Origin of the sequence: Marinomonas spartinae, assembly GCF_016461715.1 — a bacterium.
Taxonomy (GTDB): Bacteria; Pseudomonadota; Gammaproteobacteria; order Pseudomonadales; family Marinomonadaceae; genus Marinomonas; species Marinomonas spartinae_A.
The window spans coordinates 1-57,671 of sequence record NZ_JAEMUI010000006.1; the positions used below are offsets into that span (position 1 = coordinate 1).

Genomic DNA, 57,671 nt, shown 5'->3' on the forward strand with positions numbered 1-57,671 from the left:
TGTTTTTGTTAAACAATTTTTTTATTCGTCATCGCTTACCTTGGCGGTTTTTTGCTAATTTGCCTCCAGTATGGTTTCACTGTCTTAAATCAATAAGGCTATCCTTTTCAAATAGTTGACACATTTTAGGAAAATAGTGATAAATCAGTACTTAATTATTTAAAGAAAGAAGCATCTTTAAGTAAAAATAATAATATAGTTCACTTTTCCAACCTTTTGCTTTCGTAGGGGAACAGCTATGTCTGATGGTAAGCTTAAGAAAAAATTAGGATTGTTAGATTTAACGCTACTCGGGATCGGTTCTATGATCGGTTCCGGTTGGCTTTATGCCGCACTAAGAAGCTCCGGTTTTGCTGGAGCGTGGTCTGGCTACGCCTGGGCGTTAGGTGCCATTATGGTACTGTTTATTGGTTTGGTGTTTGCCGAATTAGGGGCAAGTGTGCCACGTGCTGGTGGATTTGTTCGTTATCCAAATTTCACGCATGGTAATCTTGTTGGTTTTGTTATTGGTATCAGTGCGTTATTGGCTTATACCAGTACAGCTGGTGTTGAAGTGGAGGCGGTTCGTCAATATGCCATGTATTGGTGGCCTGCGTTAGGTCAGTCTGACGGCAGTCCGACGGATCTTGGCTTCATTATGCAAATCCTCTTATTGGTATTTTTCTTCGCATTAAACTATTGGAGTGTGAATGTTTTCGGGCGTATCAATACGATTGTTACGGCGATTAAATTCATTGTTCCTGTGGTGGCTATCGTCACCTTTTTTGGTTACTTCAAAAGTGCGAACTTGCAGGTTCCTGCAACCCACCCAGGTGGAATTCACGGTGTGTTTGCGTCGTTAACAGGGGCTGGGATTGTTTTCGCCTACCTTGGTTTTCGCCAAGCAGTGGACTTTGCTGGTGAGGCGAAGAACCCACAGCGAAATATTCCGATTGCCATTATGTTGGCGTTAGGAGCCAGTTTTGTTATCTATATTCTGTTGCAATTCTCTTTTATGGGAGCCGTGCCATCAGATTTATTGAAAGCACATGGTTGGCATGGTCTTGCTAATGTCTTCAATTCGCCTTACGCGGATTTGGCTCGCTCACTAGGACTTGCTTGGTTGATTAACTTAATTCTTGTGGATGCGGTTATTTCACCTGCGGGCACTGGGAATATTTATTTGGCGGGCGCAAGTCGTATCTTGTTTGCTTGGGCAAAAAATGGTCGTCTGTTTAAGTCACTGGGTAAGGTGGATAAGAAGTCTGGTGTGCCTCGTGGCGCATTATGGTTGTCTTTGATTCTAGCCATTGCTTGGACGCTACCTTCTGAATTCCAAGTCTGGGGCGGTCTGATTGCAGCGGTTACATCGGCTAACGTATTAACTTATATGCCTGGTCCTGTCAGTGCGGCGGTTTTCCGTAAGCGTCTTCCTAATTTGAAGCGTCCGTTTGTGTTACCTGCCTTCGCAATTATCAGTCCGCTGGCCTTCATCGCAAGTACTTTGTTGATTTACTGGAGTAGCTGGGGAGTCAATGAATTGCTATTGCCTGTGTTGATGATAGCGTGGGTGGGGTATGCTTTATTTGCCAAGAACGATCAAGGTCAAGGTGATGTTAAGCGTGCCGTTTGGTTGCTTGCTTATTATGTTGCTCTTTTCATCTTATCCTATGTCGGTAGTTTCGGTGGTAAAGACTATATTAGTTCGCCCGTGGATATCATCATTCTCGTGATAATTTCTCTGGTCACCTATTTCTGGGGTATCGCCTCTAGTTATGAAACCCCCGTTATTCCTGATGAAGATGATGAGCATCAGGTTGAGTACCATGAAGAGGCCGAAGCAAAAACGGCTTAACATGATAGTGTAAGTATTCGCTATTATTAGCGTTCAAGCGCCTCTCTGACACAGATACTGTGTTAGAGAGGCGTTTTTATGAATCCCATAAAAAAGCCAAGGCCCTGACTCATAAGAGGAATTAGCCTTGGCTTGATGAATATTGCTTTACTCTGCTTTAACGATAAAAAGCTTAACCGAGCTGATTTAGTTGTTCATAAGTATTACGCAACCAGACTTTCATGCGCTGGCGTTCGGCAATATTCATGATGCTACGGTCATTGGCGACAGCCCAGAAACTGCTGTTATTAAAGTCGATCTTCTGTGTTAATTTAGTTTGTAGCTTGGGGAGCTCAATGATCAAGGCATCGCGTTCTACCGCCTTTTTATAGGTGTCAGACTTTTGGAAACGAGAGAAGTCATTACCTCGACCATAGTTTTGGACGATGACAAAGTCTACCGATTCTTGTGGGTAGCGCTCTAGGAGCTGATCAAGTAAGGTAATGGTATCGACGCCATCGTCCATGACATGCCAAAGACAGACTTGGTAGCCCATTTCATCAAGTAGACCAAAAACATCGGTTTCTTCTATCCACTTTCCTAGCGGCTCGGCTGTTTGGGCCGCCAAGTCGACAATTAAATCACGCTCCGGGTATTCTTCGATAGAGGCGAGCATACCATCTAGGCTGTCCTCTTCACCCACAATAATGGGAGAAGCGAAATCACTGTAAAAACGGGAAAAAGTAGCATGAGAGGCATCACAGTCAAAACCTAGAAAAGGTTTCTCATTATCAATATAAAATTGTGCTAATACTCGAGCCGTCATGGATTTACCCACACCGCCTTTTTCACCACCAACAAAATGTACTTTAGCCATTGATATCTCCCTATGACTGGAGGTTTAAGTGTTTTGAGTGATTGTGTCTTTTTCTTTTGTGCCAGTGCAGAGACAAAAGAAAAAAGGATGATCTAGAGCCTCTACTGTAGCAATAAAACATGACAAATAATTATTTTTATCTGAAAAGACAAGCCAATTATTAAAACGATTGGCTTGTCTTTCCATCAAGTTATTTGGCAGATGGTTTAAAAATAAATAAAACTTATAATAAACCTAGTGATTCCATGGCTTGGCGGATCGCCGATTTACTACTGTCTTGTAATGCGGTAATCGGCAGACGGCACTCTTCGGTACATAACCCAAGCAATGACATAGCGTACTTAGCGCCTGCGGGATTGGGTTCCAGAAATAATGCACTGTGAAGGGCAAACAGCTTGTCTTGTAGATGCATAGCATCGGTGAATTTACCTTCCGCGCAGAGCTGCTGCAGCTCGACAATTTGTTTTGGCGCAACGTTGGACGAAACCGAAATACAGCCATTTCCTCCGCCAACGTTGTAGGCGACGCTGTTAACATCATCGCCACTTAAGAAGCAAAAAGGTTTATGGATGAGCGCGCGTTCACGAATAGGACGCGTGAGGTCGCCAGTGGAGTCTTTGACACCAATAATGCGAGGCAATTCGGCTAACTGGGCGAGCGTATTAACCTCTACGCCGACAATACTTCTCGGTGGAATGTTATAGATGATGATCGGGAGTTGGCTGTTGTCATGGACATGTTTGTAATGTTGATACAAGCCCGCTTGATTTGGACGATTGTAGTAACCTGCAACATGTAACGTGGCATCGGCGCCTGCTCGGTAGGCATAGTCTGAATAGATAACCGCTTCCACCGGATTATTAGAGCCTGCTCCCGCGAGGATGGGCACCGCTTTATTGGTTTCTTCGGCTGTGATCTCTATGACACGTTTATGTTCTGCTTCGCTTAGGGTGGGAGATTCTCCTGTGGTACCGACAGGAACTAATCCATTGATACCTTGGTCTATTTGCCAGCGGACAATATTTCGCAATGCGACTTCATCAAGTTGTCCGTCACGAAAAGGGGTGATTAATGCGGTGATGGCACCGTGAAACATACTATTACCTCAATGATTGTTACTTGTATTTTGACTAAAGTAACCGGAGGCTTGTCGCTGAGGAGTGCATAGGCCCGTCAGCGATGAAGCTGCCGGGGAAAAGTTTTCTTAAATCCGCACGCCAGCGACACAAGATGGTTTCACCTTACGTTTATCGCCGTTGCGTTTTTTTGCTGGAGTTAAGAACAAAAATATCATGTTATGAATCTATCTCTATTAATGCCGTTCTATGCTGACTGTTTTATTTATAAAGGTCAATAGTCAAAAAGCGCTTAAACTTGTTAGTAATTCCATTGGCAATCGGTTAATATTCGTCCAAGCTATTAAATAGTATGGCCTTGTTACTATTATTCCCAAATAAAAAACCTTCCGACTTCCATGGAGCCAAATACTCAAAAAGTGTGTCTGGTCGGTGGGTAATTGTGTGAGAAAACTATGCTGGATATGCTTCAAACACTGATGGAACGACATTTGAAAGGGCGCGAATTAGATTCTGATACAGCTTCTTTCATTGAAGAAATTTCTCAATCAATGCAGCAGCAACAACAGCATATACAGTTATTAGAACGTTCTTTAGAGCTTGCTTCCAACGAGTTGTATCAAGGTCGCGATTACCTTCATATGAGTCAAGAACTGTTTGATGCAACCTTTCACGCCGCAAAAGACGCCATGCTTATTATTGTGCAGAACGATGAAAATTGTATTCGCTATAATCAATTATTTGCCAGCATGTGGCGTTTGCCAGCTTCTTACGGTTATGAAATTACACCATCCAGCTTGCAACAATTCATGCGGCCAGCGTTTGATGATCTTGATACTTTCCAACACATCTTTAATGCCATAATTCATCATGACCAAGACACGGTTGGTGAAATCCAACTAAAAGATGGCCGTTATATAGAATATGAATGTCGTATCAGCGAGCAGCTTGGTAATCATATTGGCCGTTTATGGACGATGACGGATATTACCGAGCGTAAGCTTGATAAAAAAGCGCTAGAAGCTTCTGCTCACGATTTGAGATTAGCCCATCGGTTAGCGAAAATGGGCGCGTGGACATACGATATCGATCGTCAAGAGTTTCGATTGTCTGCAGAATTATTGACCTTGCTTGACATATCATGTGATAAGACGCGAATCTCTGCTAATACGTTTTTCAGCTTAGTACCTCCTCAAGATAAAGTTAAGATCATGCAGCTTTTTAGTGATGCTGCATCCAATAAGCAGTCTTTTAAAATCGAGACAACCTTTTATTTAACGGATGAAGAAGAACGCCATGTTGTGATTCGTGGGGGGTTTAAGCAGAGTGACTCTTGCACTTGTTTATTGGGAGTGTTGCAGGATGTCTCCGATAGTTACCATACTTCTGAACGGATAAAATTGTCGTCACGCTTCTTTCAGTCATCTTTGCAGGGTAATATTCTGTTGGATCGTCAGCGTAATATCGTTGATTTTAATGATGTTGCCTGTGAGATTTTCCACTTAGAACGTAGTGAGTTTGCTTCAGGCATTATGTCGCGCTTAAGCTGTGCTTGGACGGCCAGTATGTCTATTTCAGGCATGTGGAGTTATGTTATAGAGCACGGTAGTTGGTCAGGAGAGGTGTATTTTTCAAGCTCAGACCTATCAGACAAAATATTATGGTTGTCGCTTGAAGCGTACAAAAACAGCCATGGCAAAATTGTTAACTTTATCGCGATTGTTAACGACATTACAGAATCAAAAAAGACGCAAGAAAAACTTCATCAGATTGCGTATTTTGATTCCCAAACTAGGCTACCTAACCGACTACAGTTTGAGCGTTTTTTAAGCCAAAAATTGCGTTCAATGGCTTTTACGAAAGAACCCTTAGTTCTTATTTATCTGGACCTAGATCGTTTTAAATATGTGAATGATTCGTTAGGTCATCATGCTGGTGATGCTTTATTAACCTTGGTTGGTGAGCGGCTTCGTGAAAGCATTCCTGATGCGTTGATGATTGCTCGTCAAGGGGGGGATGAGTTCGTATTAATCCTGTCAGGGCATTTGAATTATGATGGAATTGCCCAACGTTGCGAGAAAATTGTCATTGCCCTGTCTAGTGTTTTTATGATCGACAATAACCCAGTCTATGTCGGTGCCAGTTTGGGAGTTGTCGAGTTGCCCAAGCATACTTCTGATATGGTGACTGCCATGCGTTATGCTGATATCTCTTTGTATAAGGCGAAAAGTGCCGGTAAAGGGTGCTACCGTTTCTGGCAAAGTGAGTATCTGACGGACGTGACACCGGAAAGAATGCGTTTGGAGTCTGAGCTTCGCAAGGGAATTGAAAATGGAGAGTTAGAGCTCCATTATCAGCCGAAAGTAGAGGCGGAGACAGGACAGCACTGTGGACTAGAGGCCCTAGTACGATGGCAGCATCCGAGATTGGGGCTGCTTTATCCTAATCAATTCATTTCCATTGCCGAAGAAACCAATTTGATTATCGAGTTGGATCGATGGGTAATTCGTGCAGTCGCGCATCAACAGGCCGAATGGCGAGCAGCAGGTTTTGAATTGTTACCTGTTTCGATTAATGTCTCTGCCACTCATGCGAGCCGTCATGAATTGGTTACGCTGTTTGCTGACATATTAGCAAAGTATCCATACCTTGCGAATTATATTGAAATTGAACTGACCGAAACCGCCATTATGGCGAACCCAGATCAAGCAACGTTGTCTTTAAACAGTTTATTGGAAATGGGGGTAAAATCCTCGGTAGATGACTTTGGCTCTGGCTACACATCGCTTGGCTATTTAAAGAAATTGAATGCTAATACCTTAAAAATAGACCGCAGCTTTATCAATGGCATTACCACGGATTTCTATGATCGCGATGTGGCCAAAGCCATCATCGCTTTGGCTAATAGCATGTCAATGGAAGTGGTGGCGGAAGGCATTGAAACCAAGGCACAATGGGATTTATTGCGTGAATTTGGTTGTCAGTATTTACAAGGGTTTTATTTTTCCAGGCCACTGACGGTCGCTTGCATGACGCATATTTTGAAACATCGATTGCAAGAATCTCACGTTCTATCATAGGGTTGACCCCTTTCTCCTTCATATGCTGTGTTATCTGATAAAGGATAAATAATAACAATATGGATACTGCTACTTTTTTTTCCCTTGCGGCAATTTGTGTAATGGGAGCGATTTCTCCTGGCCCAAGTCTGGCGGTTATTCTTAGAGTGACACTTTCCCAATCCTCCTATCATGGTGCGGTTGCCGCACTTGCCCATGGTTTTGGTATAGGTTTATGGGCGTTATTCACCATGCAAGGTTTGGCCATTTTAATGATTCATTACCCCTCTGCTTTTCATGTGATGGCGATGTTGGGTGGTTTATATCTTGCTTGGCTAGGGATTAAGGCTTTGCGCTTTGCCGGCCAAGGCAGTCAAGAGCAGCATGATGTATCAAGTGTATCCTACTGGCAATCGGCGCGTGATGGATTGGCCATTGCTTTGATGAATCCAAAAGCCGCGTTATTTTTTCTCGCTTTGTTCAGCCAATATATTAATAGCAATATGGGGGCGGCGTTAAAAATGCAGCTTTGGGGGATGGTGTTCGCCATTGATACGGTTTGGTATTTATTAGTCGCCTTGTTGTTGGCAGGAGGCCCTCTATTGCGTTGGCTAAAACGCAATAGAGTTTGGGTAGACCGTATGATGGGGTGTTTATTAATTGGCTTGGGGTTAAGCGTCTTTTTACGCTAGCCCCTTAGCATGCTTTTGGGCGAGTAAGAGGCTAAGCATTTTAGAAAGAGCCCTTATGATAAGGAGTTATTCACCTCTTTCCTTAACCATCTTGATTAATGGATTCAATCAATTCGCCCAGTACTCGTTCTGCTTGATCATTTGTTACCTGACAAGTACCAGCGTTTAAGTGACCGCCACCACCATAGCGTAAACATAATTCGCCAATATTTGTTTGCGAAGATCGATCGAGAATCGATTTACCGACCGCAAAGACCGTATTTTGCTTTTTAAGTCCCCACATTTTATGGATTGAAATATTGCATTCAGGGAATAGGGCATAGATAACAAAGCGATTAGTGGCGTATATTAAATCTTCATTTATCAGATCCAACACTACAAGGTTCTCGTAGACAGTTGAACACCGCTGAATTTGTTTTTTAGCCAGTTCGTTATGTTCGTGGTAAATCGTGACTCTTTCTTGGACATCTTCTAAGGCAAGAATCTCATCGATCGAGTGGTTACGACAATAGTCGATCAATTTCATCATCAGTTGATAGTTTGAAATGCGAAAGTTCCGAAAACGTCCTAAGCCTGTTCGGGCATCCATAATGAAGTTTAACAAAACCCAACGTTTAGGATCGAGGATGTCTTCCTTGGAAAACTGAGCTGAGTCACTTTTATCGACAGCTTCCATCATTTCATTGGAGATATTGAGAAATTTACGGCTTCCACCGTAGTAATCATAGACAACACGGGCAGCAGAAGGTGCCTCAGGGTCGATAATATGGCTTTTGATGTTGCCCTTATTGCGAACGGTTTCGCTCAAATGATGGTCGAAGGCGATGTGACAGCCTGGGACATATGGGAGGTTGGTTGTGATGTCTTTGGGGCCGATATCAATTTTGCCATCTTGCATATCTTTGGGATGCACAAACAAAATATCATCGATGATATCAAGATATTTCAGTAAAACAGCACAGACCAATCCATCGAAGTCACTTCTTGTTACTAGGCGAAATTTATTATCAGTCATGTTTCATTACATCCATTCAAAATACAATACATACGACGAGTCACAGAGTGTGAAATGTCTACCAATGTGCCACCCAATAATGATAGAGAGATGACAATGCATTCTGCCTCTATCATTGTTGGTATCCGAATGCCATTAAGGAAAGATAAACTCTTCTAGCTCTAATAAGCTTTTTAACCAAATAGCATAGCCTTTTTTGTTTAAGTGCAGTTTGTCTCCTTCAAACAGGTTGTCCTTAATGGCGCCATTTTTATCTATTAGACCGGAAAATAAATCGATATATTGTGTATTGGGTCGGGTTTGGGCTAAACGTTCAATTTGAAGATTAGCTGCTTCGATGGTTTTTCGCATGCTTGATCGTGCTGGACTGCATTTTATGCTGATTAAGGTCACAGGAATACCGGGTAGGTGCTGATCAATTTTCTGCAAAAGATCGATGTAGAGTTCAATGACTTTATTGCTGTCCTTATGATTGCCAATGTCGTTGTCACCAGCATAAACGACTAAAGAACGTGGATTATAGGGTAGTACAATGCGCTCAAAGTAATACACACAAGCTTCGAGGGTGGCGCCACCAAAACCAAGATTGATTGCATCTTTATGGGCTAACTTGTCATCAATGTCTTCCCATAAACGCATAGTGGAAGAGCCATAAAAGGCAACTGGACGTTCTTTGCTGTGGCGGCTGGCGAGACGGAATTCTAGTTCACGGACATCGGATTCAAACTCTACGTCCAGCTGATTTAAACTCATGACATTTGAGCGGTAGCCATTTCGGCCACTTAATATAGGGTACTGTCGAATCTCACGAGCCAGCTCAACCGCTTCGGCCACATAGCCACGATACTCTTCCTGATAGTCGACTAAGAAAGTCTGCAAGGCGCTAGGGTCGTCTGAATCCACTCGATCAGACAGTTTAAAGGCCGGTTTGATGATAACGGTATAGAGATTATGATCCGCCCTTTGGTCGAAGTTGACCGCGACAATGGGAACGATCCAGGGTTCATCTTGTTCCATCGAGCGGGCCAGTTCGAATGCATAAGGCAGGAATTTACCTGGTGAGTCTTGTGTCGAGTAACTCATACCTTCTGGCGAGATCATCAGTGGAAAATTTTGACGCAGGGTCTCTTGAGACTCTTTGATAAAAGCATCGTGTTCTGCCGGGTTCTTACCTAAGTTTTCCCAACTACTCACAAAAATATTACCAAAGCGTTCGTAGTAGTCATCACGCCAATATTCACTTTCAGCGCTGCGGCGAACAACTCGTTGCCCGGAAATGCCATACTCTTTATCGATGATCATGGCGCTGATGAATTGCGCATCGACTGAGAAACGAAAGCCATTAGGCAGACGATTGGTTTGCGAGCCTAAAAGGTGATTGTAGATAAAAAGGCTACCTGCTTTTTTGGGTAAGTTCTCCAGTCCTTTAATGACGTAGGGAACTTGTTTAAAAGCCTGCTTAAATTGCTCAGTACCGAATCGTCTCGCATCAAGTGCGGGTGTTTCTTTAGGGAGGCTATTAATGGTGTCGTAGGTTGTTTGCAAATGACGATAAAAGGCATTTTCCCGTTGTAAGTCTTTTAGTATGTCTAAACACATGCCTGAAATAGTGCGTTCTAGGGGCGCGCCAAAGTGAAGACATTTATACAGCACACCAAACGCTTCGTCTGTGGTGATCACGCTTTTCAGTAATTCGGCCACTTTGTAAAGAGGTGAACTGACGGGAAGAATGGCCGTATTTTGCTCTATGACATTATTAACCGCTAACGCTTCATCATTCGATATTTGTGATAAATAGCGCATACGGGCAGAGAGCAAATGCGTACCAACCAACCAAATTAGCCGATATCGATATTTGATGGCAAATTTTGGTGATTCCTCAAACAAGGTTGCTAATGCCTCTTTTGGAATGTACAAAATGCTGCTATCCCGTGATGAGATAATAGAGGCTCGATTACGTAATCGGCTATTTGGTGTGCACCAAGATAAGACAGTACCCGCGCGAGAAAGAGAGCGTGTAGTAATGAGTTCACCACTGTCAGTCTGGTAGCTCATAATTGCTTTGCCTTTCACCAGAAAATATAGCCCATCGGGGGCTTGATCCTGTTGGCTGATAATATCACCTTGATGGGCAAGAATGATGGAGGCGTGTTTTGCTAAGGCATGTATTTCCGCTTGGGTGAAGGTTTGACAGAACTGAGCATAATTGAGTAATTCGATGGAATCTTTTAATGACTGTACTTGGGTATCTGGGTTCAACAGTGGCCGAGTGGTTTCAAATGCCAGAGACTCGTTGGAAAAGAAGGGGCGAGTCTGGTTTTGAATGGTCGTTAGAACAGGTAATGACTCTTCATAAACAAACTGCAAAAAATGATTAGCAAAGTCTGTATTCGCGTCTAGGTATTTTTGCAACTCAACAATTGGCCAAGCAAGCAAGCTCGTTGACTTGGTCGCAGTAAAGGTTGTGGCATAACGAGAAGGCTGACGAAATGCTGACCAACCAATAGGGGCAAATAAACTATTAATTAGCCCCACATTATAGGCTTTTCCTTGTTCCCGTAGGGGAATAGAGATGGCGATTTCACCGTCCAGTAAAAAGTATAGATATTGACCAATTTCAAACTGTTTCGCGAGTATTTCACCTGCATCGAGTGTTCTGACGCTGACTAATTCTACTAATGACTGACGCAATTCGTCGTCCACGTCTTCCATAAATGGAAGGGTATTTACGTGTTTTATCACATCCATTTTATTACCTCGATTCTGTATGCCCTTAATTGGGGCGTTTGATCGTCAGTGTTTTTCCAAGAACGGCATAATCACTTCCACCCAGTCGGCTAATTGGGTTGAGTTGTGCGTTATTAATAATGTTTCGGTCCCCTTCTTGCTTGATGATGTCATCATCTACGTGCAACTTGAGTATCTCTAGGTAGCACGCACTAAAGGGAGAGTCTCCAACGTTATGCAACTCGAATAAACGACAATACATGGCTACTTTGGCTTCTTTTAAACGTGGTAACGATGGTGCGAAAGACGTTAGGCTCAACGCTGCATTCTCCAGTTCAGATACACCGTATTCCAAAGTGGCAGCGCTATCATTGACCGCATGAATCTGTTCCAAGCTTGGAATATGCAAGACACATTCCTGTTCGCGGATGAGATTGCGCTTGGTGTCTTTCTGTACACTATCGGATTTGTTGCCGATGGACACAACCAGTAAAGCAGGATCAGGAGAAATAACGGAGAAAAAAGAAAAGGGGGCCAAGTTATAAGTTGTGTTGTCATTCTTGGTCAGAATCCACGCAATGGGTCTGGGAGTGACGGTCTGTGTCATGAGATGGTAACGGTCTAATGGATTCGTTTGCTGAAAATCAAAAATCATATGATTACCTGTTGATGACGTTGAAAAGGCTTAAGAAAGAGTGGAAGACGTTTTCCACGCCTCGTAGTCTGCATGGGCTCATAGAACTAGAACAATGCAGGCGCTATTGTCGAGACAAGTAAGCTGTCTGTGTCTTTCTTCGATAATGTACTTAAGTTATGTACCTTGTTAGTAATTTACCACCTAAATTACTACATATATCAATAGATTGTGAATGCCTTATGAAGATCTTGTGGTAATTATTGGTAACTCAAGGCAAGGGAGACCAGTCTTTATTTTTCTTCTTAAAGAATAATATATCTATAAAGAGTGAGTGTTTTTTGAACAGAAAAAGAGTATTTTTGTATCTAAATGTGAATTTTTCTTGTTTATAAGGAGGGTGGATACACTCCTTAAAGCGCTTACTTTTCAGTCACTTATTCTTCTAATTTGTTGTTTTGTTGAGCATATTGCATATGCTCTAAGCTTTTTAATTTTACGTTGATAGGCTTGAGTACCAGCCAGACTATGCTAAATATAAAGAGTGAACCTGATAAATTTTTCTGGTGATTTTGCTAAAAAATTTGAGGGTCATTTTGCTACAAGCCTAGCCACACTGATTTTGAGAGGATGCTGTAATGAGTATTTTTGATCATGTCCAATCTCGCTATGACGCTCAAAAAGACGAAGAAATGTCTCTCGATGAGTATCTAACTTTATGTAAACAAGATAAGTCTGCTTATGCGTCCCCAGCAGAGCGCTTACTTATGGCCATTGGTGATCCAGAGGTTATAGATACTTCTAAAGACACACGGATGAGTCGTATTTTTTCGAATAAATTAATCAAACGTTATCCATCGTTTGAGCACTTTTATGGCATGGAAGAGGCGATTGAAAGAATTGTAGCTTTTTTGACCCATGCCTCCCAAGGTTTGGAGGAGTCGAAACAAGTTCTGTATCTCCTAGGTCCTGTTGGTGGGGGAAAATCGTCCTTGGCGGAAAAACTCAAAGAGCTGATGCAATCCGTACCTTTTTATGCGATTAAAGGCTCTCCTGTATTTGAGTCCCCTTTATCCTTGTTTGATATTGCCGAAGATGGCGACATCTTAGAAGAAGAATATGGCATTCCAAAACGTTATTTAAAAACGTCTATGTCTCCTTGGGCCACCAAACGTCTGAAGGAATTCAACGGGAATATTGAAGAATTCCGTGTGGTGAAAGTTTATCCGTCAGCCCTCAATCAAGTGGCGATTTCGAAAACAGAGCCAGGCGATGAAAATAACCAGGATATTTCAGCCCTAGTTGGTAAGGTGGATATTCGTAAGCTTGAATTCTTTGAACAGAATGATGCCGATGCCTACAGTTATTCTGGCGGTTTGTGTCGGGGTAACCGAGGCATCATGGAATTTGTGGAAATGTTCAAAGCCCCAATCAAAGTATTACATCCGTTGTTAACCGCAACTCAGGAAGGTAACTACAATGGAACAGAGGGGCTTGGTGGCATTCCATTTGATGGGCTGATTCTTGCTCACTCAAACGAATCCGAGTGGCAAACGTTCAAAAACAATAAAACTAATGAAGCTTTTATCGACCGTGTGTACACCGTTAAAGTGCCATATTGTACTCGTGTGACAGAAGAAATTTCTATTTATCAGAAGCTTTTAGAGAACAGTTCATTGAATCACGCGCCTTGTGCGCCAGATACACTAAAAATGCTCGCCCAGTTTTCCGTCTTATCTCGCTTGAAAGAACCAGAAAACTCCAGTTTGTTCTCAAAAATGCGTATTTATGATGGGGAATCGCTAAAAGATGTAGATCCAAAAGCGAAGTCACTTCAAGAGTATAAAGATGCCGCAGGCGTGAATGAGGGCATGGACGGTTTATCAACGCGTTTTGCCTTTAAGATCTTATCGCGCGTGTTTAACTTTGATCCAACAGAAGTCGCAGCTAACCCAGTGCATCTTATGTATGTACTTGAACAACAAATTGAACAGGAACAGTTTGATCAGGATCGTCACGATCGATACCTACGAATTTTAAAAGAGTATTTAGCACCTCGTTACGTGGAATTTATCGGAAAAGAAATTCAGACAGCATATTTAGAGTCGTACTCTGAATATGGACAGAATATCTTTGATCGTTATGTAACCTATGCGGATTTTTGGATTCAAGATCAGGAATATCGTGACCCTGAAACCGGTGATATTTTGGATCGCTCTTCTATCAATGATGAGTTAGAAAAAATCGAAAAACCAGCTGGGATCAGTAACCCTAAAGATTTCCGTAATGAGGTGGTGAATTTCGTTTTGCGTGCGAAAGCCAATAATAATGGTAAAAATCCTAGTTGGTTAAGCTATGAAAAACTTCGAGTAGTGATTGAGCGAAAAATGTTCTCTAACACGGAAGACCTGCTTCCTGTTATCTCTTTCAGTGCGAAATCGTCCAGTGAAGATAAGAAGAAGCATAATGAATTTGTAAAACGCATGGTGGAGCGTGGCTATACCGAAAAACAAGTTCGCTTGCTGTCTGAATGGTATTTACGAGTACGTAAGTCCCAGTAGCGTATGGAGTAAGCGTCTATGAGTAAGACTAGGTTGTTTTGTCTGATCAGTAAAAGGAGGTGGGTATGTCATACATAATTGACCGCCGCCTAAACGGTAAACATAAGAGCAGCGTGAATCGCCAGCGATTTTTACGTCGTTATCGTGAACATATTCGAAAAGCCGTTGAAGAAGCGGTCAATGAAAGGAGCATCAAAGACTTAGATCGTGGTGAACGAATTACCATTCCTCAAAAAGATATCCATGAGCCCAGTTTCGGCCATGGACAGGGTGGAACAGGTTCCATTGTCCACCCTGGTAATAAGGAGTTTATAACCGGCGATCGCATACCTAAACCAAAAGGTGGTTCGGGTGGTGGTTCTGGCAATGGGGATGCGAGTGACTCAGGAGAAGGGGAAGACGATTTTGTGTTTCAAATTTCTCAAGAAGAGTTTCTCGATTATGTTTTTGAAGATCTTGCGTTACCTAATTTACTCAAAAAAGAGCTGAAAGAAATTAAGGAGTTTAGCTTACGTCATGCTGGTGTGGTAAGCGATGGTACGCCCTCTAAATTAAATATTGTGCGTTCTATGCGTAATGCCTATGCGCGCCGCATGGTGATGAGCGGTGGGCCGCGACGTCAGCTTAAGGAGGTTGAAGCGGAAATCGCGCGTTTATTAGCTCAAGATTCGGTGCTTAGGGATGATCATCGTCTTGCTGAATTGGAGGAACAGAAGGCGTTATTAGAGCAAAAGATTAGCAGTACACCCTTTTTGGATACATACGATCTACGTTATAACCACCATGTGAAAGAGCCCAAACCCAGTTCTCAGGCGGTTATGTTTTGCGTGATGGATGTATCGGGTTCTATGACACAGGAGACTAAAAATATCGCGAAGCGGTTTTTTATTTTGCTGTATTTATTTTTGCGTCGTAATTATGAAAAGATCGACGTCATTTTTATTCGTCACCATACCAGTGCTAAAGAAGTGTCAGAGGAAGAGTTCTTTTATTCGCGTGAGACAGGAGGAACCATTGTTTCCAGCGCCTTGAAATTGATGGATAAAATTATTGAAGAGCGTTATCCGTCTGATTCTTGGAATATATACGCAGCACAAGCTTCGGATGGCGATAACTGGGATGATGACTCAATGATCTGCCGGAAGATTCTTGAGGAAGACATTGTCGATAAGGTTCAATACTTTACCTATATTGAGATCACTCCTCGCGATCACCAAAGTTTGTGGTATTCCTACGAGCAGGTTCAAGCAGCCCATCCACGGTATTTTTCGATGCGGCATATCACTGATGTTGGCGATATTTATCCTGTTTTCCGGGACTTGTTCCAAAGGAGGCAAAATGAGTCAAGTGGCCAGTAAAAAAAAGCGTCAGTTTTTGTCCGAAGGGCCTGAGTGGTCGTTCGAGTTGATTCAAAAATACGATGAAGAGATTGGCAAAATTGCCAGAGAATATGGACTAGATACTTACCCGAATCAAATTGAGATCATCAGCTCTGAACAGATGATGGATGCCTATGCGTCTGTTGGCATGCCGTTAGGTTATCATCACTGGTCCTACGGAAAGCAATTTCTAGAAGTAGAGCAAAACTACAAGCGTGGCCGCATGGGCTTGGCTTATGAGATTGTGATCAACTCTTCACCATGTATTGCTTATTTGATGGAAGAGAACAATATGATGATGCAGGCATTGGTTATTGCCCATGCTTGTTATGGTCATAACTCGTTCTTTAAAGGCAATTACTTATTCAAAACATGGACGGATGCGACGGCGATTATTGATTATTTGGTCTTCGCCAAGAAATACGTACAAGAGTGTGAAGAGAAATATGGCGTGGAAGAAGTCGAATTAACACTGGATTCCTGTCACGCTTTGATGAACTTTGGGGTGGATCGTTATAAGCGTCCTGTGCCACTTTCTGCTCAAGAAGAACAATTTCGCCAAGATGAGCGCGAGCAAATTCTTCAGCAACAGGTAAATGACTTATGGCGGACTATTCCTGTTGCCGAAAAAGATGAGGAAGCGGCTAAGAAAGAACGTATTTTCCCTTCAGAGCCGCAGGAAAATTTACTCTATTTCTTAGAGAAGCATGCGCCATTATTGCGCCCTTGGCAGCGAGAGCTGATTCGTATTGTGCGTAAAATGGCACAGTACTTTTACCCACAACGTCAAACTCAAGTGATGAACGAAGGGTGGGCATCATTTTGGCACTACACTTTAATGAACACCTTGTACGATAAGGGCAAAGTGAACGATGGGTTTATTTTAGAATTTTTGCAATCCCACACGAATGTGGTGTATCAACCAAGCTTTGACTCGCCTTATTATTCGGGGATTAATCCCTATGCTTTGGGTTTTGCCATGTATTCTGACATCAAACGCATGTGTGAGAACCCAACCCAAGAAGACAGAGAATGGTTTCCGGATATTGTTGGTAAGCCTTGGTTGGAAGTGCTGGATTTCGCTATGCGTAATTTCAAAGATGAAAGCTTTATTCTGCAATATTTATCGCCTAAGTTGATGCGTGATTTCCGGTTTTTCGGCATGGAAAACGATGTGCTAGATCCTTTTGTTGAAATTAAAGAGATCCACAATGATGAAGGCTTTCAAAAACTCAGGGAGCGCTTGTCGCAGCAATACAATCTTAGTTATCGTGAACCCAATATTCAGGTGCAGAAGGTGAACATTAACGGTGATCGTAGTTTAGTATTGCGTCATGTCATGGATGGTGACCGACCTCTCAATGATGATACTGTTGAGGTGATTAAGCACTTTAGGCGTTTATGGGGGTTTGATGTGCGCTTGGAGTCTTGGGGGAAAAATGGTCTGGTACAAACCTACACTTGTGCTCCTGATGAGTGATTATAGAAGCACAAGGGTGAAGGCGACTACCTAGAACCATTGCAATTAATACAGATCAATAGCACTGTTAAATGCGATGACTACTCGGTCTTTCTCTCCAAAATAGGGTAGGGCCGAGTGTTTTAAATAAGACGGAAAAACCACTACTTGGCCTTCTGTTGGTAAGAAATCCCATACCCCTTGATTCGATAAGTAGGCCGTACCTGGGTCAGAATAGTGTTCGGCATTGACTCTTGGATCATAAAAACGGTTGACTCCTCCCTTGCCTTTCACAGCGGCCTCACCCGGCTCTAAATAATAAATTCCGCACCAAGAGCAGTTTGGATGGGAGTGTGTGTCATGATAACCACCCGTTTGTGTTACATGATACCAAGACTCAATAATATGGGCTTCTGCTTGAGTGTGTTCGGGCCAATAAGCTTGGTTTAAGCTACTGGCCACTTCTAATATTAGCTCTTCTAAGGTGCGTTTGACCTCCATAATGGTGGCGTCTTGTATCTCTAAGAAGTCCAGTGTACTTTCGTGCAGAGCATGTTTTGCCGATGGTGCGATCAGGCTTTCGATAGCTGTGGATTGGGCGGCTTTTTGTTGATAGACGATATCAAGAAGCGCGTCCTTTAGATATTCATGGTCAGGCAGTTGGGTGCTAAATATAGGTGTTGTCCAAACGCTTAATTCTTCAATACTGGTGGTGTTATTCATCAAGATATAACCTGGCGCAAAATGGAAGGTAGAGAGGTTCGCCGAGATAGTACCAGCCTGACAAGAGAAAAAAAGGCTTATCAACAAAAGGTCGTGTTTTTTTCTATGGATGTCAGGCGACTGGGCTAGATGATGAACTATAAATTATTGGCTAATTTAAGGCGTTCAATCACGCTGACTTCTTTATCTATCTCAGAGACTCGATTTGTCATCTCGGTAATGGCTTGAATGCTCTGTGTTACGTCTTTACTAGTATTGCTAGACGCATTTCCTAGTGTGACGATTTGTTCCGTTAGGGTTTGTGCACTCTGGCTCATACGAGCCATAAACTCTTCCATAACTTCTACCGTTTGGCCTATGGTTGTGGTTGATTCTGTTACCGAGGCAATGGTATCACCTGTTTGATCTAAGCTTTTTTGAGTATTCTGTGATAATTGTCGCACTTCGTCTGCGACTACGGCAAAGCCCCGGCCAGCTTCGCCAGCTCGTGCTGCTTCAATCGCAGCGTTAAGCGCAAGTAAGTTAGTTTGCTCTGCAATACCCGAGATGACTTTGAGGATGGCTAGCACTTGGTCTGAGCTTTCTTTTAATCGTTGCACATCCTGTGTTAATACGCTTAACTTTTCTTCTTGGGTATCGACGTCTTCTTTCAGGTTTTGGAAAGCGCCGCTAACATCATTGATGATTACTTCGGTGTGCTGTGCATAATCTGTAATGGTGTGAAAGCTTGAAAGAATATTATCCAGTAAGGGGCGATATTCCGACAAGCACTCAATAAGATGGGTTTGTAACCGATTAATTTGCATTAAGCTATTGAGTCGAGATAAGACAAAAAACTGCTTATAGTTGCTGTAGTATATTGGGAAGTTATCTACCAACGGATCTGAGAAAGCACCGCCTTCAGGAACATGGAAAAAGAATAAAGCTGTTAGGGTTTGGTTCATATGTACGCCTAACAACTCACCAAAGGTTGAAAAGCCAGCCGCCTTAATTGTTTGAAAGGCCGTTAGCTCTTTTAACTGATTGGCGTTGTTCAAACGGCGCAGAATACAGTCATTCGCAAGCATGGCAATGGGGGCTGGTTTACCCTGTAGGAATGCATCTAAGGCTTGTTTTGTGCTATTGGCAAAGTTTTTTGCTTCTACCAAAATGAGTTCATCACCGAAATCTAAATCACAGAAAAAATGCAGAATCTTGTTGTCTGTATCAATACTGGCAATGGATCGGATGAATAGCTCGTTGCCAATTTCGACTGCAAAAGAGTGGCTAACCAGTTTTTGCTCTAACTCTTTTGGAGCACAATTGAAATGTTCACAAAGGTGATCGATCACATTCACGATTTTACCCGTTTCTTTTGATATAACACTGGTGACGGTACGTTGTTGTGGGTCAGACTCTGCGATGTAAAAAGCTTTGTTTGTTTTATGAAAGTTATGAGTTTTCAGAATGCCATAGCGGATGTTTTTGGCCAGTTTAGCAAAAATGACTACGCTGGCGTTGTGAGCGACTTTGGCGCCGTCGTAAACCGACGCCTGTTTAAAGTCTAACTTACCGCCCGCTGACCCACCAATAAAGTGACAAGGGAAACGTTCACTGTTGTAGAGTGCTTGCATAAAGAAGTTTTCGCTTGCGGATAAGCCATCAAAAAAGGTAATGGCAACGGTATCTTGATAATTGACCGGTATTTTCAAAGAAACTTGGTTAATTTCTTTTTGGATCATGTCGATCCTTTCTTGCTTAGCGTGTGTGATTTTTCCTTGTTTCAAGTCTTCACAATGCAACGGAATAGTTTTGATTTCGGTTGATGTCAGAATGCTTTCACTGAAACTCTGTAAAACAATGCTATCCCAAGCACCTTCAGTAGTTTGATAAAAATGCTTGTTCTGACTGTTTAGTTCGCCAGAGGTCATGACGGCGACGACCTTGCTACAAAAAGGCGTATAAGTTTGAATGGACTGGACGATTTTTTCAAAGTCCAAATTTGACGATACAAAGGCCAAAATAAGTTGAGTATTTTCCTTTCTAAAAGATAAAGCTGACAAGGATTCAATGGATAGGTTTGATGCCCGTAACTGTAGAATTTTTACGCCAGATTCCTTTTCTTGCAACGTATTAGCGGTGGAGAGTTTTTTTTTAAACCAAGCCATAGATAAAGTGACCTCTATTGTTGTCTGTCTTGTGGATGAGCCTAACTTATCTCTTTCATCATTAAAGTGTAGTTTAGTAGAGTGATATTGACGGCACTTTATGCGAATAACATGATTCAGGTTAAAACATTGATGGGTTTCTTTCTAAGCATGAAAGAGGAACGCGATGGCAATAGGCATTTTATCAGACGTGATATTTTGAAAGGTTAATTTGGCATTTTTTGCTGACAAACATCCAGTACTAATGTGCGTAACCAACGATGAGCGAGATCTTTATCTAGCCGAGGGTGCCACATTTGAGATATGGTGATGGTGTCTGTTTTTACAGGGAGTTCAAAGGTATGAAAAGCGCTCATTTCATGGCCATTCAGCTTTTTGTGATTGTTTAAAAATGAGTCGGGCACTAGTCCAACTAGGTCTGAAGTCTGTATAACCGTAAGGACGGCGGGAAAGCTTGGAACAATAGCTGCTATGTTTCGTTCTAGACCTAATGCCGTCAAGGCGTTGTCCACAGGGCCTTTTGTCAGACCACGACGTGAAGCAATGACATGGCTGTAAGATACATATTGTTCAGGTGTTATGCTGTCTGTTTTGTGGAGTGGATGGTTTTTTCTGACCACACCACTAAATCTGTCTCTAAACAGGGCTTGTAAGCGTATTTCTGGCCCCATTGTGTCGTCTAGTACTCCTATTTCAAGATCCGCTTGCCCCTCTCTAAGATATTTGACGTTTTTCTCTGATTTGGAGGCAAAGCGTAAGCGAACGAGTGGTGCGGATACGGCGACTGTCGATATAAGTGATGCGGCAAACGCTTCAATAAAGCCATCATTCGCTCGAATGGTAAAGGTTCGCTTCAATGTCGATAAATTGAGAGGGGATGAAAGGGGATTGAGTATATTACGAGCTTCGAAGACCGTATCACGGGTACGATTTCGTATCTCTTGCGCATAAGGGGTTAATACCATATGACGTCCGGCCCTTACTAGTAATGGGTCTTTCGTAGCAACTCGAAGCCTGTTCAGGGTTCGGCTCATTGCTGAAGGGCTTAGTTTAAGCCGCCTTGCGGCACCCGCAACACTCTCTTCTGTCAGTAGGGCATCAAGTGCAACTAATAGATTTAGGTCTGGTTCAGCCATACAGTGTAATTACCTAGTTGATAATTTGATTGGTAATAGATGAGGCGTTATGTGCAGTTTATAAGTATCATTAATGCGCCTTCCGCCATGTTAACAGCAAGCCTATACTTTGCGAGTTCTCTATGTCAAAGAGTCTTTATTACATAAGAGGTATCTTTATTACATGATATTATTTTCCGATGAGCCAGGTGATGATGGATTGGTAGGATCCGAACGTCGTTTAGCAATGGTGGCCACGATGACAGCAACGACCATGGCCGTCTTTGATGGCTCCATGGTGAACATTGCGTTGCCGAAAATCGCTCAAACACTGGGAGTGTCAGCGAGTCACGCAGTATGGGTGTCTAATGGTTATTTGTTAACGGCTGCCATGACGTTGGCGATATTTTCAGCACTGGCGACACGCATTGGTTTTCGCCTGCAGTTCACCATTGGCTTGGTGGTTTTTACCTTGGCGTCTTTAGGTTGTGCTTTGTCATCGTCGCTCGAAATGCTTATTTTAATGCGTTTATTGCAAGGCATTGGTGGTGCCGCTACGTTGAGCATTTCACCAGCGATTTTACGTTCCGTTTTTCCTAATCGATTATTGGGGCGAATATTAGGCTTGAATGCTTTGTTGATAGGCTCTATTACGGCGGTGGCCCCCATTTTTGGTGGAACCTTGTTGTCGACTTTGGGATGGCAATGGTTATTTGCTATCAACATTCCATTGGGTATCATGGCGGTTCTGTTTACGTTGCGGGCGGTTCCCCGTATTGACAGTATCCGTCGTGAACCGTTTGATGTGCTTGGTGGGTTGTTATCCGCTGTGATGTTAGGGTCGTTGATTATGACGGCGAATACCTTCTCTCAACTCAGTCACGGTGCTCTTTATTCTGAAACGCTGATTATCGCGACAACCTATGGTGTGGCAGCGATTGTGGCTGGGTGGCTATTTATTAAACGTCAGCGTGTTGCTCCCAAGCCGTTGCTGCCTCTGGAAATCTTTTTGTCTATGAGATTTTCGCTTGCGGCCTTAACGTCTTTAGCGTCTTTTATTAGTCAAGGGATCGTGTTTATTGCATTGCCATTTTTATTCCAAACCGTTTATGGATACAGTGTGTTTGATTCGGCATTGCTTTTCACGCCTTGGCCTATAGGCATTATTTTAGCCGCATCAAATGCTGGCAAACTGTCAGACCGTTATTCCGCTGCCGTCATCTCTGTTATAGGCTCCTGTTTATTTGCTTTGGGAGTCATACTGCTCGCATTATTGCCTGATCAGCCTTCTGTATGGGATATTTGTCTGCGCAGTTTGTTGTGTGGTATTGGTTTTGGTTGTTTTCAGAGTCCTAATAATCGCGAAATGCTGTCGAACGTTTCCCGAGAGAAAAGTGGCTATGCCTCCGGTGTGTTGGCGATTGTGCGAACGTTTGGGCAGTGTTTGGGAGCCGCTCTGGTTGGCGTGGTTTTATCCTTTTATGGACAATCAGGAAGTAATACTTTATCAGAAGACCAAGGTATCCAGGTAAGTCTCTGGGTTGCTGCTGTCACAGCCGTATTGGCTATCTTCATTAGTGTCAGTCGTCAGCAGCGAGGGCAGGCATAAGAAGAGAGTGGGGTGGGTCTGACTTTTTGCTATGGCATTATTTTAGTGGACTGGCAGATCCAGTTCTGTGGCCACGGGTTTGAAGCCACAAAACATCATCACGAGATTGCGAAACCCAGTGTCTATGTCGGGTCCTTCTAACCCTTTGATACGTTTGTCCATCAACGCCAGATAGTTTTGTAAGTAGGGAAGAGTGATGTGGTTATGACGGCTTAGAGCACTTTCATAAAAGGGGATTCGCTTATCCCAAATTTTTTGAGACTGACAGGCTTGTCTTAGACCGGACGATTGCATGGCTTTAAAAAGCGAACTAAGTGTCTGTATTTCGCGGTTAAACAGCCAGAGAATAATGCTGGATTCTACCCCTTCTCCTACTAACTGGTTTAAGCAATGCATGGCTTCTTTGGTTTTGCCCATCAGTAATCGATCACTTAAATCGTAAATGGAATAGCGACTACTGTCAGCTACCGATTCAGCGACTTTTTCTGCATCAATTTTACTGCCTGCACCATGTAGCAGTGCCAGTTTTTCCAGTTCTTGTGAAAGAGCGAGTAAGTTACCTTCGCCGCGTTCACAAATCATGCTGGCCGCATCTCGGCTTAGTGAGAGGTCAAGAGCTTGGGCCCGTTGTTGAACCCAAGCCGGTAAGCGATTAGCATCGATTGGCCAAATTTGAACAAAGACACCTTTGCTCTCAAGCTGAGAAAACCATTTCGCTTTTTGTGAGCGAGCATCTATTTTAGGTAAGGTCAGTAAGATAACATTATCATCACTTAATGACTGGGATAATTGTGCCAGTGCCTTAGTATGCTTTTCCCCCATTTTGTCGATTTGAATATCAAACAATCGCTGATTAGAGAAAAGCGACAGACTTTGGTTTTCATTAATCACATCTTGCCAATCAAATTGAGCATCTGCTACATAGCGTAAACGTTCGTTAATGCCATTGTTGAATACCGCTTTGCGCACACTGTCAGCGGCTTCTTGGCACAATAACACCTCGTCCCCAGAGATAATATAAATGGGGGCGAGGTTTTTGTTGAACTGTTGTGGCAGTTGATCTGCTCTAACTTTCATAGCAATCTTATTATCAATGCGCTATAAGGCCGCTATTTAACGGGTGCATAAGCAAGGTCAGAAACCAGCTGATTGGCAAGATCATTTGCCATCGTTTGCATTTCTGTTTGGTTATACGCCGATTTTGTGCTTTCTTCCGCATTTTGGTTCGACAGAATTTGGGTCGTACTAAAGTTGCGAGGACCATAGATGGATTTACCATCTTTTTGGCGAATAAAGTAAACACCACTTAGTTCACGTTGTATTTGAGTCACGTCGTTTGAACTATTACGTGCAAGTACTGTATCGGATTTTTTAAGATGGTTCACTTTTAACTCAAGTACATCATCGCCCGCATTTTTTGCGTCCACAACTTTGACGCCCGCGCGTGTTAACGCAATGCGTAATGCGGTATCAAAGTCTGGAGAACCAGAATCAGAAGTTAATACCAGTCGTTTTAAGCTTTCAGGAATGGCGACTTGTCCGCGCAAATGGAAACCACAAGCGACGACACTAAACGACAAGACAATGAGTAACAAAAAGCGGGTTGTTTTATTCAATGGTATTATCATATCCATGATCTCTAAAGCGATAAAAGGAAATTAGGGAGGCCGCTAAACCATCCCTAATTTGGCACGTTAGTTCGCGACGATATTGACCAAACGACCTGGCACGACGATCACTTTACGGACGGTTTTTCCTTCAAGGAATTTCGTCACGTTCGGATGAGCAAGTGCCGCGTCTTCGATAGTCTTGTTGTCGGCATTGGCTGAAACAATGACTTCTGCACGTTTTTTGCCTAACACTTGAACCACGATGGTTAATTCGTCTTTCACGAGTGCCGCTTCATCAAGGACGGGCCAAGGGGTATTAACAACGTTATCTGTATGGCCAAGCTCAATCCACAATTGATGGGCAATATGCGGCACGATAGGCGACAGAAGAAGTATCGCCGCTTCTAATGCTTCATGTTCAACGGCCAAACCAAGAGGTGATTGATCTTCAAATTTGCTGATTTCATTACACAACTCCATTACCGCCGCAATAGCTGTATTGAAAGTTTGTCGACGCTCAATATCATCGGTCACTTTTTGGATGGTTTCATGAGTTTTACGACGTAATGATTTTTGCTCACCGTTTAATTCATCTATCAGCAACTTGCTAGGCGTGCCTGCTTCTGTGTGACGATATGCCAAAGACCAAAGACGACGAAGGAAGCGAGAAGCGCCATCGACACCCGCATCATTCCACTCAAGGGATTGCTCTGGTGGTGCAGTAAACATGACGAATAAGCGAACTGTATCCGCGCCATAGCGTTCAATCATTTCCTGAGGGTCAACCGTGTTGCCCTTGGATTTGGACATTTTCGTGCCGTCTTTGTTTACCATTCCTTGCGTTAATAGGCGTTTGAATGGCTCGTCGGAGTTCACAAGACCTGCATCCCGCAATAGTTTGTGGAAAAAGCGTGAGTACAAAAGATGAAGAATAGCGTGTTCCACTCCGCCCACGTACTGGTCAACGGGCAGCCAGTAATTTGCTTCTTCGGTCAACATGGCATCGGTGGCATCTGGGCAGCAGTAACGAGCAAAGTACCAAGAAGATTCCATAAAAGTATCGAAGGTATCGGTTTCACGCTCCGCTGCTTCTCCATTATAAGTAATCGCAGAGAAGCTAGGGTTGTTTTTGATGGGGGAGTTGACGCCATCCATAATAACGTCCGTTGGTAGTTCAACGGGCAGTTGATCTTTTGGAACGGGTACGACAGAACCATCTTTTAAATTGATCGTTGGGATTGGAGCCCCCCAATAGCGTTGACGGCTGACGCCCCAATCTCTCAGGCGGTAATTGATTTTTATTTCGCCGACTCCGCGTTCGACCATCCATGCAGAAATTGTGTCGAAGGCCTCTTTAAAGGATAAGCCATCAAAGGCACCAGAGTTGCAGAGTATGCCCTTTTCGGTAAAGGCCTCTTTTTCCAAGTCGATGCTTTCATCACCCGCTGGTTTGACCACTTGTTTGATGGGAAGTGAGTATTTTTTAGCGAACTCAAAATCGCGTTGATCGTGAGCAGGAACAGACATAACCGCGCCCGAGCCATAATCCATCAACACAAAGTTGGCAGCGTAAATAGGCACAGCATCCCCTGTAATGGGGTGAATGGCTTTGAAGCCCGTATCAATGCCTTTTTTCTCAACCGTGGCCATATCGGCCTCTGTGGTCGACATCTTCTTGCTTTCTTCGATAAACTCAGCAAGTTTGGCATTGTTTTGAGCGGCCTCTAAAGACAGAGGGTGTTGTGTGGCAACCGCCACATAAGTGACTCCCATAATCGTGTCAGGACGCGTGGTATAGACCGATAGAGGCGCGTCTTTGCCTGCAACCGAGAAGTTGAACTCTAACCCTTCAGAGCGGCCAATCCAGTTACGTTGCATGGCTTTCACTTTTTCGGGCCAGCCATCAAGTTTATCAAGGTCGTTAAGCAATTCTTCCGCGTAAGCGGTGATACGGATGAACCATTGAGGGATTTCTTTTTTCTCCACGGTCGTGCCACAACGCCAGCAGCCGCCGTCTTCTACTTGTTCGTTCGCTAACACGGTTTGGTCATTAGGGCACCAGTTAACCGCAGAGGTTTTTTTGTAGGCTAAGCCTTTTTCGACTAATTGAGTAAAGAACCACTGTTCCCATTTGTAGTATTCGGGTGTGCAAGTGGCTATTTCACGGTCCCAGTCATAAGCAAAGCCCAATTCTTTTAGTTGGCCTTTCATGTAGGCAATGTTTTCTTGGGTCCATTTTGCGGGGGCCGTTTTATTTTTGATGGCGGCGTTCTCTGCTGGTAAGCCAAAGGCATCCCAACCCATGGGTTGCATCACGTTTTTGCCTTTCATACGCTGGTAACGAGAAATCACATCACCAATGGTATAGTTACGCACATGCCCCATGTGTAAACGGCCACTTGGGTAAGGGAACATAGAGAGGCAGTAGAATTTTTCTTTGCTGGCGTCTGCTACGGCTTTAAATACTTTGTTTTCATCCCAAAATAACTGAGCTGCTTGTTCAATCTGCTGAGGATTGTATTGTTCTTGCATGATGTTTAATGATCCCATAATAGGCGTTAGGTTGGATTGAACTACACAAAAGCATCACAAGTGAGGAAACATAGCTGAATCGACAGGAAACTTGTGTAGAGCCCAACAGAAACTAAGAATATTCGCTATTTTATAGAGATGAGGCTCTAATGAGAAGGCACATAGAAGAGGAGTTATGAAATCAATGAAAAAAGATCCGATAAATGAGCAAAACAACACCGATCTTGTCGAAGAGGCGCGCCAAATTTTGAAAGGGGCGAAGGATTGGTTTCTAGACGACGTATCTTTAATGAAAGCCTACTGGCACGATAAAATGGGATACACCGAAGCTTGGATTGACGCCAATTGGCATTTGGTTCTAGAAGAAGGGGAAGAACTGACCAAAGAGTTAGATGCAAAAGAAGATGCCGCATTATTATGGCTGATTAACCATGCCAATAATAATCCCGTCCCTTTAGAAAAGTGTCATGTGGCTGGTCAAGAAGCTAAAGCGGGTGTTTATCACTGTATGGCATGTGGGCACGATAACATCAAAGCAGAAGACGGCACTCTGGAACCCTGTGAAGTGTGCCATTACGGTTTGATGTCGACTCACCAAGAAAAAGACGACTAGAGCAGGGGGCAGGCATAATGAAAAAAGCCACGCGATGTTAAATAACGTGGCTCTTTTCGTATGGCTATTTATTGCTTATCCGACGGCTTAGAGCTTCGATTTATAGCGTAGGATAATACCAAGCAGAGGGTCATTAATAGTACAACGGGCCATTCCCCCCATTTGACATAGGGTGTTGATCCGCTAAAGGTTTTTACTGTTGTCGTCATGGTGGTACGCTTAAATTGCGGCGCTTCGTCGGTGATTTTTCCGTTTTCATTTACCACCACGGTGAGCCCTGTGTTCGTCGCACGAACTAAATAGCGTCCTGTTTCTTTTGCTCTAAACTGGGCTATCTGCAAATGTTGCCATGGGCCGATAGACGCGCCAAACCAGCCATCATTACTGATGTTGATCAAAAAGTCACTTTTGGCGGCTAGATCACGTACTTGATCTGTATAGACGATCTCATAACAAATAAACGGGGCCGCTTTCCATTTACCCACTTGTATCAGGCCTTGATGGGCTCCGCCTGGCGAAAAAGTTGACATAGGCATGCCAAAAATATCAAGCACCGGACCGATAATGGATGAGAACGGAATGTATTCGCCAAAGGGAACGAGATGGCGTTTGTAGTAAAGACCTTTTCCGTCCCCCATTGCCCACATGGCGTTATAATAGGTGTTCTTTTCTTTATTGAAAGCTGGCACGCCTGTGACTAAGGTGGTATGTGTTTCGATCAGTAAGTCATTTAATTGCTTTAAGTGTGGTCGGATCTGTTGGTAGAGGTAAGTGATAGCGGTTTCTGGCCAAACCACTAAAGCGCTGTCTAAATGTTGCACGGTTGCCGACTCATAATAATCTAAGGATGAGCGGGCAGTTGTTGCTTGCCATTTCTCACTCTGTTTGACATTGCCTTGTACCAGTGTGGCTTTGAATTGTCCTGTTTGCTTCACCCATTGTTCAGGGAAATACTGTAGATAAGCGGCACCAAGCCATGCCAAGAGTGCAATGGCGATCATAATGGCATGGTTGTGACGGCTTAGGATGCAGCTGGTAATAATACTGGACGTTAATACGACAATGGCGCTGGTTAGCCAAATGCCACCAATGGGGAGTAATTCGTAGAGCCAAGATGTCTGGATCGAGTAACCTGGCAGTAACCAGGGAAAGCCCGTAAAAAATGTGCTTCGTGCATACTCGAACGCTAATAAGCTGATGGCAAAAATAAGTCCGGGCGGGATACGGGTAAATATTTTAACCAATCGCCAAGTCACCCAAGAGGATAGAGTCCAAAACAGAGTAAGGATAAGCACAAAACCAAAGGTGATAAGCGCGGAAATAATATTGCCTACTTGTCCATAGGTATCGATGCTAACAAATACCCAAGAGACACCGCAGCCAAAAAAGCCTAAACCGACAGCAGTTCCTCGCCACGCGGCGCTTTTGGCGCTATCGCTGGTTAGGACTAGCCAACAGAAAACCACAATGGTGATAAAATAGCTGGGCCAAAAATTAAACGGTGAAAAGCTTGTAACACCCAGTGCGCCAGCTAAGAAGCCTAAGCACAATGCGATGGGAGAAGGTAATTTGATAAAAAAAGGGCGTTTCCACCCCGCCTGCTTGCTTGTGGCCGATTTGGGGTGGGAGTGAGGCATACTACTCTATCGCTTCTGTATTCAATCGTGAAACTTTAATGGTTTTAACGCGTCGTCCATCGGATTTTAAGACGTAAAAGTTCATACCTCCAAAGATGATTTCTTCACCGCGCACAGGCACATGACCAAATTGTTGTACCAAAATGCCGCCAATGGTGTCGAATTCTTCTTCGCTAAAGCTGGCTTTAAAGTATTCATTAAAATCTTCAACTGGACATAACGCAGGCACTAAGAAGACATTGTCTTCACCTGTTGTTTGAATGTCTTCATTTTCTTCTCGGTCGGTTTCATCTTCAATTTCACCAACGATTTGCTCAAGAACATCTTCGATGGTAACCAAGCCCGATACACTACCGTATTCATCCAAAACCAATGCCATGTGGTAGCGTTTAGTTCGGAAGTCATTGAGTAGCACATTGAGACGCTTACTTTCTGGAATAAAGTTAGCGGGACGAAGGCAGGACAAAATATCGTCCATAACAATGTCTTCGTCTTTAAAAAGGAGTGGTAACAGGTCTTTTGCTAGCAGCACACCTAATATTTCATCTGGCTCTTCACCAACCACAGGGAAGCGTGAATGCGAGGAGTCAATGACTTTGCGAATTGAGGTTTTTGGATCATCTTCTGATTTGATCACCACCATCTGAGAGGGCGGTATCATAATATCTCTAGCCTGTACCTCAGACACTTCCAGTGCACCTTCAACAATCGTAAAGGCATCACGATCAATAATGTCTGATTTAACCGCCGCCTCTAGCAGTTTGATGATGTCTTCTCTACTGCGGGGCTCGTCGTTAAATGCTTGTGTTAAACGCTCAAACCAAGATTTTTGTTGATCGTTGGTGTTACTCGATCGGTCTTCGCTCATGGGGTTATGAACTCACTCTTTTATCAAATAGGGATCTGGAATATTAAGAGAAGCCAATAACTGAGTTTCTAAGGCTTCCATTTCTTCTGCTTCATCGTCATTTATATGATCATAGCCACGTAAATGCAATATGCCGTGTATGGTCATATGGGCCCAATGATGCAATAAGGGTTTTTCTTGTTCAATGGCTTCACGCTCAACAACTTGTGCGCAGATGACTAAATCGCCTAATAAGGGGATATCAAGTTCCATAGGCGCATCAAAAGGAAAAGACAGGACGTTGGTCGGTTTGTCTTTTCCTCGGTATTCACTATTAAGTGCTTGGCTTTCTTCTTCATCAACTAGGCGGATGGTGACTTCGTATTCATCGCCAGATAAAGGTAAGGCGGTGGTTACCCATTGCTTAAAATCATCGCTGCTGGGTAATTTCTGTGTTGCTTCGCAGGCAATTTGTAAATCTAATTCCAAATGAGCCATTAGCTTTTGTTACTCTCGTTAGTGGCTGAGTGGGAGGAGCTAGCCTCGTTCTTAGGTGTGGAGGTACTGGCAGACGCTGCTTGCTCAGCTTGTGCCTGTAAGCGGGCTTCAGTTCGTGCTTTTTTTGCCTCTTCCTCTTCTGTATCAAAACGCTCATAGGCTTCAACAATTCGTTGAACCAGTGGATGACGAACCACATCGGACGCTGCAAAGTGCGTTAAACTAATGCCATTGACGCCACGAAGCACATGCATAGCATGAGCCAAACCAGACGATGTACCACGAGGTAAGTCTACCTGAGATGTATCCCCCGTGATGACGGCAGTGGAGCCAAAGCCAATGCGCGTCAGGAACATTTTCATCTGTTCGCGAGTGGTATTTTGGCTTTCATCCAAAATGATAAAGGCATTATTTAGAGTACGACCGCGCATAAAGGCCAGCGGGGCGATCTCGATAACGTTTTTCTCTATCAGTTTATCGACTAATTCAAAGCCCAGCATTTCATAAAGCGCATCGTATAAAGGGCGAAGATAAGGATCGATCTTTTGTGATAAGTCGCCAGGTAAAAAGCCTAACTTTTCACCCGCTTCAACCGCTGGTCGAACCAACATAATGCGCTCGACACGATCCGCTTCTAGCGCTTCGACAGCGCAAGCAACCGCTAAATAGGTTTTTCCCGTTCCGGCAGGGCCAATACCAAAGTTGATATCGTTTTTACGCACCTCTTTTACATAGCCTTGTTGGTTTTTACCTTTTGGCTTGATAAAAGCTTTGCGTGTTTTGATGACCAACTGATCACCGTTATCTTTTGCGTGTTTGCTCAAAGACTCAATGGCCGACTCTTGTAAATACAAATGAATGGTTTCGGCAGAAAGAACCCCTTGTGCCCGGGCTTCACGGTACAAGTTTTCCAGTAGGATTTTTGTGGCGGCAACATTGTCAGAGCTTTCGCCCGAAATATCAAACAGATCACCACGGTAGCGAATGGTGACATCAAGGCGCTTTTCAATCAGTTTGATGTTTTCGTCTAGTTGCCCACATAGAACAGCCAAAGCATTAGCTTCGGCTGGTGCAAGGCGCATTTGTTGAGTTGTCTGTGTCGTTTCCAAGAGTTACCTTACTTAGTGAAGGACAAAATCGGTGTCAAGTTCAGAGCTGATCAACTCACCTAGTAGGGAGTTTGAATAAGCATCTGTGATCACCACGTCTGCAAATTTACCGATCAATTGAGGATCGGAAGCACGGAAGTTAACAATGCGATTGTTTTCAGTTCGGCCTTGAAGCTGTCCAGGATCACGGGGTGAATAACCACTGATCAAAATGCGCTGAACCTCACCAACCATCTCTAAACTGATGTCAAACGCTTGTTGACTGATACGACGTTGTAATATGGCTAAACGCTCTTTTTTCAATGTTTCTGGGGTGTCGTCTTCTAGGCTTGCCGCTGGTGTACCTGGGCGCTGGCTATAAACAAAACTGAAAGAATGATCAAAGCCGATTTCCTGAATTAAATTCATGGTATCGACAAAATCCTCGTCGGTTTCGCCTGGGAAGCCAATGATAAAGTCTGAAGACAAGCTGATGCCAGGACGTGCGTCCTTAATGCGATTGATCTTATCAATATAATATTGGCGATCATGACCGCGTTTCATAGCGCTGAGAATATTGTCGGCCCCGCTTTGTACCGGTAAATGAAGATGGCTTACCAACTTGGGTTCGGTTCGGAAGGCTTCGATTAAACTATCGGTAAATTCTACCGGATGAGAAGTGGTAAAACGAATGCGTTCAATGCCATCGATGCGTGCTACAGCGTGAATAATATCGGCAAGATCTGCTTCATCACCTTCTGCGGTTTCGCCACGATAAGCGTTGACGTTTTGCCCTAATAGATGGATTTCACGTACACCTTGCTCTGCAAGCTGTACCACTTCTTTCAAAATACTATCGAATGGACGGCTGACTTCTTCCCCACGGGTATAAGGCACCACGCAGAAAGTACAGTATTTACTGCAACCTTCCATAACGGACACAAAGGCTTCTGCCCCCTCTACACGCGGTGCAGGCAAGTGATCGAATTTTTCAATTTCGGGAAAGGTTACATCCGTAATCGGGATGTGTTTACCCGCAGAATTCACCATTTCTGGTAGTTTATGCAGTGTCTGGGGCCCGAAAATCATATCAACATGTTTGGCTCGCTTACGAATAGCATCGCCTTCCTGGCTCGCAACGCATCCGCCCACACCAATGACCAAGTTGGGATTTTTCTGCTTGAGCTTCTTCCAGCGGCCAAGTTGGTGATACACCTTGTCTTGCGCCTTCTCGCGGATAGAACAGGTGTTCAAAAGGAGCACGTCAGCTTCTTCCGCATTGTCTGTGAGTTCCATCTCATGGCTTTCGCCAAGTAAATCTGCCATACGAGAGGAATCGTATTCGTTCATTTGGCAGCCGTGAGTTTGGATAAAGAGTTTTTTTGCCATGTCACTTATAAACCTAAAAAATTATTCGTCTATCGACTTTGGCGCTATTATATTTGGCTTTGCCTCCGAATCACAGGGGTGTTGAACATTCGAACCCATTAAACTGAAAATAGTCCTTATTTCCTACGATCATCTTGGTTTATTATTTGGGTTTAAATGTGTGTTAATGTGCTGCCATTCGTTTGGTTTAATTGGCATGACAGACAAGCGGTTGCCCTTTTTGGTAAGTAACATGTCACTAAGCGCTGGATCTTGTTTTAAAGTACTAAGGGGTAAAATACTTGGCCATTTTTCGACAAGTTCAATATCCACCATGAACCAGCGAGGATGATCTGGGGAGGATTTAGGATCATAATAATGGCTGGTTGGATCCCAACTTGTGTGATCCGGGTAGGCTTCGCGTACCACTTTCGCCACGCCAGCAATGCCGGCTGGTTTACAGCTTGAGTGGTAAAAAAAGATGAGGTCACCCATTTGCATGTTTTGCATGAAGTTACGTGCTTGATAATTTCGAACGCCATCCCAGGGAGAGGGGCCTTGTTGTGTTAAATCATCAATGGAAAAAGCATCGGGTTCAGACTTCATGAGCCAGTAATTAGACATATTATTCTCCGTTTGCATAATGATACATACTCTTAGTATATGATTTATAAAATTGTATCTACAATTAAAGAAAATTTACCCAATGCCCTCAATGAGTTGCTTATCTCTCGACGCCTTGGGTTGTGATGCTCTTCATATGGATGAGGATATATGAGTCAATTCGCCTGTAAAGATTTTTCCGCGCTGGAAAAAGAGCTCAAGGATGACCTTCTCGAGTGCTATCAGGAAGCACAGCAAGAAATCGAAGAGATCATCAATAGCATTGAAGATGATGGCTTTTCCTTTGATAAGTTAGACAATTTGTTTCGTTCTTTACATAGCATGAAGGGCAATTGCTCAGTGTGCTTTTTAGATCCACTTGTGGGGGCATTGCATCGCCTTGAAGAAATCGTCGACGGTATGCGAGGCGGTTATATTCAGTACCACTATCATCTTGGTGAATTAATTAATGTTGTGGTTGAGCAAATCGGCAATTTGCTGATGCAGCTCTATAAATTCCATGGCGCAGAAACGGCCACGTTAAATGTATTGCAAAATGGTTTGGATACGCTTTATGCCTGTGAAGACGATGAACAGCGTCCTGCCTTGGCAAAGACCTTATTGGATGATATTTCAACGGAGAAGAAAGAGTTTGAGGCAGCTGAGACTCCGGCTCGAACAGCCGATCTTTTAGTCAAGGTGGAATATACCAAGGAGCAAGAGTTTGATATAGAGCAGTTTAAGGCATTCAGTTCCAAGTTAAATCGTTTGTTAGGTTATTCCCCCGAACGTAGTGAGCGTATATTAAAGCTTTGCCAATTGATTAATATTGAATGCAAACAACAGGAAGATCCCGCCCAATTAAGCGCGGCAGCTTATATGCATAATATGGGGATGGCGGTGATCTTAAATTGCAAAGATGATGAAGAGGCGCGCAAACAAGCTGAATGGAATCATCCTATGGTGGGGGCTCAATTATTGAGTAAACACGAAGGTTGGGACGAGGCGGTTTCCATGGTGATGGCCCACAAAGAACGCTTTGACGGCTCAGGGTTTCCTGAGCAACTTGTTGGCTCGATGATTCCACAAGGAGCATTTATTTTAGCTGTGGCCGTCATGTTTATTGATATCGTTTGGGGTAAATCGGGCGAAGAATACAGAAAGAGTTCCATGCGTGCCATCCAAAAAGTGAATTTTGAAAGTGGCAAAGGTTTTCCTCCTCATATTGTTGACTCTTTTAATGCTGCCATTCGCAAGGTTCTGGTGGCGCGGAAAAAATAATTGTTACGACGCTTTTTTTAATCCCATGAAAAATTGCTACCATAGTCTTATCTAGTATGGATTATTAAGACTATGGCTGCCCAACTTCCACTTGTTTTTCACCCCCATTACAGCATCCCCTTTCCAGCAGGGCACCGCTTTCCTATGCATAAATTTCGGCTCTTGGCACAAACGTTAAGAACGCAAGGTATTCTTACGGAAGAGAATGAACATCAACCCTCACCATTATCCTTAACGACCTTAATGCAGGCCCACGACAAAGGGTATGTGCAGCGCTTTATTCGTGGCGAACTCACCAAGCAAGAAGAAAAAGACATCGGTTTGCCTTGGTCAGAATGGTTGGTTGAACGAACATTACGTGCTGTTTCCGGTACTCTCTTAACCAGCGAGTTAGCATTAGAGCATGGTTTGGCATGTCATCTGGCAGGTGGAACGCACCATGCTCAGCCTGCACGTGGTGCGGGTTTTTGCATTTTTAATGATTTAGCCGTCGCAGCGTTAGCGTTAGTGAATTCAGGCAAAGCAAAAAAGGTGTTAATTTTAGACTGCGATGTACACCAAGGAGATGGCACCATCGCCTTCTTTAAAGACCGAACCGATATTGTGCCAATTTCTTGGCACTGTGAAGAAAATTACCCCGCTCTTAAACAAACTGATGGCGTTAATATAGCCATTCCTAAAGGGGCTGACGATGATTTGTATTTGTCCATTTTAAGGGAAACCTTACCAAAGGTGCTTGCCGAGCATCAGCCCGATTTTATCTTCTACGATGCGGGTGTCGACGTGCATCAAGATGATAGGTTAGGTCACGTCAATATGACAGACGATGGCATTTTGCAACGGGATAAATACGTTATCCAAACGTGTATTAAACAAAACTTACCCGTCGCTTGTGTTATTGGCGGCGGTTACGACCGACAAGAAGATAAGGTGGCATGGCGGCATAGTCTAGTGCATCAGGCAGCCCATTGGGTTTGGGAGAGATGTTTATAGAGTAACCGCTTAACGTTTTTTGGTTCTATTGTGGTTGGCTATAGAGAAATATATAAATGCTACTATTAACAAAACAACAACGACACCAAAAATAGCCGCAGAATAGCCGTGCATGGGTCCCCATTCGCGAGCCCACACTTGGCTTTCCCCTTTTAGTAGCAGCAACGGATGCTTAAAACCAAAATAAGCACAGGCTGCCCCAAATACTAAGCAGAGGATATTGATTATTGTGGCGCCAATGAGTTGAAGTATAGAAAAATACGCGCCAATATTATCGGCAATCTTCCATTTCTTAAGTTTATATAAAACGAGGATGCCTAGTATAGATACGAGTATTATTAAAATGTCTGTATAGGTAATAGGGATATGTAAATGCTGGAGTATCCCTGCTATCGATGCGATTATTATCAAGAATGCAAAAATGTCGAATACTAAATCCATGACTGTTGGCTTAATTTCTAATGGGCGATCTTTTTCGTAGGGTATATGAATTTAATTTAGCTGCAAGGTGCTCCTACCGGAAAAGTATTATTTTCTATTGTCATATAACTGCCATGATTCTCTTTTACTGTCTACAAAGGTAAGCAGGAAGTGGGCAGTTATGCAAAGCACGTTATCCGAATTGGCTGAACTACAACGTTTGTTGCGCTTGGATATTCCCAGCGTACATCGTGAAACACTGGCTCAACTTTCTGATGGCCCCGAGCAGTATCCCGTGGATGCTGTATTTCTTGGCAGTGATCGTCCCAATGTGCCTACTTTCCTGCTGGTTGGCGGGGTGCATGGTGTTGAACGTATTGGCTCGCAAGTGGTACTCGCCTATCTCAATTCTTTATTGCATCGATTGATTTGGGATCAACAATTGCAGATGGCATTGGAAAATGTGCGTTTTGTTTGTTTACCGATATTAAATCCAGTGGGAATGGCTCGTCAGCATCGTGGTAATGGCAATGGTGTGGATTTGATGAGAAATGCGCCATTGGATGCATTAGACCCTATAACTTGGCCTTTTGGTGGCCAGCGATTGACTCGTCATTTACCTTGGTTTCGTGGTGGTTTAGGGAAGCCGTTAGAAATGGAAGCCCAAGCCTTATGTGATTTAGTGGAGCGTCTTTGTGAGCAAAGTCCAATGGTGATGGCTTTGGATGTACATTCGGGCTTTGGAGCTCAAGATCGGCTTTGGTTTCCTATGGCTGGTACTCGACAGCCAGTGCCTCATATCGCAGATTACTATGCGCTGAAAAAATTGTTAAAGCATAGCCATCCGAATCATCGTTATTTGCTTGAACCTCAATCTCACCATTATCTTTGTCATGGTGACCTATGGGATTATTTGTATCTTAAAGCAAATTCCCGTCAGCAGACATTGCTGCCGCTTACTCTGGAGTTAGGATCTTGGCGTTGGGTCAAGAAAAACCCATTACAATTACGTTCCTTTTTAGGAATGTTTCACCCGATTAAGCCCCACCGAGTAAAACGAGTGTTGCGAGAAAACCTCTATCTTATTGAGATTCTTTGGCGTGCCAGTGCCAATATGGCGCAATGGTTGCCAAAAGAGTCGCAGCGCCAACGAATGCATAAGATAGCCTTAAAGCATTGGTATCAAAATGACTGAGCAGAGATTCAGGAGCAATAGCGTGAACTGGCTTTTGTTGCGAGGATTAGGGAGAGATCAGCGTCACTGGGGGGAATTTCCTAGACTATTGCAACAGAGGTTTCCTGAAGATCGAATTTTGACACCAGACTTACCAGGAAATGGATCATTAGCGCACTTAAAAAGCCCTACCAGCATTGTCCAGGCGACTAACTATTATAGACTATGGGTAAAAGAACAGGCTGCCATAGGCCCAATAGCGTTAATTGGTTTATCCATGGGGGGCATGGTTGCTCTTGACTGGTTGAATCGTTTCCCAGAAGACATCTCATTTGCTTGTGTAATCAACACCAGTATGAAAGGGTGTAGTTTGCCTTGGCAACGAATGCGCTTAAGTGCCATGCTGCGTTTACTGTTATTCGGACTGATTTCTAAAAAACAACAAGAGCACCAGGTTCGTTTATTAACAACCAATATGCAATCAAGCCCACAAGCCTTGGAGCGACAATGGTATGAGTGGGCAAAAGCGTCCTCCCCAGGATGTTTCAACCTTATTCGTCAGCTTTGGGCGGCAGCAAATTTTGAGATACCCCATCTGACGCACCACAAAAAACTTTTATTACTTGCCAGTTCCTATGATCATTTGGTAAAAAGCTGTGCCTCACGCCGAATTGCAGAACGTTGGAAAGTGCCACTGATAGAACATCCTCAAGCAGGTCACGACCTACCTCTAGATGATCCGCAATGGATCATTGATTTGCTAATGGAGCAAAAGGATAAATGATCCATTATAGACTTATCGCTATTTAAGGATGATGACTCTTATATTGTCAAACACCAAAGGATCAGTATTCCTCAAATAGAAGAAGTCTTTGTTTAGATGAGTTGGAATAATTTAAAAGTATTTTCAACTTAGTTTTATATTTTCATGATTTTTTAACCTGTTGTTTGGTTATATACATCGATTTACCGGAGATAAGTGTGCGTCGTAACACCTTAATGGAATGGAATAGCAAAGATTCTTGGAAGGTCTTTTTGCTGCTTAGCATCATTTTTGTTGTATTTAGCGGATTGTTCAACCACACCGTCTGGACACCAGATGAGCCCAGAGTGGTTGCTGTTATTAAGGATATGTACCTTTCTGATAATCTGATCATACCGCATTTTGCGGGTATTCCTTTTGTGGAAAAGCCGCCGTTGTATTTTATCTATTGTGTGTCACTGATGCATCTGACAGGGTTGGATGCCTTGATGGCGGCTCGATTAGGATTAGGGCTACTGTGTTTAGCATCTTTAGTGGTCACGTTTCGTTTAGCATGGCTGCTTAAAGGGAAGGAGTATGCTTGGCTAACCCTTGGTGTGTTGGCGTCCAGTGAAGGCTTTTTGCTGAACTTTCATTGGCTGCGGGTTGATGCCATGATGATGTTTACCTCTATTGTTGCCATTTGGGCTTTTGCAGAAGCTTACCTGCGTTTTCAATTGCGTTATGTGTTACTGGCAGGGGCATTAACGGGATTGGCGTTTTTAAGCAAAGGTCCTATTGCCATTATCCTATGTGTTGGGCCTGCTTGGCTGGTACTTTTTATTCGTTACGTCTATCTAAGGCAGCGAGGTGCCCATCAAAGTGTAACATGGGGACGTGTGTTGTTCTTCCATATGATGGGATTCATCATAATGTGTTTAGTGATCGCTGCTTGGGTGTATCCTTTTTATAAACAAGCGTCTCCTGCGCTTTGGCATGCCTGGTTTTGGGATAATCAGATAGGGCGCTTAACCGGCTCCTCGACGAAAACCTTAGGTCATAACCATCAGGGCAAACCGTTTTATTACGTTAGCAGTATTATAGAATATACATTACCTTGGTCTGTCTTCTTTATTATTGGTTTAGCCTCTTCGGTGAAAAGAGCCGTGACTCGACACCAAGTGAATTGGCTTGATGGCTTTTTTCTCTTTTGGTTTTGCTTTGCCGTTTTTATTTTGTCCTATTCGGCAACCAAGAGACCAATGTACCTTGCACCTTTAATGCCTTTGTTTGCCTTAATGATAGCTTCTGCGTTAATGACACTAAAAGGTAGATGGTCCGACTGGTATCGACGTGCCTTTTTGGTAATGATGATTGTCATTATAGCTGTATTTGCTATGACACCTTTATGGGCTCAGCTCTTACCAAGCAATAAAGTGCCGCAAGCTCTTATGTTGTGGCTTTCCAGTTGGCAGGTGACGGCGCTGTGGGTGCTATTTGCTATTATTTTAATGATAAAAGTCGAAGTCACTCAGTGGCCTGCCTGGACTAAGTTATCATTAATTTCATCTTTATTTTTTATTGCCATTTTTCATCATGTATTTATCGCCGTAGACATCGCTAAAGACATGAGGCATGACCTTAATACTTTTGTGAAGCAAATCCCGCAGGATAAAAGGGAGCGTACTGCTGGCATTGGCTTTTCAGAGACCATGTCGTCTATCTTTTATTTATATGACGATTGGTCCGTGCCTATGGTAGATAAAGCCCGAGCACAACGGATTCTCGAGGGGAAAGACAGCGAATATGATTACTTGATCCTTGATCGAACGGGCTCCACTCAAGACCCTATCCGTTATATGGGACTGCCTTCAGACACCCCTTACCATCTTTTGTTAATAGGGCATCCGCGTAGCGATAAAAAACGCAGTGCTATTTTATGGTTAACAGGGGACGAAAATAAAACGCTCCCAATGGTGGAAGTGTCTGAAAATACGGTAAAACAACCTGCTAAAGCGAATTAAAACGGTGAAAACTTAAGGCAATTATCATTGGCTGTTGGGGCGAACTTGTCGTCACCATCAGCCAAATGGATAGCTCTAGTTGTCATGATCCATCAGCCAGTTGGCTCGGTTTAAGCCATAGACTGCATGATCTACCACTTTACCATTGAGATTCTCTTTTCGAGTGATAATGCCTTCAAGTGTAAAACCTAAACGCTCACAAACAGATCGGCTTGACTGATTTTCCTCTGCTGCGGAAATCTGCACTTTCTCCATATCAAGATCGGTAAAAGCCAACTCAATCAGCTTAGCAACCGACTTCGTGACAATGCCTTTTTTCTGATAATCCTTACTGAGCCAGTAGCCGATCTCCACCCGTTTGAGACTATGGTCAATTGTATTGAAACTAATATTGCCGACCACTTCGCCTTCAAACAACATAGCACAACTTAACGACTTACCATCTGCGTAATCGTGAAGAGCTTGCTTAATAAAGGTGAGGAAAAAATCCTCACTGTGCGCATGAGGTGGCCATGCCAACCACTGACCAAGATAGTCACGTTGCTGCGTGACAATTTGTAGATACGCTTTAGCGAACTTGGGATGAACAAGCGCTAACTCTAATCCTTTTTCTACTTCTAGTGAAAACATAGCTTTCTCTTTAGTTTTACTTAATCCTGAGAACATACAGCTTCAGCTGACTCGGGTGTCTAATTCCGCTATAAAGCGTTTTAAATGATTTGTCGCGTTTTTGTTTAAATCGCACGATTTAATTATATTGATCTATTCGCTCGAAACATTATAATTCTATTGTACTTCCAAATATGAGAATTGAACATGAACACATTAACAGCAAATGATGCTAAACGAAATTTTGGGGAGTTACTTATGAGTGCTCAACGAGGGCCCGTGAAGATTAGCAAGAACAACAAAGATGCTGTAGTTGTAATGTCTATCAGAGACTATGAAGAGCTTGAAGCGATGAAGGCGGAATACCTAAAACATTGCTTTGAATCTGCCAAAGAAGACTTGGCTAAAGGCAATGTCGTTGACGGTCAAAGCTTTTTAAGTACGCTATAATTATTGATATGCAGAGCAAAGAATACAAACTGAGTAACTTGGCTCAACAACACCTACGTAAAATTAAACACTATACTATCGATAATTTTTCCGAATCGCAGTGGGAAAAATATAGAGAAACCCTATTATCTGGTTTTCAGATGTTAGCGGATAACCCGGGATTAGGCAGAAGCTGTGATGAGATATACCTCAATGGCTTTTATTTCCCTATTGGTAAACACAATGCTTATTTCATCAAGGAGAGTGATTTCATTTTAGTCGTTGCCGTTTTAGGCCAGTCACAACTACCGCAAAATCACCTCAAATAGACCTTAATTCATCCTAGGAATTAATACTTCTCTTTCTAGCTTTGAAATCCCCAATTCAACGCAACCCCGATGGCGTGACTATACGGCATTTCAGAGTCAATAAGAAACGTCTTTGCTCGTATAACTGGCGGAGTCAAAGCCCTTTTTTATCAAACTCATCAGAAGAGTTGAAAGCTATTAGTCAGAAAAGATGTTCGCCTCCTGAATCTACTGTCAGACTAAAGTCTGACCTACAGAAAATCTGCATACCCAAGGCAGTTAGTTCGACGAAACGAAGTTGCGCGACTTTATGGAGTTTCATAATCAGTAAAAAAATACCTTCTCACATATCCAAAAAACCAATCTATGCCTTACGATAAAAATCGTCTTGCTAAACCAGTATTAAACAAAATGAAGAAGACGTTTGGGCGAAAGCCCGATAAGAGACCTTTTGGTTACTTTTATGGTTCTGGATAAAAGTTACCCGCTCAGCAGAGCGGAATAAGCTAGTCGCTCAAAACCATTGATAAGAGGTTAGTCATCAAATTTAAAAAGGACAGGGTGCTACAAAGGCTACCCAAGCCTTGGTAAACGGATGTCGAAATTCTAAGCGATAAGCATGCAATAACAAGCGAGGGTCATTTGCATACTCTGGGTCGTAGAATTCGTCGCCGATGATCGAGTGCCCTAGGCTTTGCATATGGACGCGCAATTGGTGAGAACGGCCGGTAAAAGGCACGAGTCGAACGCGAGTCGTGTTATCTTCATAGGCGATTTTTTCCCAATAGGTAATGGAGTCTTTGCTCCATTCGTCGGTACAGACAATTTGTCTGGGACGGTTGGGCCAATCGCAACGTAGAGGTTTGCGTACTTCGCCTCGTTCACCAAGAAGATGACCGCGCAGCATCGCGCGGTATTCCTTTTTAACGTCCCGTTCGCGAAAGTGGGCGTACATTCGCTTTTGGCATTCGTGAGTTTTAGCGACCAGAATTAAGCCAGAAGTGGCTTCGTCTAAGCGGTGAATAGCGAAGGCTTCGCCAAACTGCAACGCGGCTCTATGTAATATAGAGTCTAGCTTATCTGGGCCCCGACCGGGCACAGATAAGCAGTTAGCAGGTTTGTTGATGACGGCGAACCAATCGTCTTCGTAGAGTATCTCTAACACAGACGATTATTCCGGTTTGGTGGTCAAGATGATACGAATAGCATCCAAGCGGATTTGATGCTCGTCGATACGAGTCAAACCTTCTTGCATATTCGTTTCAAGACGCTGGATGTCGTCTTCTGTGATGGCATCATTAAAGGCTTTTAGCTCGCTCAAGCGCTCGATTTCATTTTGGCAGCGGTGTTGGTAAGAGGTTTTCGCTGCTTGAACAATAGGGCGCGCCTGATCTTGTGCATTGAGCTGATGAGCCTGTAGCACTTCAATCAGGTTGGAACGAAGCGCTGCTACCCATTGTTCGGCGACACGATTGGGGACGCCTTTGAGTTTTTCTGCCCATTTATCAGCAGTAAACTGTTGATGCAGGAATTTTCCATTAGAATCGGATAATTGCCACATAGGTGTCATGGGGAGCGATTGCGCGAGTTTCAGGCGTGGATGAGCTGTTGCTTCAATGACGAACATACTTTCTACCAACACCGTGCCTTCTGGTAGGGCGGCGATAGGTAAGATGGCAGACGTCAGTTTGCCAGAATCAAAGCCTTGTACTTCATCCATTAGCATGGTGATTAGAGGATGCTCCCAGGTGGCAAAGGCGACATCTTCACGCTGGCTTGCTTGACGACGGTTTAACATGAGCATTTTGCCTTCCTCTTCGATGCCTGGTAGGGCTTCTAGCATCATGTCGGTGGAGGGGCGAATAAACCAAGCGCTTTCATCTGGGTCACTGTTGATGCATTCCGCATGAATATTAAAGGCATGGGTTACATCTTCAATATAGTGATGCAGGCCGTGAATTGCTTGCTCGTTGATCTGTTGGATCAAAGCACGAGCTTGTTCTGGGCGACACGAGCTCATTTCTAATAGGCGATTACGACCTTCTTCCATTTGCCGTAATAGCGCTTCATGGTAGACCTTGGCTTCGTCCAGTAAGCTGAGATCGTCGTCTTCTCCTCGTAGGTAAGCGTGCAGCGTTTCACGGAAGGCTTCTTCTACTTTATCGCCAGCACTTGTTGTGCGACAAAAAGCATTGAGAGCGTTATGGAACCAATGGAATAAGCGTTCCTGAACGCTATTGGACAGGTAAGGGACGTGGATTTGCACGTCATGAAGTTGCCCAAGACGGTCCAAGCGACCAATTCGCTGTTCTAACAAGTCGGGGTGTTCTGGCAAATCGTACATGACGATGTGATGGCTAAATTGGAAGTTACGGCCTTCAGACCCAATTTCTGAACAGACAAGAATTTGTGCGCCTTCTTCATCCGCAAAATACGCCGCTGCGCGATCACGGTGGATCAGTGGCATCTGTTCGTGGAAATCGGCACTTTGGAAGCCAGCAAAGGTGAGCTGATCATTTAGCCATTGGGCCATATCAGCCGTATGACAAATCACCAGAATTTTATCGGCCTGACATTCTAGGAATTCTTTTAGCCAAACCCAGCGTGGGTCGAGTTCCCAGAGTCCGTCTTGCACATCGGTCTCGGGTTGAACATGGTGGTTGGCAGAAGCAAAGTGCTCGTTGTTTTCGAGCGGATAAGCGTGTAGGTAACGGTTTGGAAAGCCGCCCACAGCAGCCCGTGTGTTGCGAAACATTTCGCGGCCCGTGCCATGACGGTCAATCAGCCAGCTAATGGCTTCTTGTGCCCCACTCATGCGTACTTCACCACTTTTGTCTAGATTGGCAAACCACTCTTTCGATTTAACCTGATCTAAATAGGGGGCGAAGGCGTTATCCCAGTCTATCGATAGATCGCTGTTTTCTTCTTCCGTTAGAGGTAACAACATTTCAGCCAGCTCGGCCGCTTGTTTAAACTCTTTTTGCTGAGCTTGGTACTGTTCAAAATTATGGTAACGATCTGCGTCCAATAACTGCAAACGAGAAAAGTGTTCACGCTCACCAGTTTGTTCTGGCGTAGCACTTAGCAGCAGTAGGGATTCTGTTTTTGCCGCGAGACGGGCAACCACTTGGTAGCTAATACTGGGTGTTTCTGGGTGCCAAGCCAAGTGGTGAGCTTCGTCGACAATCACCATATCCCATTCTGCTTCCAGCATGTGTTGTGTAGCATGGGGATGTTGGCTGGCCCAATCAATTGGGGCGATAACAAAGGGTTGCTGCTCAAATGGATTGTCATCGCCTTCCATGAAGTCTTCGTAGACGGCTTCACTGATCAAACTAAAAGGTTGATGAAAGCGGCGCAGCATTTCGACCAACCATTGGTGTTGTAAGTTGGTGGGGGTCAAAATTAAGGCGCGTTTGCAAAGGCCATTTAATAAGCGCTGATGTAAAATTAACCCGGCCTCTAGGGTTTTCCCCATACCGACTTCATCACACAACAAAGCGCGTGCTTTTGGGCGATTGGCAATATCGTGTGCTAGGTAAATCTGGTGTGGTAGCAACTCGGCTTTCAACCCCATCAAACCTCTTACAGGAGAGGCGGCATTGTCGGCTTGGTGCTCCAGTGTATGGCGGCGTAGGTCGAACCACATACGGCGTGCTGGAGAAAGAGACAAGATGTAATCCAGCTCATTTTTGTCGTTACGTGGAAATTGGATGACAGACTCTTCTAACCAGTCATCGTCGTTGCTGATACGATACTCCACCAGTCCATCGATCTCTTCTACTTCCAATATCGTGAAGGTTTCATCCTGAAAAGAAAGTTGATCTCCAGGGGTTAAAGTGCGGCGCACAAGACTGGTTTGGTCATTTGAGTATTGGCGATCTGTTTCCGCATCGGGAAAGTGCAATACAAAGGATTTACTTTGTTTTTCTGTGATCATGCCGACGCCTAGATCAGGTTCGTTGCGGCTACTCCATCTTTGTCCCGTTTTGTACATAGTTACTCTTTGTCCGATTCGATTAATGTTAGGCTGCCTTGGCATAAATTTGTCAGCGTTTGCTTTTGTTCAGGCCAAGTTCGTTCAATAACGGCGAGGTCCATGACAATATTGTCACTAAACGTTTTGTTGTTTATCTCGATATCACTTTGTTCTAACCAGTATTCAACCTTGCCCAGTAAAGGGTAGGAGATAACTAATTGCACAGGTGAACGTGGATAAATGTTTTCGTGTTCTGTTTGGCTGAGCGCCTCTTGTACTGCTTGGCTATATGCTCGCACAAGGCCACCAGCACCCAATTTAATGCCACCAAAATAGCGAGTGACGACAACGGTGGTTTCACCAAAATTTGAGTGTTGTAAGACGTTTAACATGGGTTTACCCGCTGTGCCCTTAGGTTCGCCATCGTCACTTTGATCCCAAAGGTGTACGTTGTTTGGGGCACCTGCCACAAACGCCCAACAATGATGGTTGGCATCTGGGTAGCGCTGGCGTATTGCATCAAGAAAGGTTTTTGCCGCTTCACGACCTTTGGTTCGGCTGACCGTGGTGATAAACAGGCTATTTTTAATTTCAAGATCAAAGCGTTGTATGTGTGTTGGGCTTAAGTAGTAATCCATGTAAACTGGCTTAATTCTTGTTTTCTCTATAAAAATAGTGGGTTTTATTTTCTATGTCAGATTGGCTTTGGCAATCCGTTTTGGTGTTATCGGGCTTTTGCGTCGGCACCTTATTAGTTTCTTGTGTTGCAGGCTACATTGTACAGGCTATGCGTCGTCAGTGGCACCTCACTCAAGCAAAAATGCAGCAACAAAATGATGAATTAGTGCGACTTTTGGAACAATCCAAAGATCATATTCATTATTTAGAAAAAGAATCTCTGACTTTAGAGCAGCAGTTTGCCGCGGCACAGGCGGTATGGCAGGAAAAAGAGTCTTTCTATCGTGAGCAAAAGCGTCAGAATGAGACGGAGTTTAAGCAGTTAGCGCAAGAGATCATGACGCAGCAGGGACAATATTTAGCGAAGGAAAATGAGCGTCAACTAGGGTCGTTATTGCAGCCTTTGGGCTCGCAGATTCAAAAGTTTCAAGAGAGTGTGGATAAGAGTTATCAAGAAGAGGCGCGGGAGCGCTTTTCATTGGTGAAAGAAATAAAAAGCTTGCAACAACTGAATCAGAAAATTAGTGATGATGCGGTCAGTTTGACGTCCGCCTTGAAAGGGCAGAATAAGTTGCAAGGTGGCTGGGGAGAGGTGATTCTTGAGCGCATCTTAGAGAAGTCTGGTCTTGAGAAAGGCCGAGAGTACGAGGTTCAAGTCTCCCTTCAGTCGGAGGTAGGGCGACGTTTGCAACCGGATGTGGTGATTTATTTGCCTGAAGGTAAGCAAATTGTCGTGGACTCGAAGATGGTCTTAGTCAGTTACTTGGCCTATATGGAGGCGGAAACCGAGGAGGAACGCAACCGAGCACTGAAACAGCATTTAGAGGCCGTGCGTCGTCATATGAAAGAGCTAAGTGCCAAGGCGTATCATGAGTTGCCAGGTATCACCTCGTTGGATTTCGTGCTTTTGTTTATCCCGATTGAAGCGGCTTTTGGTTTAGCGTTACAAGGCGATAACGGCCTATTCAGTGAGGCGTTTGAGCATAATATTATTATCGTCGGACCATCCAACTTATTGGCCACACTTCGTACCATTCAAAATATTTGGCGCAACGAAAAACAAAGTCAGAATGCTATTGAAATTGCTCGTCAAGCGGGAGCAATGTATGACAAGTTTGTCGGTTTTGTTCAGGATATGGACGATATCGGCGGTAAAATTGATGCACTAAATCGTAGCCATGATTCGGCGTTGAAGAAACTCACACTGGGGCGTGGTAACTTATTGGCTCGCGCTGAAAAGTTAAAACAGATGGGGGCGAAAACAACCAAATCCTTGCCAGAAGGACATCTTAATAAAGAAGATGCTTTGCCTATAGAAGTGCCCAATGACGAGGGATTTTATGAAGAAGAGGGGTTATCGTCGATAGAGGATGATGCCACAGAGCCATCATACCGTGACCGCTGAACTGGAAAGGGATAAGTAACTTTGAGTAGAACTTGCTCGTGCCGTCACGAGCAAGGTTGTCAATTTACTGGTTTTCGTTCTAAAACTTGCCTATTTTTATTTATCCACTTCAGGTGATTGCCATAATACCGTCACTTTGTTGCCATAAGGTGCCGATTTCATGTCTAGATAAATAGCCTGGGTAAGGTGATGAAGTTGACGCCCTTCTGGCACCTTATCGAGTAAGCCAATCAGTTCAATGTCTAGACCGTCGGCTAGATAATGCAGCTTAGTATGCTCAATATCTAGATAGTCTGTATGTTGGCGCAGTAAAAAACCTAAGTCTGCCATGATTTGATGACGAGCTGGCAAATTTAAATGGGGTGGTTTTTTATTGTCGGTATTTTGAAAACTGTCTGTTTGAACTTTATCGTCCGTATCGATATGCACCATGACATCTGCCACTTGAGGGTGAGCCTTTTTGATGGTGTAAGCAACCAAATCCCCAAGGTAATGACCTTCGCTGACACTGGCGTAGCTTGGTACATGAATGTGCATGTCTAAGTAAATTTTACCAGCCATGGAGCGCGCTCGCACGTCGTGTGGTGCCATGACATTCTTTAAGCTGTTTGCTGTGCCTTTTATTTGTGCGATGAGTTTAGGGTCGGGGGCCGTGTCCACTAATTCTGCGAGGTTTTCCCAAATCATCTCTACGGCCATTTTACCGATCAACAACGCCACAACGATGGAAGCGACCATGTCAGCCCAAGCATAGCCAAAAGACACACCGATTAAACCGATTAACACCGCTACAGATGATAGGGCGTCACTGCGGCTGTGCCATGCATTGGCAATCAGTAATTTGCTTTGAATCTTTTCACCGGCATTTTTGGTGTAGTGAAAGATAATCTCTTTAATAATGATTGTGGCAAGCAGTGCGGCTAACCCGTACCAAGTAAATTCGGCCTGAGTGTGTGAAGTGATGGATTCATAGCCTATACCAAACGCGACAATGATTAGGACGATACCAAGAAAGACGGTGGTAACGGTTTCAAAGCGTAAATGACCATATGGATGATTTTCGTCCGGACCTTGGCGTGCGTTTGATGAAGCAAAGTACACAAACACGTCTGTGACTAAGTCGGATAAAGAATGAATGCCATCGGCGATTAAGGCTTGCGACTGTGAAAAGTATCCTGCGATGATTTTGGCGATACCAAGCAGACAATCCCAGATGGCACCGATGAGTGTGACCCGTTTAGCAATGCGCTGTTCTTGCTGTAATTCTGACATAGATTGTCCATATAAATCGTTTGATAAATAGACTGAGTGAATACCTTTACCCCGGTGAACACCACGGCGATTTAGTGCACTTTTTTTGCAAATAGCCATGGTGTCTAGCTTGGCGAATGTTCTCCCCAACCTTATCCACGAAATCTGTGGAAAAGGTTGGGCAGGTCAGTAATCGTCTAGTCTCGCGGAATTTCAAACCATAAGCAGAATGAATCAAAAAACTCTCTCATGGTCAATGACATAAGGGAAAAATTCGCATCCATATCTGATAGTCCACCACCTTGGGAGTCGTTAAAAGCGGCCTCTTTTAAGGCATCGTCAAATTTTATCTTACGCAGTGTTAAGTCTTCGTGAAGCACGAAGCTTAATTTATCAGACCAGCGAAGGGCGAGGCTTTTAACGGCCATACCGCTTTCAAGATGGCGAGTGACATCTTCAGATAAGGGTTCTAGTGCTTTAAAGCGAATAGTGGCTTTGTCTTCTGAGCTGTCTTGAATCTCGCATTCATCGCCTGTTTCTAGGCTGGCTGGGACGGCATTTTTTGTCAGCCACTCTGTCATTAAAGAGGCAGGTGATACTTGCGCTTGCAATGGTGTCATTGGAAAACTGCCCAAGGTCGTTTGCAAGTGTTTAAACAGTTGTTCTGTCATGCTGGCATTGGTGCTGTTGAGAACTAAAATTTTAGCTTGTAAATCAATGTAAGCCCAAATGTCTGTACGTTTAGAAAAGGCCTTGGGACGAAGGGTAAAAACCAACTCGTCTTTCATATCGGACTTTTCTTTACGACCGACTTTGCGACCTTCGATTAATTCAATTTCTGCAACTTTGGCTTCTAATTCTTCACGAACCACGGCAGAGGGTAGAACCTTTTCTTCTTTGCCTGCACGGAATAATAAGCAACGGTCGCTGGCTAAGCTCCATTGTTCACTGTTTCGAATCAGTGGTAGCCAACCAAAGGAGAACTCTTCTTGTGATCCACATTCTTTTAACGGAAATTCAGGAATTTTGTCGATGAGTTCATTAGTATTCAGTGATTCTGTGTCTTTTAGCTGAAATATTTGGGCGTTTTTGAACCACATAAATTAGTCTCTCACGGCTTCTTTGAAATGTTTACGGCACACAGAAAGATAGCGATCATTACCGCCAATTTCTACTTGGGCACCTTCTTTTACTGGGATGCCTTGTGCATCAAGACGAATCACCATGGTGGCTTTACTGCCGCAATGGCAAACGGTTTTTAATTCAATCAATTTATCTGACCAAGCGAGGAGGGCTTGGCTACCTTCAAACAGCTCACCTTTGAAATCGGTACGAATACCAAATGCGAGCACCGGAATATTGAGCTCATCGACCACATCGCTAAGAGCCTGTACTTGTTGCTTACTGAGGAACTGAGCCTCGTCGATCAACACGCAACTCAATGGCCGCTCTTGGTGTGTGCGCTGAATCTGAGACCATAAATCAGACTCTTGATTGAACACAGCTGCGTCGGCTTGAATGCCGATACGTGACGCAATTTGACCTTGTTCATAGCGGTCATCGATAGCGGCGGTTAATAACATGACTTGCATTCCCCGCTCTTGGTAATTGTGCGCAGATTGCAAGAGAATGGTTGATTTTCCTGCGTTCATTGCAGAATAGTAAAAATACAGCTTGGCCATGGATCGTCAGTTGTTTTCGTTGTGTTTAGTGGGCGATGGAGTATAGCAAACAGTGAGGCGGAATCCGCTGCTATGCACAAAAAAGTAACGTAAAAGTTATTCAGCGGTTTGCTGTATGACTTGTTCGTTGCGTGTCGCTGTTTTATTGGTTTTACTTTTTGTTTCGCTGTTCCTTTTAGCTTTACTGAGTTTGGCTTTAGAAAAAGACAAAGCAATCTGCATCGTAAGCCATTCTGCGCGCTTTACATCATTTAATTCACACAATTGATCCAGCTTGTCGATGGTGTCTTGATCAATGACCAGCTCCAAACGTTTGAACCCCAGTGCTTTCTCTTTTTCTCTTTGAACGCGCTTATTTAGTTTTAATTGATCTTTTCGGTTTAGAGGTTGCTTTCTTGGGCGTCCTCGCGAAGATCCAAACAAGTCAATGGTATTACGATCAGATGACGCTTTTGCCATGGTTCTACTTCATTCTTGGGTCGTTACAGTGTGTGGTTGTTTCGCGGTTGATGCAAAGACGAAAACACCGGACGTTAAACATTGGGTCGCTATTATCTTTTAATTTGTCATTTAAGGCAAAAGTCGTCGCCAAGACAATCGAGTGGGAGGCTCATAAAGAAAACCAACATATCAATAATAAAAAGGCAGTCTGGATAACCAGACTGCCTTTGTCGAGCCCTTTGTTGCTAAGTTTAAGCGTTAACTTCGCGAGTAATGTTAGTTGCTGCTCGCTTGTTTTGCTTCGGCTTGCTTTTCTTGGGCTTCTTTGGCCGCTTGTTGATTGATGGCGATAAAGTCTAGCAAGATATTAGACGCTTCTTGTGCATAAGGGTCACTTTTATCTTTTTTAGGATCGATATCATCAAGGGATTTCACTGGTTTTAGGCCTAAGGCTTTACGACGTGTGTTTTCGATGTCTAGATCCTGTTTTTTGATGGCCGCTTCTTCAGCCTCACGCGTTTTCTCGTTCAAGGAAATCACTTTGTAGCGTTTTTCCTGTTCTTTATACGCTTTGATCTGATCCTCAAGAGCAATAAAGTCTGGATCATGCTTGATTCGCTCTTCATGACGTTTTTCTAGAAGCGGGTCGTAGGCCGCCATATCCCAGTAAGTTGGGTAGCGAGTGGCGTGAATTTTATCCCAAGGTAGTGGGTTTTTCAGCGCGCTTTCACCAATTTTTTTGGTGTCAATCAACGAAGGGAAGGCGATGTCAGGAATCACTCCACGGTGTTGCGTACTCTCGCCAGACACACGGTAGAATTTAGCCTGTGTTACTTTTAGTTGGCCTTTGTCCATGTCTTGTAGAACTTGGACGGTGCCTTTACCAAAAGTACGACTACCAATGATGAGGGCGCGGCCATAATCTTTTAGTGCACCTGCTACAATTTCAGACGCCGATGCACTCATGCGGTTTGTTAAAACGGCCATTGGGCCACCGTAAGCAATTTTACCGTCGTTATCCCCCAGCGCGGTGATGTGACCGTTTTTGTCACGAATCTGAACGATCGGACCGGCTGGAATGAATAGCCCTGCAATACCAACGGCTTCTTGCAGAGAACCACCGCCATTGTTACGTAGATCCAAAATCAATCCGACAATGCCTTCTTTCTTTAATTCCTCAATAAGCTTCTTCGTATCGCGAGTTGAGCTCTTATAGTTTTTGTCGCCCGCTTGGATGGCGGCAAAATCTGAATAGAAGGTAGGGAGGTGGATAATGCCTATTTTATAGGTTTTACCATCGCGTTTGACATCAATAATGTCTTTTTTGGCAGACTGATCTTCCAGTTTGACTTTCTCACGGACAATGGTGACGATTTTGCTGGTTTGGCTGCCTTTGCTTGGAATGATTTCCAATCTTACTTTAGTGCCTTTAGGGCCTCGGATCATGTCTACCACATCGTCAAGGCGCATACCAACCACGTCAACCATGGGTTTACCTTCTTGGCCAACGGCAATGATCTTATCGTTCGGCGCCAGTTTGGTTTGTTTGGCCGCTGGGCCACCAGGAATCAGACGAACAATCTTGGTGTAGTCATCATCGCCTTGAAGAACCGCACCAATACCATCTAAGGACAGGCTCATATTGATGTTGAATGTCTCAGAAGCGCGTGGTGCAAAGTAGCTTGTGTGTGGGTCGAGAGTGGCGGTAATCGCGTTAGCGAAAATTTGAAAGACGTCTGTTGAGTCAGTCTGCTCAAGGTGATGAATCTGGTTTTTATAACGGCGCGTTAAGGTCTTGATGATTTTGTCGTTATTGTCACCATTCATTTTTAATGTTAGAGCACTGTTTTTGATACGTTTATACCAATAGGCGTCTAATGCTTTTTCGGTTTTGGCCCATTTGCGTGTATCTGGGTCGTTCGAGAGCGTATCGTTTTTGGTATAGTTGAAGTGTTTGACCATGTCTGGGATGTGTTTTTCCAGATAGTTCAGGCGGTTCTCAACACGTTTTTGATATAGGTTGTAAATTGTGTAAGCGACTTGAGTATTGCCTTCGCGTAGGGCGTCATCAAAGCTGTCCTTATAGCGAGATAGCGCCTTGACGTCGCTTTCTAGGAAAAAGCTTTTTGTTGGATCTAAATCATCAATATAATACTTGAATGCCATTTCCGAGATTCGATTGTCGATTATCGGTTTGCTATAGTGTTCGGTTTCAAGTTTGTTAAACAGTTGCTTTGCTACTTCATTGTATACTGGTAGAGGCTTCAGTTCTGTATAAGCAGAAGCTTGCACTGACACAAAGAGAAAAGCAGTTAATAGGCAAGACAAAAGGCGTTTATAATTCATCCGGAGTGGGTTCTCTTAGTCTGTTTTACGTCATTGATTAAAATCATATTAGACACGGAGCAGTAAGGCTAGCCTATCCGCTAATAAAGTCACTTTTTTTAAGGTATTGTCCTTTAGAGAAATTATGCAACATTCTAGTTTTAATCAGTCACTGTTATCTTTCCTTCAGTCCTCTCCTACTCCTTTTCATGCCACCGATAGTATGAGACAAGGGTTACTTGAGAACGGTTTTATTGAACTGTTTGAGCAAGATGACTGGTCTATCGATGTGGGTGGAAAATACTTTGTTACTCGTAACGAGTCTTCTTTGATTGCGTTTACTGTACCTCATCAAGATGTTAACCGAACTGGTTGGCGTATGATAGGGGCTCATACAGACAGTCCATGTTTGAAGTTGAAACCCAATGCTCATGTTAAGCGTCATGGTTATCATCAGTTAGGTGTGGAAGTATATGGTGGCGCCTTGCTGCATACTTGGTTGGATAGAGATTTATCGCTTGCTGGTCGCGTTACTTTTAAAACCAACAAGGGCGATATTGTAAGTCGTCTTATTGATTTTAAAGAACCAATTGCTGTAGTGCCGAATTTGGCCATTCATCTTAATCGCCAAGCTAATGAAGGGTTTAAGGTGAATCCTCAAGAAGAGCTTTTGCCGATTTTATGTGGTGTTGATCAAGAGTTGGATTTTCACATTTTGTTGGCCCAGCAGATTGAACATCAGTACCCTAAGTCTGATGTCGCGTCGATTTTAGACTTTGAATTGAGTTTATACGATACACAGCCGCCTGCTTTGGTAGGATTGCATAAAGAGTTCATCTGTTCCGCACGCTTGGACAATTTATTGAGCTGTTTTGTCGGTATGAAAGCTTTGTTGGATTCTCAAGAGGTTTGCCCTAGCTTGTTGGTTTGTACTGATCATGAGGAAGTGGGAAGCATGTCGGCCTGTGGGGCAAATGGCCCCTTCTTAGAAGATGTGTTGCGCCGTTTGTCGCCAGACCCTGAGCATTTTGTGCAGTCTATTCAGCGCTCTATGATGATTTCGGCAGACAATGCTCATGCATTGCACCCTAATTATGCTAGCAAGCACGATGGCAACCATGCCCCAAGCATTAATCACGGTGCTGTGATCAAGGTCAATACCAATCAGCGTTATGCGACGAACAGTGAGACCGCTAGTATTTATCGAGATATTGCCGCAGAAGAGGGGGTTGAAGTACAAAGCTTTGTTGTTCGTAGTGACATGGCCTGCGGTAGTACCATTGGACCTATTACGTCGGGAGAAATCGGTGTACCAACCTTAGATATCGGGTTACCAACGTTCGGTATGCATTCGATTCGTGAGTTGGCAGGCAGCCATGATGCCTATGGCTTATATAAAGTATTGGCTCGCTTTACGGGACGTAAAGAATTAATGGCCAAATAAGCGATTTGATCCACTGAGTCATAGTGTATAAAAAAACGCCGCAGAAATGATTTTGCGGCGTTTTTTGGTTTACTTAGTAAAGCGAGGCTTTATATATTATTGCTTGCTGATGGCTATTTTAGAGTAGAGGGGTCTTCCACTAACCATTTATCAAGCGAAACGATTTTGTTTTCGTTCAGATCGCCCACGGCTTCATCTAGCGTCAATTTTTGGATCACGAAGTTGTAACGGTATTTTTGGTAATCACTGATCGCTGTGTATAAGTTAGATTGTGCTTGTAGTAGCTCAACAAGGTTACGAGTCCCTACTTCATAGCCCGCTCTGCTGGCTTGTAGTGCACTGCGACGAGACTTAATAAGCTCTTTTTGTGCTTTAACTTGAGCCACTGACGTTTGCAGTTTTAAGAAGGTATTGCGGATATTCAGTTCAATACTTTGTAATTGGCTAGCTCGATTCTCAATTGCCGCATTAGCTTGCTCTGACGCTTGGCGTACAGAGGCGTTGATGGCGCCACCTGAGTAAAGAGGGATGCTAACTTGCAAGCCAACAGAAGACGTATTAGTGGCACCATTCGGTGATTGAACGCTTTCAGGGTCGTTATTGGCATCGCTACGCGAAATAGAACCTACAAGACTAACTACTGGCGTACGGCCACTGGCTTTTTTCAGGTCAATATTGTTTTGCGCTTTCTCAACCGCAATATCTAAAATGTGCAGTTCCTTGTTATTTTTGATCGCTTTTTGGATCAGTTCGTCAACCGTGACGTTTGGATCCATCTTGATTGGATAGTCTTTAGACAGTTCAGGAATGTCGGTAATGACTTTGCCCGTACGTTGTAACAAGGCCTTTTGTGCATAAGCTACATCGGATCTGGCGGTGAGTTCCTGTACTTTTACCGCATCGTAGCTTGCTTTGGCGTCTTGTAAATCGGTAATGGATTTCAAGCCCACATCATATTGCTTCTGAGTTTGATCAAGCTGACTTTTGGTACTTTTTACTTGCGCTTCGGTGGTCTCAAGAGTGGCTTGAGCAATCAATAAATTAAAAAACTCCGTCATCGTTGTCAGTACCAAGTTTTCCTTGGTGTTGTCATAACTCACCCCTGCGCTTTGGTAACCAAGTTCAGTGTCTTTAACACCATAGTTAAGGGCAGGCGAGTAGATTGGATAGTTTAAATCTAATCCAACGCTGTTTGAGCGAGTGTCTACGGTACTGCCAGAGGGCGGGTTGGTTTTAGCATATCCAAGACTGCCAGTCGCTTTGATACTCGGATAGAGGTTCCCCCTAGTGACTGCAATTTGTTCTTTATCAGCTCGGTAGGTCGCTTCGGCAGCGCGAAGACCTGGGTCGTGACTAAGAGCAAGTTTATAGACGTCATACAGACCTTCTGCATGAGAAGCGGTGCTGCTCAAAGTGGCAACGGTAATCAGTGATGTAAGAATATGCTTTTTCATAGATTTTAGTAGGCTCGTAGTATGAAATACAGTTATATTACCCTAAGCAATCATAAGATGGCAGGGGGTGAAATAGTATATCTATTATTACCCATCACCATATCATGGAGTGATACCACAATTAATCGGTCAATATGCGATATTGTGTGGACTTTTTTAGGTGTATTAAGGTTTTGTTCGTTTCGCTTTAGATTTTCATTCGTTTATCTTAACAGTATAAAGAATCGTTTTGGATTCATTTGCAGCTAAGGTTCCGGTCAATTGAATACTATTTGCGCTGTGTTTTTTTATCTCTCCTACTGATGGTTTTGTTTCGTCCACACTGCTAATAACACCTTGTGTGTGTTGCATTAGTTGAAATAACTTGGGCTCATTGGAGTGGTTTTTAAGGGTGAGTTTCCACTCTTGTGTAGCTGGCAGTTTTTTTGATGAAGCGTGAATCAGTGTCAACTGGCCTGTCATGTCGAGGTTGCTATTGGTGGTGATATGAAGCGTTTGCTTGGCCCGCGCTAACGGAATGAAGACGGCATCGCTAGGGATCAAAAGACCGTTTCGTTGCCAATAGGTTTGGTAGGTTCCGGGTAAACTTGCATGCTTGAGCTTAAACGTCAAGTTGTTATGAAATTGCAGTTCTACTGTGTCTGCTATTACGGCGGTATAAACGGTTGCTTCGCTGACGCTTTTATCAATGTTGACCGTCTCTTTGCTAATTTGTGTCAGTAAATGCGTGTTAGCAGGTAATGTAAGTTCCTTAATCGGATAAGTCACTTCACTGTCTGAATAATTTACGTGTTTATCAGCACTGGCGTTCATCATTAAGGAGGTACTACGCTCTGCTTTAAATAAAGGTGCTTTTGACTGGGCATAATGCAATAGGCTGTTTTTAAGTGTGATCTTATTAGCCGAGCGGTTTTCAATGTTTGCCATATTAATAATGGAAATGTGATCTTTATTGATGATCAACACTCGCTTTGGTGACCAGCTCAGTTCATTAGACTGATAGCTTATTTTGCCTCGGTAACTGTCTTCCTTTGCGGCTGAGTTATGAGCATTTTGTAGAGGAATGAGGTAAAAATCGTTAATAGGCAGTTGGGCTTTGTGGCCCTCTATGTCCAGCGTAAATGTTAGGTTGCTGGCATTCATCCGAGTGAGCTTACCAGTGTAGGAGAGAGCGCGTTGTTTGCTATCTACCCTTACATGTTGACCAAGCGCTTTTGACCAATTAGGCAGGTCTGATTGAATGGGCTGAATAAGAGGCTGAAAGTTTTCGTTCAAAGGGAGTAATGTGCCCGGAATAGGGCTAAGGGATAAGCCCGATGAGGTTCGTGTATTTTCTGTCACTTGACTGTT

At 43.7% G+C, this 57,671-nt stretch carries 46 protein-coding genes (1 of these 46 running past the window's edge); 17 read left to right on the top strand and 29 right to left on the bottom strand.

Annotated features, from left to right (window positions below):
• Nucleotides 1–238: 238 nt before the first annotated feature.
• On the top strand, nt 239–1,834 hold the full coding sequence (locus tag JHD45_RS07615) for an APC family permease (protein ID WP_199475922.1): 1,596 nt from the start codon (nt 239–241) through the stop codon (nt 1,832–1,834).
• Between the two features lie 172 nt (nt 1,835–2,006).
• Here the strand turns inward: JHD45_RS07615 and JHD45_RS07620 are convergent, their stop codons facing one another.
• Both JHD45_RS07620 and dapA read right to left on the bottom strand, forming a co-directional pair.
• The gene (locus JHD45_RS07620; protein ID WP_199475923.1) at nt 2,007–2,690 is read right to left on the bottom strand and encodes a mobilization protein; all 684 of its coding nucleotides are present in this window, start codon (nt 2,688–2,690) and stop codon (nt 2,007–2,009) included.
• A gap of 223 nt (nt 2,691–2,913) precedes the next feature.
• On the bottom strand, nt 2,914–3,786 hold the full coding sequence (gene dapA / locus JHD45_RS07625; protein ID WP_199475924.1) for a 4-hydroxy-tetrahydrodipicolinate synthase: 873 nt from the start codon (nt 3,784–3,786) through the stop codon (nt 2,914–2,916).
• A gap of 435 nt (nt 3,787–4,221) precedes the next feature.
• Here dapA and JHD45_RS07630 point away from each other — a divergent pair, with 435 nt between their 5' ends.
• Entirely contained in the window at nt 4,222–6,846 is a 2,625-nt protein-coding gene (locus tag JHD45_RS07630) for a bifunctional diguanylate cyclase/phosphodiesterase (protein ID WP_199475925.1), read from the top strand.
• A gap of 59 nt (nt 6,847–6,905) precedes the next feature.
• Nucleotides 6,906–7,517 (top strand): LysE family translocator, encoded by a 612-nt coding sequence (locus JHD45_RS07635; RefSeq protein ID WP_199475926.1) that lies wholly within the window; start codon nt 6,906–6,908, stop codon nt 7,515–7,517.
• Between the two features lie 82 nt (nt 7,518–7,599).
• Here the strand turns inward: JHD45_RS07635 and JHD45_RS07640 are convergent, their stop codons facing one another.
• The 3 genes from JHD45_RS07640 to JHD45_RS07650 all read right to left on the bottom strand — a co-directional run bounded on the left by JHD45_RS07640 (nt 7,600) and on the right by JHD45_RS07650 (nt 11,914).
• Entirely contained in the window at nt 7,600–8,532 is a 933-nt protein-coding gene (locus JHD45_RS07640; protein ID WP_199475927.1) for an exopolyphosphatase, read from the bottom strand.
• A 135-nt stretch (nt 8,533–8,667) separates the two neighbouring features.
• Nucleotides 8,668–11,280 (bottom strand): GDSL-type esterase/lipase family protein, encoded by a 2,613-nt coding sequence (locus tag JHD45_RS07645; RefSeq protein ID WP_199475928.1) that lies wholly within the window; start codon nt 11,278–11,280, stop codon nt 8,668–8,670.
• A gap of 25 nt (nt 11,281–11,305) precedes the next feature.
• Entirely contained in the window at nt 11,306–11,914 is a 609-nt protein-coding gene (locus tag JHD45_RS07650) for a flavin reductase family protein (RefSeq protein ID WP_199475929.1), read from the bottom strand.
• A gap of 617 nt (nt 11,915–12,531) precedes the next feature.
• Between JHD45_RS07650 and JHD45_RS07655 the strand changes: the two genes are divergently transcribed.
• From JHD45_RS07655 to JHD45_RS07665, 3 genes are all read left to right on the top strand, one after another.
• Nucleotides 12,532–14,454 carry a PrkA family serine protein kinase gene (locus JHD45_RS07655; protein ID WP_199475930.1) on the top strand — a complete coding sequence of 641 codons (1,923 nt, stop codon included), beginning with the start codon at nt 12,532–12,534 and terminating at the stop codon, nt 14,452–14,454.
• Nucleotides 14,455–14,519: 65 nt separating this feature from the next.
• A complete protein-coding gene (locus JHD45_RS07660) occupies nt 14,520–15,812 on the top strand; it encodes a YeaH/YhbH family protein (RefSeq protein WP_199475931.1) in 1,293 nt (430 codons plus the stop codon).
• Nucleotides 15,793–17,313 carry a SpoVR family protein gene (locus JHD45_RS07665; RefSeq protein ID WP_199475932.1) on the top strand — a complete coding sequence of 507 codons (1,521 nt, stop codon included), beginning with the start codon at nt 15,793–15,795 and terminating at the stop codon, nt 17,311–17,313. Before JHD45_RS07660 ends, JHD45_RS07665 begins: the two co-directional genes overlap by 20 nt.
• Before the next feature lie 45 nt (nt 17,314–17,358).
• Here JHD45_RS07665 and JHD45_RS07670 read toward each other — a convergent pair whose 3' ends face one another.
• From JHD45_RS07670 to JHD45_RS07680, 3 genes are all read right to left on the bottom strand, one after another.
• Nucleotides 17,359–18,015, bottom strand: a complete 657-nt coding sequence (locus tag JHD45_RS07670; RefSeq protein ID WP_199475933.1) for a TIGR02466 family protein — start codon at nt 18,013–18,015, stop codon at nt 17,359–17,361.
• 137 nt (nt 18,016–18,152) lie between these two features.
• Nucleotides 18,153–20,162, bottom strand: coding sequence for a methyl-accepting chemotaxis protein (locus tag JHD45_RS07675; protein ID WP_199475934.1), 2,010 nt, complete (start codon nt 20,160–20,162; stop codon nt 18,153–18,155).
• 206 nt (nt 20,163–20,368) lie between these two features.
• Nucleotides 20,369–21,298, bottom strand: a complete 930-nt coding sequence (locus JHD45_RS07680) for a LysR family transcriptional regulator (RefSeq protein ID WP_199475935.1) — start codon at nt 21,296–21,298, stop codon at nt 20,369–20,371.
• 163 nt (nt 21,299–21,461) lie between these two features.
• On the opposite strand from JHD45_RS07680, the gene JHD45_RS07685 reads away from it, so the two are divergent.
• The gene (locus JHD45_RS07685) at nt 21,462–22,886 is read left to right on the top strand and encodes an MFS transporter (RefSeq protein WP_199475936.1); all 1,425 of its coding nucleotides are present in this window, start codon (nt 21,462–21,464) and stop codon (nt 22,884–22,886) included.
• Nucleotides 22,887–22,928: 42 nt separating this feature from the next.
• Here JHD45_RS07685 and holA read toward each other — a convergent pair whose 3' ends face one another.
• The 3 genes from holA to leuS all read right to left on the bottom strand — a co-directional run bounded on the left by holA (nt 22,929) and on the right by leuS (nt 27,028).
• Nucleotides 22,929–23,963 (bottom strand): DNA polymerase III subunit delta, encoded by a 1,035-nt coding sequence (gene holA, locus JHD45_RS07690; RefSeq protein ID WP_199475937.1) that lies wholly within the window; start codon nt 23,961–23,963, stop codon nt 22,929–22,931.
• Nucleotides 23,964–23,995: 32 nt separating this feature from the next.
• Nucleotides 23,996–24,514 carry an LPS assembly lipoprotein LptE gene (gene lptE, locus JHD45_RS07695; protein WP_199475938.1) on the bottom strand — a complete coding sequence of 173 codons (519 nt, stop codon included), beginning with the start codon at nt 24,512–24,514 and terminating at the stop codon, nt 23,996–23,998.
• Nucleotides 24,515–24,580: 66 nt separating this feature from the next.
• Nucleotides 24,581–27,028 carry a leucine--tRNA ligase gene (leuS, locus tag JHD45_RS07700; RefSeq protein WP_199475939.1) on the bottom strand — a complete coding sequence of 816 codons (2,448 nt, stop codon included), beginning with the start codon at nt 27,026–27,028 and terminating at the stop codon, nt 24,581–24,583.
• A 175-nt stretch (nt 27,029–27,203) separates the two neighbouring features.
• Here leuS and JHD45_RS07705 point away from each other — a divergent pair, with 175 nt between their 5' ends.
• Nucleotides 27,204–27,641 (top strand): hypothetical protein, encoded by a 438-nt coding sequence (locus tag JHD45_RS07705; protein WP_199475940.1) that lies wholly within the window; start codon nt 27,204–27,206, stop codon nt 27,639–27,641.
• A gap of 68 nt (nt 27,642–27,709) precedes the next feature.
• Here the strand turns inward: JHD45_RS07705 and lnt are convergent, their stop codons facing one another.
• The 6 genes from lnt to JHD45_RS07735 form a co-directional block, all read right to left on the bottom strand.
• Nucleotides 27,710–29,278 (bottom strand): apolipoprotein N-acyltransferase, encoded by a 1,569-nt coding sequence (gene lnt, locus JHD45_RS07710; RefSeq protein ID WP_199475941.1) that lies wholly within the window; start codon nt 29,276–29,278, stop codon nt 27,710–27,712.
• A 1-nt stretch (nt 29,279) separates the two neighbouring features.
• Nucleotides 29,280–30,146 (bottom strand): HlyC/CorC family transporter, encoded by an 867-nt coding sequence (locus JHD45_RS07715; protein WP_199475942.1) that lies wholly within the window; start codon nt 30,144–30,146, stop codon nt 29,280–29,282.
• A gap of 12 nt (nt 30,147–30,158) precedes the next feature.
• Entirely contained in the window at nt 30,159–30,623 is a 465-nt protein-coding gene (ybeY, locus tag JHD45_RS07720; RefSeq protein WP_199475943.1) for an rRNA maturation RNase YbeY, read from the bottom strand.
• Entirely contained in the window at nt 30,623–31,732 is a 1,110-nt protein-coding gene (locus JHD45_RS07725) for a PhoH family protein (RefSeq protein ID WP_233407701.1), read from the bottom strand. Before JHD45_RS07725 ends, ybeY begins: the two co-directional genes overlap by 1 nt.
• A 12-nt stretch (nt 31,733–31,744) precedes the next feature.
• Nucleotides 31,745–33,100, bottom strand: coding sequence for a tRNA (N6-isopentenyl adenosine(37)-C2)-methylthiotransferase MiaB (miaB, locus tag JHD45_RS07730; protein ID WP_199475944.1), 1,356 nt, complete (start codon nt 33,098–33,100; stop codon nt 31,745–31,747).
• Between the two features lie 129 nt (nt 33,101–33,229).
• The gene (locus JHD45_RS07735; protein ID WP_199475945.1) at nt 33,230–33,703 is read right to left on the bottom strand and encodes an EVE domain-containing protein; all 474 of its coding nucleotides are present in this window, start codon (nt 33,701–33,703) and stop codon (nt 33,230–33,232) included.
• A gap of 150 nt (nt 33,704–33,853) precedes the next feature.
• On the opposite strand from JHD45_RS07735, the gene JHD45_RS07740 reads away from it, so the two are divergent.
• Nucleotides 33,854–34,963, top strand: coding sequence for an HD-GYP domain-containing protein (locus tag JHD45_RS07740; protein ID WP_199475946.1), 1,110 nt, complete (start codon nt 33,854–33,856; stop codon nt 34,961–34,963).
• 72 nt (nt 34,964–35,035) lie between these two features.
• On the top strand, nt 35,036–35,956 hold the full coding sequence (locus JHD45_RS07745) for a histone deacetylase (protein ID WP_199475947.1): 921 nt from the start codon (nt 35,036–35,038) through the stop codon (nt 35,954–35,956).
• 9 nt (nt 35,957–35,965) lie between these two features.
• Here JHD45_RS07745 and JHD45_RS07750 read toward each other — a convergent pair whose 3' ends face one another.
• Nucleotides 35,966–36,397 carry a hypothetical protein gene (locus JHD45_RS07750; RefSeq protein WP_199475948.1) on the bottom strand — a complete coding sequence of 144 codons (432 nt, stop codon included), beginning with the start codon at nt 36,395–36,397 and terminating at the stop codon, nt 35,966–35,968.
• A gap of 160 nt (nt 36,398–36,557) precedes the next feature.
• Here JHD45_RS07750 and JHD45_RS07755 point away from each other — a divergent pair, with 160 nt between their 5' ends.
• The 3 genes from JHD45_RS07755 to JHD45_RS07765 all read left to right on the top strand — a co-directional run bounded on the left by JHD45_RS07755 (nt 36,558) and on the right by JHD45_RS07765 (nt 40,316).
• The gene (locus tag JHD45_RS07755) at nt 36,558–37,571 is read left to right on the top strand and encodes a DUF2817 domain-containing protein (protein ID WP_199475949.1); all 1,014 of its coding nucleotides are present in this window, start codon (nt 36,558–36,560) and stop codon (nt 37,569–37,571) included.
• 22 nt (nt 37,572–37,593) lie between these two features.
• The gene (locus JHD45_RS07760; RefSeq protein WP_199475950.1) at nt 37,594–38,334 is read left to right on the top strand and encodes an alpha/beta fold hydrolase; all 741 of its coding nucleotides are present in this window, start codon (nt 37,594–37,596) and stop codon (nt 38,332–38,334) included.
• A gap of 197 nt (nt 38,335–38,531) precedes the next feature.
• Nucleotides 38,532–40,316 carry an ArnT family glycosyltransferase gene (locus JHD45_RS07765; protein ID WP_199475951.1) on the top strand — a complete coding sequence of 595 codons (1,785 nt, stop codon included), beginning with the start codon at nt 38,532–38,534 and terminating at the stop codon, nt 40,314–40,316.
• Nucleotides 40,317–40,391: 75 nt separating this feature from the next.
• Here JHD45_RS07765 and JHD45_RS07770 read toward each other — a convergent pair whose 3' ends face one another.
• Complete coding sequence (locus tag JHD45_RS07770) at nt 40,392–40,946, bottom strand: GNAT family N-acetyltransferase (RefSeq protein WP_199475952.1); 555 nt, start codon at nt 40,944–40,946, stop codon at nt 40,392–40,394.
• Between the two features lie 186 nt (nt 40,947–41,132).
• Between JHD45_RS07770 and JHD45_RS07775 the strand changes: the two genes are divergently transcribed.
• Nucleotides 41,133–41,375, top strand: a complete 243-nt coding sequence (locus tag JHD45_RS07775; RefSeq protein WP_199475953.1) for a type II toxin-antitoxin system Phd/YefM family antitoxin — start codon at nt 41,133–41,135, stop codon at nt 41,373–41,375.
• A gap of 8 nt (nt 41,376–41,383) precedes the next feature.
• Nucleotides 41,384–41,683 (top strand): type II toxin-antitoxin system RelE/ParE family toxin, encoded by a 300-nt coding sequence (locus JHD45_RS07780; protein WP_199475954.1) that lies wholly within the window; start codon nt 41,384–41,386, stop codon nt 41,681–41,683.
• 526 nt (nt 41,684–42,209) lie between these two features.
• Here JHD45_RS07780 and JHD45_RS07785 read toward each other — a convergent pair.
• The 3 genes from JHD45_RS07785 to JHD45_RS07795 are packed head-to-tail and all read right to left on the bottom strand — an operon-like array spanning nt 42,210 to nt 46,279.
• Nucleotides 42,210–42,827: an RluA family pseudouridine synthase gene (locus JHD45_RS07785; protein ID WP_199475955.1), complete on the bottom strand. Its 618-nt coding sequence runs from the start codon at nt 42,825–42,827 to the stop codon at nt 42,210–42,212.
• A gap of 6 nt (nt 42,828–42,833) precedes the next feature.
• The gene (gene rapA, locus JHD45_RS07790; protein ID WP_199475956.1) at nt 42,834–45,659 is read right to left on the bottom strand and encodes an RNA polymerase-associated protein RapA; all 2,826 of its coding nucleotides are present in this window, start codon (nt 45,657–45,659) and stop codon (nt 42,834–42,836) included.
• 2 nt (nt 45,660–45,661) lie between these two features.
• A complete protein-coding gene (locus JHD45_RS07795; protein WP_199475957.1) occupies nt 45,662–46,279 on the bottom strand; it encodes a YigZ family protein in 618 nt (205 codons plus the stop codon).
• A 53-nt stretch (nt 46,280–46,332) separates the two neighbouring features.
• On the opposite strand from JHD45_RS07795, the gene JHD45_RS07800 reads away from it, so the two are divergent.
• Nucleotides 46,333–47,724 carry a DNA recombination protein RmuC gene (locus tag JHD45_RS07800; RefSeq protein WP_199475958.1) on the top strand — a complete coding sequence of 464 codons (1,392 nt, stop codon included), beginning with the start codon at nt 46,333–46,335 and terminating at the stop codon, nt 47,722–47,724.
• A gap of 96 nt (nt 47,725–47,820) precedes the next feature.
• Here JHD45_RS07800 and JHD45_RS07805 read toward each other — a convergent pair whose 3' ends face one another.
• The 5 genes from JHD45_RS07805 to JHD45_RS07825 form a co-directional block, all read right to left on the bottom strand.
• Nucleotides 47,821–49,095, bottom strand: coding sequence for a cation diffusion facilitator family transporter (locus JHD45_RS07805; RefSeq protein ID WP_233407703.1), 1,275 nt, complete (start codon nt 49,093–49,095; stop codon nt 47,821–47,823).
• Nucleotides 49,096–49,172: 77 nt separating this feature from the next.
• Entirely contained in the window at nt 49,173–50,075 is a 903-nt protein-coding gene (locus JHD45_RS07810; RefSeq protein WP_199475959.1) for a recombination-associated protein RdgC, read from the bottom strand.
• A gap of 3 nt (nt 50,076–50,078) precedes the next feature.
• Nucleotides 50,079–50,657, bottom strand: a complete 579-nt coding sequence (locus tag JHD45_RS07815; protein ID WP_199475960.1) for a thymidine kinase — start codon at nt 50,655–50,657, stop codon at nt 50,079–50,081.
• 96 nt (nt 50,658–50,753) lie between these two features.
• Complete coding sequence (gene ybfE, locus JHD45_RS07820) at nt 50,754–51,116, bottom strand: LexA regulated protein (RefSeq protein WP_199475961.1); 363 nt, start codon at nt 51,114–51,116, stop codon at nt 50,754–50,756.
• Between the two features lie 258 nt (nt 51,117–51,374).
• Nucleotides 51,375–53,444 (bottom strand): carboxy terminal-processing peptidase, encoded by a 2,070-nt coding sequence (locus JHD45_RS07825; protein ID WP_199475962.1) that lies wholly within the window; start codon nt 53,442–53,444, stop codon nt 51,375–51,377.
• A gap of 124 nt (nt 53,445–53,568) precedes the next feature.
• On the opposite strand from JHD45_RS07825, the gene JHD45_RS07830 reads away from it, so the two are divergent.
• Nucleotides 53,569–54,867 carry a M18 family aminopeptidase gene (locus JHD45_RS07830; protein ID WP_199475963.1) on the top strand — a complete coding sequence of 433 codons (1,299 nt, stop codon included), beginning with the start codon at nt 53,569–53,571 and terminating at the stop codon, nt 54,865–54,867.
• A 113-nt stretch (nt 54,868–54,980) separates the two neighbouring features.
• On the opposite strand, the gene JHD45_RS07835 is transcribed toward JHD45_RS07830, so the two are convergent.
• A complete protein-coding gene (locus JHD45_RS07835; RefSeq protein ID WP_199475964.1) occupies nt 54,981–56,321 on the bottom strand; it encodes a TolC family outer membrane protein in 1,341 nt (446 codons plus the stop codon).
• Between the two features lie 195 nt (nt 56,322–56,516).
• Nucleotides 56,517–57,671 carry the 3' portion of a hypothetical protein gene (locus JHD45_RS07840; RefSeq protein WP_199475965.1) on the bottom strand. The gene runs 99 nt beyond the window's last position, so only the last 1,155 of its 1,254 coding nucleotides appear in the window; its start codon lies beyond the right edge, outside the window — the gene reads right to left on this strand; its stop codon occupies nt 56,517–56,519.

What these genes read in the sequence shown, in the direction of transcription:
- JHD45_RS07615 (WP_199475922.1), top strand. Translation starts at nt 239, where the DNA reads ATGTCTGATGGTAAGCTTAAGAAAAAATTAGGATTGTTAGATTTAACG.
- JHD45_RS07620 (WP_199475923.1), bottom strand. Translation starts at nt 2,690, where the DNA reads ATGGCTAAAGTACATTTTGTTGGTGGTGAAAAAGGCGGTGTGGGTAAA.
- dapA (WP_199475924.1), bottom strand. Translation starts at nt 3,786, where the DNA reads ATGTTTCACGGTGCCATCACCGCATTAATCACCCCTTTTCGTGACGGA.
- JHD45_RS07630 (WP_199475925.1), top strand. Translation starts at nt 4,222, where the DNA reads ATGCTGGATATGCTTCAAACACTGATGGAACGACATTTGAAAGGGCGC.
- JHD45_RS07635 (WP_199475926.1), top strand. Translation starts at nt 6,906, where the DNA reads ATGGATACTGCTACTTTTTTTTCCCTTGCGGCAATTTGTGTAATGGGA.
- JHD45_RS07640 (WP_199475927.1), bottom strand. Translation starts at nt 8,532, where the DNA reads ATGACTGATAATAAATTTCGCCTAGTAACAAGAAGTGACTTCGATGGA.
- JHD45_RS07645 (WP_199475928.1), bottom strand. Translation starts at nt 11,280, where the DNA reads ATGGATGTGATAAAACACGTAAATACCCTTCCATTTATGGAAGACGTG.
- JHD45_RS07650 (WP_199475929.1), bottom strand. Translation starts at nt 11,914, where the DNA reads ATGATTTTTGATTTTCAGCAAACGAATCCATTAGACCGTTACCATCTC.
- JHD45_RS07655 (WP_199475930.1), top strand. Translation starts at nt 12,532, where the DNA reads ATGAGTATTTTTGATCATGTCCAATCTCGCTATGACGCTCAAAAAGAC.
- JHD45_RS07660 (WP_199475931.1), top strand. Translation starts at nt 14,520, where the DNA reads ATGTCATACATAATTGACCGCCGCCTAAACGGTAAACATAAGAGCAGC.
- JHD45_RS07665 (WP_199475932.1), top strand. Translation starts at nt 15,793, where the DNA reads ATGAGTCAAGTGGCCAGTAAAAAAAAGCGTCAGTTTTTGTCCGAAGGG.
- JHD45_RS07670 (WP_199475933.1), bottom strand. Translation starts at nt 18,015, where the DNA reads ATGAATAACACCACCAGTATTGAAGAATTAAGCGTTTGGACAACACCT.
- JHD45_RS07675 (WP_199475934.1), bottom strand. Translation starts at nt 20,162, where the DNA reads ATGGCTTGGTTTAAAAAAAAACTCTCCACCGCTAATACGTTGCAAGAA.
- JHD45_RS07680 (WP_199475935.1), bottom strand. Translation starts at nt 21,298, where the DNA reads ATGGCTGAACCAGACCTAAATCTATTAGTTGCACTTGATGCCCTACTG.
- JHD45_RS07685 (WP_199475936.1), top strand. Translation starts at nt 21,462, where the DNA reads ATGATATTATTTTCCGATGAGCCAGGTGATGATGGATTGGTAGGATCC.
- holA (WP_199475937.1), bottom strand. Translation starts at nt 23,963, where the DNA reads ATGAAAGTTAGAGCAGATCAACTGCCACAACAGTTCAACAAAAACCTC.
- lptE (WP_199475938.1), bottom strand. Translation starts at nt 24,514, where the DNA reads ATGATAATACCATTGAATAAAACAACCCGCTTTTTGTTACTCATTGTC.
- leuS (WP_199475939.1), bottom strand. Translation starts at nt 27,028, where the DNA reads ATGCAAGAACAATACAATCCTCAGCAGATTGAACAAGCAGCTCAGTTA.
- JHD45_RS07705 (WP_199475940.1), top strand. Translation starts at nt 27,204, where the DNA reads ATGAAATCAATGAAAAAAGATCCGATAAATGAGCAAAACAACACCGAT.
- lnt (WP_199475941.1), bottom strand. Translation starts at nt 29,278, where the DNA reads ATGCCTCACTCCCACCCCAAATCGGCCACAAGCAAGCAGGCGGGGTGG.
- JHD45_RS07715 (WP_199475942.1), bottom strand. Translation starts at nt 30,146, where the DNA reads ATGAGCGAAGACCGATCGAGTAACACCAACGATCAACAAAAATCTTGG.
- ybeY (WP_199475943.1), bottom strand. Translation starts at nt 30,623, where the DNA reads ATGGCTCATTTGGAATTAGATTTACAAATTGCCTGCGAAGCAACACAG.
- miaB (WP_199475944.1), bottom strand. Translation starts at nt 33,100, where the DNA reads ATGGCAAAAAAACTCTTTATCCAAACTCACGGCTGCCAAATGAACGAA.
- JHD45_RS07735 (WP_199475945.1), bottom strand. Translation starts at nt 33,703, where the DNA reads ATGTCTAATTACTGGCTCATGAAGTCTGAACCCGATGCTTTTTCCATT.
- JHD45_RS07740 (WP_199475946.1), top strand. Translation starts at nt 33,854, where the DNA reads ATGAGTCAATTCGCCTGTAAAGATTTTTCCGCGCTGGAAAAAGAGCTC.
- JHD45_RS07745 (WP_199475947.1), top strand. Translation starts at nt 35,036, where the DNA reads ATGGCTGCCCAACTTCCACTTGTTTTTCACCCCCATTACAGCATCCCC.
- JHD45_RS07750 (WP_199475948.1), bottom strand. Translation starts at nt 36,397, where the DNA reads ATGGATTTAGTATTCGACATTTTTGCATTCTTGATAATAATCGCATCG.
- JHD45_RS07755 (WP_199475949.1), top strand. Translation starts at nt 36,558, where the DNA reads ATGCAAAGCACGTTATCCGAATTGGCTGAACTACAACGTTTGTTGCGC.
- JHD45_RS07770 (WP_199475952.1), bottom strand. Translation starts at nt 40,946, where the DNA reads ATGTTTTCACTAGAAGTAGAAAAAGGATTAGAGTTAGCGCTTGTTCAT.
- JHD45_RS07775 (WP_199475953.1), top strand. Translation starts at nt 41,133, where the DNA reads ATGAACACATTAACAGCAAATGATGCTAAACGAAATTTTGGGGAGTTA.
- JHD45_RS07780 (WP_199475954.1), top strand. Translation starts at nt 41,384, where the DNA reads ATGCAGAGCAAAGAATACAAACTGAGTAACTTGGCTCAACAACACCTA.
- rapA (WP_199475956.1), bottom strand. Translation starts at nt 45,659, where the DNA reads ATGTACAAAACGGGACAAAGATGGAGTAGCCGCAACGAACCTGATCTA.
- JHD45_RS07795 (WP_199475957.1), bottom strand. Translation starts at nt 46,279, where the DNA reads ATGGATTACTACTTAAGCCCAACACACATACAACGCTTTGATCTTGAA.
- JHD45_RS07800 (WP_199475958.1), top strand. Translation starts at nt 46,333, where the DNA reads ATGTCAGATTGGCTTTGGCAATCCGTTTTGGTGTTATCGGGCTTTTGC.
- JHD45_RS07805 (WP_233407703.1), bottom strand. Translation starts at nt 49,095, where the DNA reads ATGGCTATTTGCAAAAAAAGTGCACTAAATCGCCGTGGTGTTCACCGG.
- JHD45_RS07810 (WP_199475959.1), bottom strand. Translation starts at nt 50,075, where the DNA reads ATGTGGTTCAAAAACGCCCAAATATTTCAGCTAAAAGACACAGAATCA.
- JHD45_RS07815 (WP_199475960.1), bottom strand. Translation starts at nt 50,657, where the DNA reads ATGGCCAAGCTGTATTTTTACTATTCTGCAATGAACGCAGGAAAATCA.
- ybfE (WP_199475961.1), bottom strand. Translation starts at nt 51,116, where the DNA reads ATGGCAAAAGCGTCATCTGATCGTAATACCATTGACTTGTTTGGATCT.
- JHD45_RS07825 (WP_199475962.1), bottom strand. Translation starts at nt 53,444, where the DNA reads ATGAATTATAAACGCCTTTTGTCTTGCCTATTAACTGCTTTTCTCTTT.
- JHD45_RS07830 (WP_199475963.1), top strand. Translation starts at nt 53,569, where the DNA reads ATGCAACATTCTAGTTTTAATCAGTCACTGTTATCTTTCCTTCAGTCC.
- JHD45_RS07835 (WP_199475964.1), bottom strand. Translation starts at nt 56,321, where the DNA reads ATGAAAAAGCATATTCTTACATCACTGATTACCGTTGCCACTTTGAGC.